This is a genomic window from uncultured Oscillibacter sp. (assembly GCF_900544955.1).
Taxonomy (GTDB): Bacteria; Bacillota; Clostridia; order Oscillospirales; family Oscillospiraceae; genus Oscillibacter.
This window is the reverse complement of record NZ_UQXD01000006.1, coordinates 1-55,765: the sequence shown is the minus strand read 5'-3', so window position 1 is coordinate 55,765 and position 55,765 is coordinate 1. Positions and strand designations below refer to the sequence as shown.

Annotated in this window: 58 protein-coding genes, 1 other RNA gene, 2 pseudogenes and 1 riboswitch; of the genes and pseudogenes, 41 read left to right on the top strand and 20 right to left on the bottom strand. The window is 64.4% G+C overall.

Annotated elements, in window-relative coordinates; genetic code table 11:
- Positions 1-31 precede the first annotated feature (31 nt).
- The 4 genes from QZS21_RS02805 to QZS21_RS02790 form a co-directional block, all read right to left on the bottom strand.
- Entirely contained in the window at positions 32-742 is a 711-nt protein-coding gene (locus tag QZS21_RS02805) for a carboxylesterase (protein ID WP_295579999.1), read from the bottom strand.
- Between the two features lie 17 nt (positions 743-759).
- Positions 760-1,563: a peroxide stress protein YaaA gene (gene yaaA / locus QZS21_RS02800; RefSeq protein ID WP_295579996.1), complete on the bottom strand. Its 804-nt coding sequence runs from the start codon at positions 1,561-1,563 to the stop codon at positions 760-762.
- A gap of 47 nt (positions 1,564-1,610) precedes the next feature.
- Positions 1,611-1,844: a hypothetical protein gene (locus QZS21_RS02795; RefSeq protein WP_295579990.1), complete on the bottom strand. Its 234-nt coding sequence runs from the start codon at positions 1,842-1,844 to the stop codon at positions 1,611-1,613.
- A 282-nt stretch (positions 1,845-2,126) separates the two neighbouring features.
- On the bottom strand, positions 2,127-3,923 hold the full coding sequence (locus tag QZS21_RS02790) for a glycerophosphodiester phosphodiesterase family protein (protein ID WP_295579986.1): 1,797 nt from the start codon (positions 3,921-3,923) through the stop codon (positions 2,127-2,129).
- 529 nt (positions 3,924-4,452) lie between these two features.
- Here QZS21_RS02790 and QZS21_RS11645 point away from each other — a divergent pair.
- The 11 genes and pseudogenes from QZS21_RS11645 to QZS21_RS02740 all read left to right on the top strand — a co-directional run.
- Positions 4,453-4,593 (top strand): annotated as a pseudogene (locus QZS21_RS11645) (helix-turn-helix domain-containing protein); the annotation flags it as partial.
- Positions 4,594-4,602: 9 nt separating this feature from the next.
- Complete coding sequence (locus tag QZS21_RS02785; protein WP_295579984.1) at positions 4,603-5,181, top strand: hypothetical protein; 579 nt, start codon at positions 4,603-4,605, stop codon at positions 5,179-5,181.
- A gap of 225 nt (positions 5,182-5,406) precedes the next feature.
- Positions 5,407-6,465, top strand: a complete 1,059-nt coding sequence (locus QZS21_RS02780; protein ID WP_295579981.1) for a TRAP transporter substrate-binding protein — start codon at positions 5,407-5,409, stop codon at positions 6,463-6,465.
- 130 nt (positions 6,466-6,595) lie between these two features.
- Positions 6,596-7,111, top strand: coding sequence for a TRAP transporter small permease (locus QZS21_RS02775; protein ID WP_295579978.1), 516 nt, complete (start codon positions 6,596-6,598; stop codon positions 7,109-7,111).
- A gap of 3 nt (positions 7,112-7,114) precedes the next feature.
- The gene (locus QZS21_RS02770; RefSeq protein WP_295579976.1) at positions 7,115-8,395 is read left to right on the top strand and encodes a TRAP transporter large permease; all 1,281 of its coding nucleotides are present in this window, start codon (positions 7,115-7,117) and stop codon (positions 8,393-8,395) included.
- A 101-nt stretch (positions 8,396-8,496) separates the two neighbouring features.
- Positions 8,497-8,961: a MaoC/PaaZ C-terminal domain-containing protein gene (locus QZS21_RS02765; RefSeq protein ID WP_295579973.1), complete on the top strand. Its 465-nt coding sequence runs from the start codon at positions 8,497-8,499 to the stop codon at positions 8,959-8,961.
- Between the two features lie 28 nt (positions 8,962-8,989).
- Positions 8,990-10,168, top strand: coding sequence for a CaiB/BaiF CoA-transferase family protein (locus QZS21_RS02760; RefSeq protein ID WP_295579966.1), 1,179 nt, complete (start codon positions 8,990-8,992; stop codon positions 10,166-10,168).
- A 124-nt stretch (positions 10,169-10,292) separates the two neighbouring features.
- Entirely contained in the window at positions 10,293-11,957 is a 1,665-nt protein-coding gene (locus QZS21_RS02755) for an FAD-binding protein (RefSeq protein WP_295579965.1), read from the top strand.
- 1 nt (position 11,958) lies between these two features.
- The gene (locus tag QZS21_RS02750; protein ID WP_295579963.1) at positions 11,959-12,747 is read left to right on the top strand and encodes an enoyl-CoA hydratase/isomerase family protein; all 789 of its coding nucleotides are present in this window, start codon (positions 11,959-11,961) and stop codon (positions 12,745-12,747) included.
- 84 nt (positions 12,748-12,831) lie between these two features.
- A complete protein-coding gene (locus QZS21_RS02745; RefSeq protein ID WP_295579961.1) occupies positions 12,832-13,809 on the top strand; it encodes a Gfo/Idh/MocA family protein in 978 nt (325 codons plus the stop codon).
- A 33-nt stretch (positions 13,810-13,842) separates the two neighbouring features.
- Positions 13,843-14,631, top strand: coding sequence for an IclR family transcriptional regulator (locus QZS21_RS02740; protein WP_295579956.1), 789 nt, complete (start codon positions 13,843-13,845; stop codon positions 14,629-14,631).
- Between the two features lie 932 nt (positions 14,632-15,563).
- Here the strand turns inward: QZS21_RS02740 and QZS21_RS02735 are convergent.
- The 4 genes and pseudogenes from QZS21_RS02735 to QZS21_RS02720 all read right to left on the bottom strand — a co-directional run.
- Positions 15,564-16,532 (bottom strand): annotated as a pseudogene (locus QZS21_RS02735) (recombinase family protein); the annotation flags it as partial.
- Entirely contained in the window at positions 16,529-16,885 is a 357-nt protein-coding gene (locus QZS21_RS02730; protein ID WP_295579954.1) for a helix-turn-helix domain-containing protein, read from the bottom strand. The gene QZS21_RS02730 and the pseudogene QZS21_RS02735, both read right to left, overlap by 4 nt.
- A gap of 826 nt (positions 16,886-17,711) precedes the next feature.
- A complete protein-coding gene (locus QZS21_RS02725) occupies positions 17,712-17,918 on the bottom strand; it encodes a hypothetical protein (protein ID WP_295579953.1) in 207 nt (68 codons plus the stop codon).
- 17 nt (positions 17,919-17,935) lie between these two features.
- Positions 17,936-18,223: a Sec23/Sec24 zinc finger-containing protein gene (locus tag QZS21_RS02720; RefSeq protein ID WP_295579951.1), complete on the bottom strand. Its 288-nt coding sequence runs from the start codon at positions 18,221-18,223 to the stop codon at positions 17,936-17,938.
- Between the two features lie 216 nt (positions 18,224-18,439).
- Between QZS21_RS02720 and QZS21_RS02715 the strand changes: the two genes are divergently transcribed.
- The 3 genes from QZS21_RS02715 (at position 18,440) to QZS21_RS02705 (ending at position 20,592) form a co-directional block, all read left to right on the top strand.
- Positions 18,440-19,288, top strand: coding sequence for an RNA polymerase sigma factor (locus QZS21_RS02715; RefSeq protein WP_295579949.1), 849 nt, complete (start codon positions 18,440-18,442; stop codon positions 19,286-19,288).
- 184 nt (positions 19,289-19,472) lie between these two features.
- Complete coding sequence (mobV, locus tag QZS21_RS02710; protein WP_295579947.1) at positions 19,473-20,432, top strand: MobV family relaxase; 960 nt, start codon at positions 19,473-19,475, stop codon at positions 20,430-20,432.
- Entirely contained in the window at positions 20,422-20,592 is a 171-nt protein-coding gene (locus tag QZS21_RS02705) for a hypothetical protein (protein ID WP_295579945.1), read from the top strand. Before mobV ends, QZS21_RS02705 begins: the two co-directional genes overlap by 11 nt.
- Positions 20,593-20,718: 126 nt before the next feature.
- On the opposite strand, the gene ssrA is transcribed toward QZS21_RS02705, so the two are convergent.
- The 5 genes from ssrA to smpB all read right to left on the bottom strand — a co-directional run bounded on the left by ssrA (position 20,719) and on the right by smpB (position 23,445).
- Positions 20,719-21,081: a transfer-messenger RNA gene (gene ssrA / locus QZS21_RS02700) on the bottom strand.
- An 84-nt stretch (positions 21,082-21,165) separates the two neighbouring features.
- Positions 21,166-21,924, bottom strand: coding sequence for an SDR family oxidoreductase (locus QZS21_RS02695; protein WP_295579943.1), 759 nt, complete (start codon positions 21,922-21,924; stop codon positions 21,166-21,168).
- Between the two features lie 25 nt (positions 21,925-21,949).
- On the bottom strand, positions 21,950-22,483 hold the full coding sequence (locus QZS21_RS02690) for a peptidylprolyl isomerase (protein ID WP_295579937.1): 534 nt from the start codon (positions 22,481-22,483) through the stop codon (positions 21,950-21,952).
- A gap of 18 nt (positions 22,484-22,501) precedes the next feature.
- Entirely contained in the window at positions 22,502-22,972 is a 471-nt protein-coding gene (locus QZS21_RS02685) for a hypothetical protein (RefSeq protein ID WP_295579933.1), read from the bottom strand.
- Positions 22,969-23,445: an SsrA-binding protein SmpB gene (smpB, locus tag QZS21_RS02680; protein ID WP_295579931.1), complete on the bottom strand. Its 477-nt coding sequence runs from the start codon at positions 23,443-23,445 to the stop codon at positions 22,969-22,971. The genes QZS21_RS02685 and smpB overlap by 4 nt, the downstream gene beginning before the upstream one ends.
- A gap of 209 nt (positions 23,446-23,654) precedes the next feature.
- Between smpB and QZS21_RS02675 the strand changes: the two genes are divergently transcribed.
- From QZS21_RS02675 to QZS21_RS02575, 21 genes are all read left to right on the top strand, one after another.
- Complete coding sequence (locus QZS21_RS02675) at positions 23,655-24,206, top strand: NUDIX domain-containing protein (protein ID WP_295579899.1); 552 nt, start codon at positions 23,655-23,657, stop codon at positions 24,204-24,206.
- A gap of 21 nt (positions 24,207-24,227) precedes the next feature.
- The gene (locus QZS21_RS02670) at positions 24,228-24,938 is read left to right on the top strand and encodes a response regulator (RefSeq protein ID WP_295579897.1); all 711 of its coding nucleotides are present in this window, start codon (positions 24,228-24,230) and stop codon (positions 24,936-24,938) included.
- Between the two features lie 36 nt (positions 24,939-24,974).
- The gene (locus QZS21_RS02665) at positions 24,975-26,780 is read left to right on the top strand and encodes an ATP-binding protein (RefSeq protein ID WP_295579894.1); all 1,806 of its coding nucleotides are present in this window, start codon (positions 24,975-24,977) and stop codon (positions 26,778-26,780) included.
- A 21-nt stretch (positions 26,781-26,801) separates the two neighbouring features.
- A complete protein-coding gene (locus tag QZS21_RS02660) occupies positions 26,802-28,088 on the top strand; it encodes a hypothetical protein (protein WP_295579892.1) in 1,287 nt (428 codons plus the stop codon).
- Positions 28,089-28,110: 22 nt separating this feature from the next.
- Positions 28,111-28,920 carry a hypothetical protein gene (locus tag QZS21_RS02655; protein ID WP_295579890.1) on the top strand — a complete coding sequence of 270 codons (810 nt, stop codon included), beginning with the start codon at positions 28,111-28,113 and terminating at the stop codon, positions 28,918-28,920.
- Between the two features lie 324 nt (positions 28,921-29,244).
- A complete protein-coding gene (locus QZS21_RS02650; protein ID WP_295579889.1) occupies positions 29,245-30,543 on the top strand; it encodes a UDP-N-acetylglucosamine 1-carboxyvinyltransferase in 1,299 nt (432 codons plus the stop codon).
- Positions 30,544-30,649: 106 nt separating this feature from the next.
- Positions 30,650-31,450 carry an MBL fold metallo-hydrolase gene (locus QZS21_RS02645; protein ID WP_295579886.1) on the top strand — a complete coding sequence of 267 codons (801 nt, stop codon included), beginning with the start codon at positions 30,650-30,652 and terminating at the stop codon, positions 31,448-31,450.
- The gene (rlmH, locus tag QZS21_RS02640) at positions 31,438-31,920 is read left to right on the top strand and encodes a 23S rRNA (pseudouridine(1915)-N(3))-methyltransferase RlmH (protein WP_295579885.1); all 483 of its coding nucleotides are present in this window, start codon (positions 31,438-31,440) and stop codon (positions 31,918-31,920) included. Before QZS21_RS02645 ends, rlmH begins: the two co-directional genes overlap by 13 nt.
- 14 nt (positions 31,921-31,934) lie before the next feature.
- On the top strand, positions 31,935-32,243 hold the full coding sequence (locus QZS21_RS02635) for a hypothetical protein (protein WP_295579883.1): 309 nt from the start codon (positions 31,935-31,937) through the stop codon (positions 32,241-32,243).
- Positions 32,244-32,266: 23 nt separating this feature from the next.
- On the top strand, positions 32,267-33,994 hold the full coding sequence (locus tag QZS21_RS02630) for a phospho-sugar mutase (protein WP_295579881.1): 1,728 nt from the start codon (positions 32,267-32,269) through the stop codon (positions 33,992-33,994).
- Positions 33,995-34,144: 150 nt separating this feature from the next.
- Complete coding sequence (locus QZS21_RS02625) at positions 34,145-34,501, top strand: DUF134 domain-containing protein (protein ID WP_295579879.1); 357 nt, start codon at positions 34,145-34,147, stop codon at positions 34,499-34,501.
- Entirely contained in the window at positions 34,498-34,890 is a 393-nt protein-coding gene (locus tag QZS21_RS02620; RefSeq protein ID WP_295579877.1) for a NifB/NifX family molybdenum-iron cluster-binding protein, read from the top strand. The genes QZS21_RS02625 and QZS21_RS02620 overlap by 4 nt, the downstream gene beginning before the upstream one ends.
- Before the next feature lie 641 nt (positions 34,891-35,531).
- Complete coding sequence (locus tag QZS21_RS02615) at positions 35,532-36,176, top strand: superoxide dismutase (protein WP_295579875.1); 645 nt, start codon at positions 35,532-35,534, stop codon at positions 36,174-36,176.
- 132 nt (positions 36,177-36,308) lie between these two features.
- Positions 36,309-37,598: a dihydroorotase gene (locus QZS21_RS02610; RefSeq protein WP_295579873.1), complete on the top strand. Its 1,290-nt coding sequence runs from the start codon at positions 36,309-36,311 to the stop codon at positions 37,596-37,598.
- Entirely contained in the window at positions 37,595-38,332 is a 738-nt protein-coding gene (locus QZS21_RS02605) for a dihydroorotate dehydrogenase electron transfer subunit (protein WP_295579871.1), read from the top strand. Before QZS21_RS02610 ends, QZS21_RS02605 begins: the two co-directional genes overlap by 4 nt.
- On the top strand, positions 38,326-39,243 hold the full coding sequence (locus QZS21_RS02600) for a dihydroorotate dehydrogenase (RefSeq protein WP_295579869.1): 918 nt from the start codon (positions 38,326-38,328) through the stop codon (positions 39,241-39,243). Before QZS21_RS02605 ends, QZS21_RS02600 begins: the two co-directional genes overlap by 7 nt.
- Entirely contained in the window at positions 39,236-39,937 is a 702-nt protein-coding gene (gene pyrF / locus QZS21_RS02595; protein WP_295579867.1) for an orotidine-5'-phosphate decarboxylase, read from the top strand. The genes QZS21_RS02600 and pyrF overlap by 8 nt, the downstream gene beginning before the upstream one ends.
- Before the next feature lie 49 nt (positions 39,938-39,986).
- Positions 39,987-40,622: an orotate phosphoribosyltransferase gene (gene pyrE, locus QZS21_RS02590; protein ID WP_295579864.1), complete on the top strand. Its 636-nt coding sequence runs from the start codon at positions 39,987-39,989 to the stop codon at positions 40,620-40,622.
- Positions 40,623-40,634: 12 nt separating this feature from the next.
- Positions 40,635-41,555, top strand: a complete 921-nt coding sequence (gene pyrB, locus QZS21_RS02585; RefSeq protein ID WP_295579862.1) for an aspartate carbamoyltransferase — start codon at positions 40,635-40,637, stop codon at positions 41,553-41,555.
- Positions 41,556-41,568: 13 nt separating this feature from the next.
- Positions 41,569-41,994: an aspartate carbamoyltransferase regulatory subunit gene (locus QZS21_RS02580; RefSeq protein WP_295579860.1), complete on the top strand. Its 426-nt coding sequence runs from the start codon at positions 41,569-41,571 to the stop codon at positions 41,992-41,994.
- 261 nt (positions 41,995-42,255) lie between these two features.
- Positions 42,256-43,122: a YitT family protein gene (locus QZS21_RS02575; RefSeq protein WP_295579858.1), complete on the top strand. Its 867-nt coding sequence runs from the start codon at positions 42,256-42,258 to the stop codon at positions 43,120-43,122.
- Between the two features lie 47 nt (positions 43,123-43,169).
- On the opposite strand, the gene QZS21_RS02570 is transcribed toward QZS21_RS02575, so the two are convergent.
- The 3 genes from QZS21_RS02570 to QZS21_RS02560 all read right to left on the bottom strand — a co-directional run bounded on the left by QZS21_RS02570 (position 43,170) and on the right by QZS21_RS02560 (position 45,791).
- Positions 43,170-44,039: a radical SAM protein gene (locus QZS21_RS02570; protein WP_295579856.1), complete on the bottom strand. Its 870-nt coding sequence runs from the start codon at positions 44,037-44,039 to the stop codon at positions 43,170-43,172.
- On the bottom strand, positions 44,036-45,313 hold the full coding sequence (locus QZS21_RS02565; RefSeq protein ID WP_295579853.1) for an aminotransferase class I/II-fold pyridoxal phosphate-dependent enzyme: 1,278 nt from the start codon (positions 45,311-45,313) through the stop codon (positions 44,036-44,038). The genes QZS21_RS02570 and QZS21_RS02565 overlap by 4 nt, the downstream gene beginning before the upstream one ends.
- Positions 45,314-45,455: 142 nt before the next feature.
- Positions 45,456-45,791: a hypothetical protein gene (locus QZS21_RS02560; RefSeq protein ID WP_295579851.1), complete on the bottom strand. Its 336-nt coding sequence runs from the start codon at positions 45,789-45,791 to the stop codon at positions 45,456-45,458.
- Positions 45,792-46,015: 224 nt separating this feature from the next.
- Here QZS21_RS02560 and QZS21_RS02555 point away from each other — a divergent pair, with 224 nt between their 5' ends.
- Positions 46,016-47,374 carry an MATE family efflux transporter gene (locus QZS21_RS02555; protein ID WP_295579849.1) on the top strand — a complete coding sequence of 453 codons (1,359 nt, stop codon included), beginning with the start codon at positions 46,016-46,018 and terminating at the stop codon, positions 47,372-47,374.
- A 61-nt stretch (positions 47,375-47,435) separates the two neighbouring features.
- Here the strand turns inward: QZS21_RS02555 and QZS21_RS02550 are convergent, their stop codons facing one another.
- The 3 genes from QZS21_RS02550 to QZS21_RS02540 all read right to left on the bottom strand — a co-directional run bounded on the left by QZS21_RS02550 (position 47,436) and on the right by QZS21_RS02540 (position 49,845).
- Positions 47,436-48,380 (bottom strand): transketolase family protein, encoded by a 945-nt coding sequence (locus tag QZS21_RS02550; protein ID WP_295579847.1) that lies wholly within the window; start codon positions 48,378-48,380, stop codon positions 47,436-47,438.
- 1 nt (position 48,381) lies between these two features.
- Entirely contained in the window at positions 48,382-49,227 is an 846-nt protein-coding gene (locus QZS21_RS02545) for a transketolase (protein ID WP_295579845.1), read from the bottom strand.
- Between the two features lie 117 nt (positions 49,228-49,344).
- The gene (locus QZS21_RS02540) at positions 49,345-49,845 is read right to left on the bottom strand and encodes an SLOG family protein (protein WP_295579842.1); all 501 of its coding nucleotides are present in this window, start codon (positions 49,843-49,845) and stop codon (positions 49,345-49,347) included.
- Between the two features lie 389 nt (positions 49,846-50,234).
- On the opposite strand from QZS21_RS02540, the gene QZS21_RS02535 reads away from it, so the two are divergent.
- The 5 genes from QZS21_RS02535 to glyA all read left to right on the top strand — a co-directional run bounded on the left by QZS21_RS02535 (position 50,235) and on the right by glyA (position 55,098).
- Positions 50,235-50,627, top strand: coding sequence for a helix-turn-helix domain-containing protein (locus QZS21_RS02535; RefSeq protein ID WP_295579839.1), 393 nt, complete (start codon positions 50,235-50,237; stop codon positions 50,625-50,627).
- Positions 50,628-50,874: 247 nt separating this feature from the next.
- Positions 50,875-51,000, top strand: a riboswitch (FMN riboswitch).
- Between the two features lie 104 nt (positions 51,001-51,104).
- Entirely contained in the window at positions 51,105-51,821 is a 717-nt protein-coding gene (locus QZS21_RS02530) for an ECF transporter S component (RefSeq protein ID WP_295579836.1), read from the top strand.
- 117 nt (positions 51,822-51,938) lie between these two features.
- Positions 51,939-53,153, top strand: coding sequence for a DNA polymerase IV (gene dinB / locus QZS21_RS02525; protein ID WP_295579833.1), 1,215 nt, complete (start codon positions 51,939-51,941; stop codon positions 53,151-53,153).
- Entirely contained in the window at positions 53,150-53,737 is a 588-nt protein-coding gene (locus tag QZS21_RS02520; protein ID WP_295579830.1) for a 5-formyltetrahydrofolate cyclo-ligase, read from the top strand. The genes dinB and QZS21_RS02520 overlap by 4 nt, the downstream gene beginning before the upstream one ends.
- A gap of 113 nt (positions 53,738-53,850) precedes the next feature.
- Positions 53,851-55,098, top strand: coding sequence for a serine hydroxymethyltransferase (gene glyA, locus QZS21_RS02515; protein WP_295579828.1), 1,248 nt, complete (start codon positions 53,851-53,853; stop codon positions 55,096-55,098).
- Between the two features lie 41 nt (positions 55,099-55,139).
- Here the strand turns inward: glyA and QZS21_RS02510 are convergent, their stop codons facing one another.
- Entirely contained in the window at positions 55,140-55,658 is a 519-nt protein-coding gene (locus QZS21_RS02510; protein WP_295579826.1) for a dihydrofolate reductase family protein, read from the bottom strand.
- Positions 55,659-55,765 lie beyond the last annotated feature (107 nt).

Genomic DNA, 55,765 nt, shown 5'->3' with positions numbered 1-55,765 from the left:
CGGGGCACCGCGGCCCCCGCCGCCTCCCGGTTCATTCCCAGGCGGTGTGGGCCTCCTCCCAGCGCCGCAGCACGTCCAGCTGCTCCGGCGTATGGAACCAGTGCTCCCCGGCCTCCATCACCGTCAGCTCGCAGGCAAAGCGGCGGGCAAAGTCCTCCGCCGTCTCCCAGGCGGTGAGATGGTCCCCGCCGGCGTACAGGATGGCCGTGGGGGTGTCCCAGCGGGTCACCGGGCGGGCGGCGGCATATTGGAGGTAGCGCCAGGACAGCGTCTCGCCGAAGGCGGTGGGAAGCTCCCCCGCCGCCTCCAGCGCCGATTCGCTCACGCCCGCCCAGCCCATCATGTCCCGGATCAGCCGCTCCATATCCAATACCGGCGAGACCAGCAGCGCCCGCTCCAGCTCCGCCCCGCCGAAGGCCAGCAGGGCAAACCAGGCCCCCAGGCTGGTGGCCCGGAGGGCGATCCGCTCCCAGCGGCTCCGGGCGTAGGCCAGCAGGGCCTCCAGCTCCGGCAGCACGTCCCAGGGGGCGAAGGCCGCCGGACCGCCCCGCCGCGCCCCGTGCTCCGGCAAGTCCACCGCCAGCACCTGGGCGCCCTGGGGACAGGCCCGCTCCGCAAAGGCCTCTGCCTCCTCCTTACAGCCGCATTTGCCGTGGAGATACAGCCATACCCGGGGGGACGGCGCCCCGTACACCACGGCGGGGACGCCGCTTTGGGGCAGGGAAACGATCTGCTGTTCCATGGGGGATTCCTCCATCTCTACTCATCTCTCGTCCCGAACCGTTTCGGGCCGCCCGGCGGGAGTGCCTCGTCCCCGCCGGCGTCCCGGAGGAACACGAACGTCCGCGCCCCGGAGTGCGCCGGGGAAAACCGGTAGCCCAGCTCTCCGAAGGCGCGGACCTCCTCCGGCCCGGCAACGCCGTTCTCCGCCAGCCAGCGGACCATCTGGCCCCGGGCCATCTTGCACAGGGTGCCCTTTTCCACCACCCTGCCCGCCCGCAGCTCCCCAAAGACGCAGGTGTACCAGCGGACGTGCTCCGGCAGCCAAGACTCCACCGCCCGGCTGTACTCCCGGGAGGCCAGGTTCAGCACGCAGTCCGTCTCCGCCGCCAGCTGCTCCGCCAGGGCGCCGCCCCAGAAGCCGTACAGGTCGCCGCAGCCGTCCACGGACAGCGGGGCCTGCATCTCCAGGCGGTAGGGCGTCACGCCGTCAAAGGGGCCCAGCAGCCCGTAAAACCCGGAGAGGATGCGCAGATGCTCCCGGAGGTAGGCCAGGTGCCCCCCCTCCATCACCCCCGGCGCCATGTAGCGGTACTGGATGCCCTCGTAGGACAGCACCGCCGGGGTCAGGCGGCGGCGCAGGTCCATCTCCCGCAGGCGCTCCACATTCACCTGGGCGATGGTGTCGTTACACCGCCACAGTTTTTGCAGCGCCTGGGGCTCCATCGCCTGCATGGCCGCCTTCAGCCGCTCCGTCCGGTCCAGAAACCGGGGCAGGCCGCCGACGGGAAAGCCGTCCAGGTCCACCCGCATCCTCTTGGCCGGTGAGATGATGACACGCATCCGCCCTCCTCCTCGTCCACACCTGCGGCCCGCCGGGGCCGCAGCCGTCAGTCCTCCAGCTCGTCCAGCCGGTCCCGCAGCTCCTCCGCCAGATCCTCCAGCACCTCGTGGCGGTCGCCCCAGTCCTCGTAGGCCTCGCTCTCCATGTCCTCCGGCTCCTCCATGTCCAGCGCCTCGATCTGCGCCCGGACGGCGGCCAGCGCCTCCCGCAGCGCCGCCGGGCCCATGCCGTCCAGGTCCGGCTCCTCCGCATAGCGGCTGAACTCCAGTCTATCGGCCATACCATCGCCTCCCGTAATAAGTTGACAGGGCCATTGTACCATATCTCCGGACAAAATACAGGCCCTTTTTCAGCGCCTGGGCGGACGGAGGCGCCAAAAGCCCCCAAGAGCAGGACCAGCATGCGGCCGGTCCTGCTCTTGAGGGGAAGATTTGATGAAAAGAAGTTTTTGTCCCTTGCAAGTATTAGCATACTGGGAAGTTGTTAAGGAAACCAGCCGCAATTATTACAAAAGTCTAAAAAGACGGCAGCGGCAGCGGAATAGGCGGTGCTGGGCCGCCCGTCACGGCGCGCCGGGGTAGAGCAGCCCGGTCAGCGAGTGCAGGAAGTAGTTCCGGTCGGTCACGTTCAGGAAAAAATCCGCCAGGGGCGGGTTGTCCGTCACCAGGCCGTCGGCGCCCATGCGGATGATCTTCCAAATGCTCCCGTCGGAGTTGGCGGTCCAGGCGTAGACCTTTTTTCCCGCGGAATGAAGCTGGGTTACCAACTCGGCGGTCAAAAAGCCGGTCTCCACGCTGTAGCCGTCCACATAGGGCAGATCGTAGCGGCGGGAGACGGCCAGGAGGGTGATATGCACCGTGTCCATTTCCGGGGCGATCTGCTTGCTCTCCCGCAGCAGGGCGGGGTCCATGGAGGCAATGATGCACTGCTCCTCCATTCCCGCGGCGCGGATCTGCGCCACCGTCTGTTCCACCAGTCCGGTCTCGCGGCCAGAGGCCTTCAGCTCAATCATCAGCCGGATGCGGTCCTTGGCCGCCAAGAGCATCTCGTCCAGGGTGGGAATCCGCTCCCCCGCGAATTCCGCGGAGAAATGGGACCCTGCGTCCAGCGTCCGCACCGTGGCGTAATCGGTTTCCCAAACCTTCCGGTTCAGCCCGGCCACCCGCCGGAAGCCGGTGTCGTGAAGAACGATGAGCACGCCGTCCCGGGTCTGCTGCACGTCGATCTCGGCCATGCCGGCCCCCTCCCGGATGGACCACTCCAGCGCGGCCAGCGTGTTCTCCGGCGCGAAGGCGGCCCCCGCCCGGTGGGACACCACCACCATCCCCGCCTGGGGCGCGGCATAGGGATTGCCGCCCAGCTCGGTCTCGCTGAACACCGCCAGCAGGACCAGCGCCGCCGCAGCGGAGAGCACACCGGAGAGAAGGGCCCGCCCGGACCGCCTCGCGCCTGCGGGCGCCGGCCTGGCGCCGCCGCGCTCCCGGTGGTACAGGGCGAGGACCGCGGAAAAAAGCGACACCGGCCCCAGAATGCCCAGCAGCACGCCGCCCATGGCGCTCCACTTCAAATAGTAAAAGGTAAACAGCGCCCTGCCGCCGTCGGGCGCAAAGGCCAGCTTGCTCCTGCCCCAGAGCAGCAGGAGCAGGCCCGCCCACAGCACAAGCGCCGCCAGGAGAAAGGCCAGCACGCAGGCGAGCAGGGCCAGCGCCGTCTTGAGCACCCTCCCCCGCAGCAGCCGCAGGCTCTCCCGCAGGGCGCCCCGGCAGTGGTCGCCGTCCAGAATGACGGCGGGGAAAGCGAAGAGGCAGAAAAACAGCAGCACGTGCAGCGCCGCCATTCCGGCGAGAAAGGCGGCATGCAGCCCCGGCACGCTCCGGATATGCTCCAGGAGAAATTCGGGGATGGGGATGCGCCCCGCAAAGCCGCCGCTCAGCGGCAGGGCGGACAGCCCCATCAGCGGCACCAGCGCCAACAGCACCGGCAGGTTTCGCGGGCGGAAAAGTGCCGTCGCCCGCAAAAGGGCGCGCTTCCACAGGGCCCAGGCGGAAATGGCGCGGCCCTGCCATCCCTCCTCGCAGCAGAGGACCAGCGCCGTAATCTCCAGATAGCGGTAGTAGGCCAAGAGCAGAAATCCGCCCAGAAGCAGCAGTACGCAGAGGGGGCTGCGGAGGACCATGCCGATATTCTGCTGGCCGATCACCGCCACGCCCAGCGCCTGCAGCGCGGTCTCCCGGAACAAATCCCAGAGGCTCCAAAGCAGGAAATACCCGGCGATCTTGCAGGTGATCTCAAACAGCAGCACGGTGGGCCAGTTCCGCAGTCCGGCCCGAAGGCCCGACCCGATCAAAGACTTCCACACGGCGCTCTCCCCCCGTTTTCATCTGGTTTTGCAGGCAATATACCACATTGGAAACAACAGGGATAGTCTTGGCGCATTTTCGCGCAAATATGAGCGGGCGGCCCCCGCCGCGCCCCCATGTGCCGGACCCGGACGGCCATTCCGGCGCCTCCCCCGGCGCCTGGCCGTCCCCCGCGCGCCGGGGAAGCCCCCCACATCCGCGGAACCGCGCCTGCCGGGTGGGGTGTCCTGCGTCCCGCCGGGGAACACCCGACTGTCAAAGCCGGGCTGCCCCGGAGGGGAGGGCTTTCGCGCCGGGACAGCCCGTCTTTTCCCCCAAAACCAGCACCACCCCTGCAAGCGCACCGGGGTGCCGCAACAGGGCCATCCGCACCGCAGCCGTCGATTTCGCCAATTTTTTCGGATGCATTTTCTCCGCGTTGACCGATCCCACAATTTTTTCTGTCGAAATTGTCCCCTTCCTATGCACACGTGCATACATATCCCAGCCGAATAGAGTAGTCTATGCACATGGGGAGTGATTCGATTCATGGTTAACTCAGTTGCGCGGGCCGCAGAGGTTTTGTTTTTTGTCTCAAAGTCAAAATGCGGTTCGACATTATCGGATGTCTCCAGTCAGCTCGACATTCCCAAGAGCACCGCGTTCAACATCATCCACACGCTGTCGGAGAAGCGCCTGTTGACCATCACGGACGCCCGCCAGCTGACCGTGGTCCTGGGCCCCGGCATCTATGAGCTGGCGTTCAACGAGATCTCCGGCTCGGACACCTACTCCATCGTGCAGCCCGAGCTGGCCGCCCTGTCCGCGAAGCTGAAAAAATCCACCGCGTTCTACCAGTTCAGCAACGACGCCTACTCCCTGCTCTGCATCAGTCCGTACCCCGGAACCCCCTACCCCAACGCCACCGTTGGGCAGAGCATCGACGTGCGGACCGGGCTGTACGGGCCGGTCTGCCTCTCCGTCTGCGCCCACCGGAAGTCCGAGCTCACGCACGGGATCCGCCCGGAGCAGGCCAAGCGCCTGTGCGCGCACATGGAGCGCATCCGCAGCCGCGGCTACGACATGCTCACCTGCGACCATCTGCACGAGCTGTACAGCCTGGTGGTCCCCGTGCAGGGGATCGCGCAGTCCTGCCTCGGCTTTATCTGCGTCTATCTGCTGCAGCCCGACACCGCCGACGCCGCCTTCGGCGGCATGGTGCAGACCCTTCAGAAAGCGGCCTCCGACATGGGCACCCGGCTTGCCCTGCTCGCCTGACCCGGGGCCCTTTCTTTGTTATTCGCATTTAAGAACAAAGTTCTATATTACGAACTACCACCCTTCCAGTCGATCAGCAATCTGTCTGATACGATGGTCCGGCCGGAAATCTGACAGGAAAAGAGGTGCAATTGCCCGGGGTCCGTCCACGAAACTGGCGCCTGTCCATTCAATCTGACATGGTAATATCGCTGAAAACAAGCTGCGTGTAAAGGAGTAACAAAAATGAAAAAGGCTCTTGCGATCCTCATGACGATTGTCATGGTCCTGTCTGTCTCGGCCTGCGGCGGCGGCAGTTCCGGCGGAAGCACCTCCGGAGGCACCTCCTCCCCCGCGCCCGACAGCGGCGCCCCCGCCGATTCCGGGGAGACCTACACCCTCAAGTTCGGCCACGACCAGCCTGAGGACAACTATTTCAACGTGGCGGCCCTGAAGTTTGCGGAATTGCTGAACGAGCGGTCCAACGGCCGTATTACGGTGGAGGTCTATCCCGCCGCACAGCTGGGCAGCGAGGCCACCATGCTGGAGTCCCTCTCCATGGGCACGCTGGACTTCCAGATTTCCTCCTCCTCCAACGCCGCCGTGTATGTGCCGGAGCTGGCCGCCATGTCCTGCAGCTACCTGTTCAACGACATCGACCACCTGAAGACGGTGGCCTACGACGAGGAGTTCCAGCAGTACTGGCGGGACCTGGTGGCCGCCGGCAACAACGGCTTCCAGCTGATGAGCCTGTTCCCCGCCACCCCGCGCCACCTGTACACCACCTTCCCCGTTGACAGCCTGGCCGCCCTGGCGGGCCACAAAATCCGCGTCATGTCCGCGCCCATCGAGTCCACCGTCTGGAGCGCCCTGGGCGCCAAGCCCACCACCGTCAACTTCGGCGAGGTGTACACGGCGTTGCAGACCGACCTGGTGGAGGGCGCCGAGAACAGCATCTCCTCCTACTACTCTGCCAAGCACTACGAGGTGGCGCCCTATCTGAACCTCACCAACCACCAGTACGCCATCCTCGAGATGTGGATGTCCGACTCCGTGAAGGAGAAGCTGCCTGAGGACCTGTACGAGCTGGTCATCCCCGCCGCCGTGGACGCCGCCAAGGCCGGCCTGGAGTATGCCAACGACATTGAGAGCAGCCTGGTAGACGACATGGTGGAAAACCACGGCGTGACGGTTGTGGAGCCCGACATCAGCGAGTTCAAAGAGAAGATCCTGCCCATCCAGGATGAAAACGCCAAGGAGCTGGGCTGCGAGTGGGTGCTGGAGTTCATCCGCGACCACGCCTGATCTTCCCGCGGCCGCTGACGGCCCGTTCCCCTTTTGATTCTTTTGAACGCGAAGGTATGATGCCGGACAGGGAGGCAGGCGGTTTCCTGTCTCCCCGCCCGGCAATTTGATTCTGAGAGAGGAGTATCCTATGCGTGCACAGAACCAACACCCCGCGCTGACCAAGCTCATCCAGTTCGACGATGCGACGGAGCGGCTCCTGATGGCGCTTGGCGGCGCGACGGTCGCAGGCTTTGTCCTCACCGTCTTCACCGACGTTTTGTTCCGCACCTTTTTTAACCCCATCGTGTGGATGGAGGAAATCTCCCGGCTTTTGTACATGTGGTCCATTTTCCTGGGGTCGGCGGTGGCGTTCCGCCGCGGCACCCATTTCAAAATCGATATTCTCCACTTTAACAACCCCGTCGTCCGCCGGACGCTGGCGGTCATCTCCTACCTTTTGAGCGTGATCTTTGTGATTGTCCTGCTGTATTTCGGCTATAAGTTCGCCCTGCAGGGTATTGTGAAGAAATCTCTGCCCTCCGGGATTCCCCTGATCGTCTATCGCATGTCCTTTCCCGTGAGCGGCATTTTCATGCTGTTGTACTGCCTGGAGGGCATGGTTGAAAATGTATTCGGAATTGAAATTGAGCGGAAGGAGACGTAACACATGGGTACGATTTTACTGTTATTCGGCACGTTTTTTGCCATGTGCCTCATCGGCGTGCCTGTGGCCATGAGCCTGGGCATCTCCGCGCTGGTCTCCGGCCTCACCGTCGGCATCACCCCCATCGTCATGTGCCAGCAGATTTACGCCCAGCTGGACTCCTTCACTCTGCTGGCCATTCCCCTGTTTTTGCTGGTGGGCAACATCATGGACCTGGGCCAGATCACGGACCGTCTGGTGGGCTTTGCCAGCAAGCTGGTGGGCCACATCACCGGCGGCCTGGGCCACGTGAACGTGGTGGCGAACATGATCATGGCCGGCATCTCCGGCTCCGCCACCGCCGACGCCGCCGCCCTGGGCGGCATCATGATCCCCTCCATGCGCAAGGCGGGCTATTCCCCCGAGATGGCGGCCGCCATCAACGCCTCCGCCGCCACCATTGGCCCCATCATTCCCCCCAGCATCATGATGGTCACCTACGGCGCCTTCGGCAGCGTGTCCATCGCCGCGCTGTTCATGGGCGGCATCGTGCCCGGCGTGCTGGTGGGCCTGACCATCATGGCCGTCACCTACGTCTGGGCCAAGCGGCATAAGTGCGTTGCGATTCAAAAGCGCGCAACGCTGCGCGAGATCTGGGAGGCCACCAAAAAGGCCTTCACCGCCCTGCTGGTCCCCCTCATCATCATCTTCGGCGTTTTGAGCGGCACCTTTACCGCCACCGAAAGCGGCATGATCGCGGTGGTCTACTCCCTGATCCTGGTCATGTTCGTCTACCGCACCTGTACGTGGAAGCAGATGGCAGGCGTGTTCATGAAGTCCTGCGTGGAGAGCGCCAAGCCCCTGCTGTGCGTGGGCGGCGCCGGCGCCTTCGGCTACATGATGGCCTATCTGCAAATCCCCCAGATGATGATGGACGCCGCCGGCCCCATCGTGGGCAAGCAGATTCCCACGCTGCTGTTCATCACCTTTTTGTACATCGTGCTGGGCACCTTCATGGACGCCATCCCCGCCATCATCATCTTCCTGCCCATCGTGCAGCAGATGGCCAACGCCGCCGCCATCAACCCCATCCACATGGGCGTGCTGGTCACGGTGGTCCTGTGCTTCGGCCTGCTGACGCCGCCCTACGGCATGACGCTGCTGCTCTCCTCCGGACTGGCCGGCGTTCCCACCATCAAGGTCATCAAGGAGCTGAAATTCTTCTATCTGGTCTACATCCTGGTCATTCTTGCGATGATCTTCGTCCCCCAGACGGTGCTCTTCCTCCCCAATCTGTTGGTCTGAGATGGAAAACCGCCCTCCGGACGAGTCCGTAACGCGGATTCACGCCTGCCGCGCCGCGGCAGGCGTGAACCAAGACGACATCGAGTGAAAGGATTGCTGCTATGTCGATTTACTTGGACGAATACACGCTCGGCCAGGAGTTCAACACTCCGGCGAGAACGTTTACCGGGACGGATGCGGTCGTGTTCGGCTGTATGACCGGCGACCTCCATCCCAATCACTTTGACCGGGAGAAAATGGCCCGCGGCCAGTTCGGCCAGCGCATCACCCACGGCCTGCTGGGGCTGTCCATCTCCCACGGCCTGCTCTTTCAGATCGACCTGCTGCGGGACTCCTCCATCGCCTTTCTCGGCATCGAGGACTGGAAATTCGAGGCCCCCATCTTCTTCGACGACACCATCTACTGCCATGTGACGGTGGCGGACATCCGCCCCAGCAAGAGCAAGCCGGACCGCGGCGTTCTGAAGCTCCACTTTGAGCTGATCAACCAGCACGGCACCGTCTGCCAGAGCGGCATTCAGACGCTGATGATGTGGGCCCATCGCCCCGCATCCGAAAAAACCTGAGGTTTTGACGAAAGGAACGGAAACTACCATGATTGAAGGCGTAAAAGTACTGAGCTTCACCCACTATCTCCAGGGCCCCTCCTGTGCCCAGATTCTGGCGGACCTGGGCGCGGACGTGGTGAAGGTGGAGGCGCTGAAGGGCGCCTATGAGCGCAACTGGTCCGGCTGCGACGCCTACCTGAACGGCGTCAGCGTGTTCTTCCTCCAGGGCAACCGCAACCAGGGCTCCCTCTCCATCAACCTGAAGTCGGAGGAGGCCCGAAAGATCATCTACGACCTGGTCAAGACCACCGACGTGGTGGTGGAGAACTTCCGGCCGGGCGTGATGAACAAGCTGGGCTACTCCTACGAGGCGCTCAGCGCCATCAACCCCAAGCTCATCTACTGCTCCTGCTCCGGGTACGGCCCCGACGGCCCCTACCTCAAGCGCCCGGGCCAGGACCTGCTGGCCCAGAGCATCAGCGGCCTGGCCTCCCTGAACGGCGCCGGGGAGCCCTACAACATCGGCTGCACACTGGTGGACCAGCACGGCGCCACCCTGGCCGCCCTGGGCGTGCTGGCCGCCCTGCTGGACCGGGACCGCACCGGAAAGGGCCACCTGGTGGACGCCAGTTTGCTGAACGCGGCCCTGGACATCCAGATGGAGCCGCTGGGCCTGTACCTGAACGGCGGCAAGCTGTCCGAGCGGGCCTCCACCGGCCTCTCCACCCGCTATCACGAGCCGCCCTACGGCTCCTACAAGACCAAGGACGGCTACCTGACGGTCAGCCTGACCTCCTTTGAAAACCTGCACAAGATTTTCGATCCGGAGGAGGTGGACCAGTTCACCCGGGACGACCAGCTCCACGACCGGGTCCGCTTCGACCGGATGATCGCCCAGCAGATGCTGCAAAAGACCACCGCCGAGTGGACGGCGCTGTTTGAGGAGGAGGGCATCTGGTACGCCCCCGTCAACGAGTACGAGGACATGCTGAAAGACCCCCAGGTGAACCACATCCAGCCCTTCCTGGAGATGGACCACCCCGTCGCCGGCCACGTCAAGGTCCTGGCCCACCCCCTGCGCTACGACGGCAAGACCCTGCCCCTGCGCAAGCTCCCGCCGGAGCTGGGCGAGAGCACCCGGGAGCTGCTCACCGGCCTGGGCTATACGGAGGAGCAGATTCAGGACCTGGTGGCCCAGGGCATCGTCAAGACCAACGAGCCGTGACGGCGCCGAAGGCCGTCCCGGGGCGGCGCCCGCCTCCCGGCCGGGCGTCGGCCCCATCCCGGGGAATGCCGGCGGAGGCCGGCGCCCCCGCCGCAAGAGAAGGAGGATGATATCAATGGCTCTTATGAAACGCGCCTGCATCCAGACGGAGGTCCTTGTCATCGGCAGCGGCGCCGCGGGCCTCCGGGCGGCGTGCGCCGCCCGGGAGGCCGGTGCGGAGGTGCTTCTGGTCTCGAAGGGGCGCACCGCCCAGAGCGGTGGCACCTATTACAGCGTCGCGGAGCTGGGGGCGTTCAACGTCCCGGACGGCGCCCTGGACCCCACGGACAGTCCGGAGGTCTTCTACCGCGACATCATGGACGCCGCGCTGGGCATGGCGGACCCGCGCCTGGCGCGGCTGGTGGCGGAGGAGGCCGAACTAGCCCGGGACTACCTGGAGCAGTGCGGCATGTCCTTCCGCAAAAACCCCGACGGCACCTACATGTGCTACCAGGGGTGCTTCTCCACCAAGCCCCGCTCCCACATCGTGGAAAACCACTTCAAACCGGTCTGCGCGGCCCTGGGTCGCCGGGTGGCGGACGACGGCATTCGCTGCATGGACGGCCTGACGGTGACAAACCTGCTGGTGCGCGACGGCGTGTGCTGCGGCGCCTTCGCCACGGCGGAGGGCACTCTGTACGCCCTCCTGGCCAAGGCGGTGGTGCTGGCCGTGGGCGGCGGAAGCACCATTTTCACCCGGAACATGTATCCGGACGACATCAGCGGCGACGGGTACGCCATGGGCAGCCGGGCCGGCGCCCGGATCACGAACATGGAATTCGTCCAGATTGGCCTGGGCCTCGCAAAGCCCAAGGTGAACCTGCTGGGCCCCCAGCTCTGGGAGGCCCTGCCCCGCCTGACCAACGGGCGGCACGAGCCCTTCATCGGCAAATACGCGCCGTCGTCCCTCTCCGAAGAGGAGATCGTCGCCGCCAAGTACAAGCACTTCCCCTTCAGCTCCCGGGACATCTCCAAATACGTGGAGATCGCCGTGGAAAACGAGATCCGCAGCGGCGGCGCCACGGAGAGCGGCAACGTCTACCTGGACTTCCTCCACACCGATTTCGAGGCGCTGTTCCGGGACCCGGAGAGCCTGCTGGCCCCCATGTGGCCCCTCACCTACCAGCGCTTTTTGGAGATGGGGCTGGACCTGTACAAGGACAAGATCGAGATCGCCTGCTTTGCCCACGCGGTCAACGGCGGCGTGAAGATCGACGAGAACGCCCTCAGCTCCCTGCCCGGGCTCTACGCCGCCGGGGAGGTGGCCTCCGGCCCCCACGGCGCGGACCGGCTGGGTGGAAACATGATGGTCACCTGCCAGGTCTTCGGCCGCCGGGCCGGCCTGGCGGCGGCGGAGGCCGCCAAGAAGACCGCCCTGGTCGAGGCGGCGCCGTCCCTGTACGAGCAGGAGGAGGCGTTCCTCGCGGGGCTCGGCATGTATGCGGAGGAGGAGACCGGCGAGATGATCCGCACCCTCCGCCGCACCTGCGACAAAACGCTGATGGTGGTCCGGGACGAGGCGGGCCTCACGGAGTGCCTGCACACCATCGACACGCTGGACGCCCAGCTGGGCCGGAACACCTGCGATTTCAGCGCCGCCAGGCTGGAGGCCGCCCTGCGGCTGAAAAACATGCTGACCACCGCCCGCCTGGTGGCCTCCGCGGCGCTGGAGCGCCGGGAGAGCCGGGGCAGCCACTACCGCAGCGACTATCCGCAGATTTCCAAAGAGACGATGGAAAGGGGTTTTTGAAATGACGAACGAATCCGCCGACGGCCGTATCCTTGTGGAGAAACTGGAGCACCATGTCCTGAAAATCACGCTGGACCGCCCCCCTGTCAATGCCATGAGCATTGAGATGTTCGGCAAGATGTACGACACCCTCCGCTCTGTTGCCAGCGACGACGACATCCGCTGCGTGGTGCTTTGCAGCTCCTCCCTGAAGATGTTCGGCGCCGGCTCCGATGTCAAGCAGTATCCGGGTCTGCTGGACGATCCCCTGCAAAAGAAGCTGTTCCGGGAAAACCAGGTTCTGAACATGCTGGAGTACCTGCCCCAGATCACCATCGCGGCCGTCGAGGGCACCGCCTGCGGCGGCGGCCTGGAGCTGGCCGTGGCCTGCGACTTCCGCCTGATGAGCGAGACCTCCCGGGTCTCCTATCCTGAGATCAACCTGGGCCTCTTCCCCTCCAGCGGCGGCATCTTCCGCACCGCAAAGCTGGTGGGCCCCAACAAGACCATGGAGCTGGCCCTGTCCGGCGAGTTCATCTCCGCCCAGGAGTGCTACCGCATCGGCCTGGCAAACCGCCTGTGCCCCGCCGGCACCGTCCTGGAGGAGGCAATCCGCTGGGCGGAGAAGATCGCCTCCCGCCCGGTTCCCTCCGTCCGCGTGGTGAAGCAGAGCGTGCGGGAGACCTGGAACAAGAGCAGCGAGGACAGCTTCTACCGCAGCATGATCTATGCCGAGGAGCTGTTCCGGACCCCCGAGGGCACGGAGGGCATCCACTCCTTCATTGAAAAGCGCCCCCCCAACTTCGAATAACGGCACCGGCAGCAGACTTTCCGCATCCGCGCATCGGGAGGGCTGCTGCCGGTTGCAAATGGCAGGAAAGGTGTGTAAAATAGTATGAAAATCGGGATTGTAAGCACCAGCCGCATCATCGACGTGTTCTGGGCGGCCCTTCCGGAGATGGAGAACATCGAGGTCAGCGCCATCTGCTGCCGCCCTCAGAGCGAGGCGAAGGCCCGGGCCTGGAGCCAGCAGTATCACATTCCCGCGGTCTACACCGACTACGACAAGTTTTTGGCGGAGGCCGACTTCGACCTCCTCTATGACGGCACCGTGAACTCCATGCACTATCCCGACGCCCTGCGGGCGGTGCAGGCGGGCCGGGGCGTCATCATGGAAAAGCCCTTTACCATCACCGCCGAGCAGTGCGCCGAGCTGATCCGCCTGGCGCAGGAGAAGAACGTCTGGCTGTTTGAGGCCATCACCACACTGCACAGTCCCTGCTTCCGCTTCATGCGGGAGCTCGTTCCGCAGCTGGGGCCCCTGCGGGGCGGCAACATGCAGTTTTCCATGATGCCGCCCCGATACGCGCCCTACCGCAAGCGCCTGGCCCTCAGCACCACCTTCGACCCCAAGCTGGCGGGCGGCTGCCTGTTGGATATGAACGTCTACAACCTGCACCTCGCCATCGGCCTTCTGGGCGCCCCCGACGGCGCCGTATACTACCCCAACCGGGGCTGGAACGGCATCGACACCAGCGGCCTGGCCGTTTTGCAGTATCCGGACTTCACCATGGCCTGCTACGCCGCAAAGGACAGCGCCGGCCCCTGCGGCATGTTCCTCCAGGGCGAGTACGGCTACCTCCAGCTGACGACGCCGCCCAACACCTGCGCAAAGGCCCTGGCGGTCATCCGCGGCGAGACCCGGACCTTTGAAAATCCTCCCACCCACCGATTCGCCATCGAGTTCAACAGCATCCGGACCATCTGGGAGGCGCAGGACCGCGCCGCCCACGACGCCCTGCTGGCCCAGAGCCAGGCGGTGATGAACACCATCGCACCGCTGTATCAAACCGTGCTGGAAAAGTGTCTCTGACGCGAAGGGCACGTACAGAAAGCGAGTCCGCACATGATTCAAAGTATTTCCAGAGCCGTTCAGATCCTCAACCTGTTCCGCGACACGCCCCGCCTGGGCCTCTCCCAAATCGCCCAGCGGGTGGGCCTGCCCAAGACCACGGCATTCGGGCTGGTGCAGTCGCTCTGCGAGGAGAACTTCCTCGCCAAGGACCCCAAAACCCACGACTACAGCCTGGGGATCGCCCTGTTTGAGCTCGGCACCATCTATGAGAGCCGGCTGGACCTGCGGCAGATCGCCACCCCCTTCATGCAGGCGCTCTACGAGCAGGTGACCGACACGGTGCAGCTCACCGTTCTCACCGGCCGGTACAGCACGTATATCTCCAAGGTGGTGGCCCCCAACAACATGACCTTCGCCATGGCCATCGGCATCCACGCCTTCGCCCACTGCACCGCCAGCGGCAAGGTTTTGCTGGCCTATCAGCCCCGGGCGGAGATTGACAAGCTGTACACCGGCATTCCGCTGGAGCGGCCCACCGCCCACACCCAGGCCAGCTATGCCCAGCTCTCCCGGCAGCTGGACGATATCCGCAGGCAGGGGTACTCCACGGAGTGCCAGGAGATCCACACGGAGCTGGCCGGCGTCGCGGTCCCCGTTTTCGACGGAAAGGGGCGGTCCTGCGCGGCGCTGTGCATCTCCTTCCCCTACACCCGCTTCAGCCCGGAGTACCTATCCAGCAATGTTCCGCTGCTGAAAGAGGCTGCGGTCCGCATCTCGGAGCAGCTGGGCTGCCCCAGAAAGCTGATTCCGCCGGAGGTGCTCACCCCTACGCTGCACTGAGTCCGGCATGTCCGCGGGCTGCTCGGGCGCTTTTGCCAACAGGACACGGCGGTACCGGTCCGGTACCGCCGTGTTTTGTTGTGTTCCGCCCGGCAGCGGGCCAAAAATGCGGAGGGAGCGGTTTGGCCTGGGCAGGAGTTGCGTACCCGGGTATAAGAAAATCCCTTGGAGTCATTCAGACTCCAAGGGATTTTTTGCGCCTCCGCAGGACAAAAAAGTTGATATCTGTGAAAAGGAACCACGGCGGGGCGGTACAGAATCCAAAAAAGGCTTCTACATCCCCGTCCCTTTCGGGGCGGAGCCCAGCAGAGCGGGTCCGTCCCGAAAGCGAAGAAACACCCCGTCCGGCTAAGGGACCTCGCCGAAGGCGGGGACCCGTGCCATAAGGGGTGTTTCTGAGCTGGTGGAGCGTCCGCAACCAACGGCGAACACCCCGCATGGCCTGATACTGCGCCCGCAAAATAGCCCTCCACCTCGTCCAGCAGAACATCGTCAAGCGTAATGGGCCTGTCGCCGCCGTTGAGTATCAGCGTCATTTTATCGTCATAGAGATAGATGGCCCGGAGGAAGATATTGACCAGTCCCCGGCGGTTGTTCTCGTCGTTGATGTTGCCCCGTTTCAGCGAATAGAGGAACGCTTTGATTTGCGGGGCAGTGAAGGTGACTTGCTTTCCCATCTCAACGGCAAGCTGGCCTTGTAACTCGTCCTTTTCCTTCTTGCGCTTCTCTATGCGTTCGGTAATCATATCCACCGCCTGTCCACGCTCCAAGGCTTTCCAGAGGTTTTCTATGGCGTTGTCCGCCTCCTGTATCGCTGCCTTAATGCGTTTGATGGCGGAAGTGTCATAGTCGGCCTCGCAAGCGGTTGCAACGGAGCGGGCGATTTTCTCAATGTTGCTGTCGGTCAACAGCTTGCGGCACTCCAAAACCACTCTGTCCTCGATTTTCTGCTTGTTGACCACCTTCTTCCGGCAGGTCTTTTTCTTGGCGTTCTTGCAGGCGTAATAGCGGTAGGCCGTCCCGGATTTCCCGGTGCCGCCGTAGCCTGTCATCATCTCCCGGCAGTAGCCGCAAAACAGCTTTGTTGTCAACAGGTATTCCTCCCGCCCCCTCGAACGGGCGGGGGCTTTTTTGTTGCGGTCGAGGATATGCTGTACCCGCTCAAAAAGCTCGTCCTCAATAATGCGGGGCATACCTCCTGGCGTTTCGGTGTCCTTGTAGATATAATAACCGATGTACCGTTTGTTCCGCAAAAGGCGGTGCAAGCTGTTCTTGTTGAACTCCTTGCCTTGCGAGGTCTTGACTTGCTTGGCGTTGAGATACTTGGTGATTTCCGCCACGGTCTTTCCGCTGGCGTACATCTCAAAAATCTCCCGGACGATGGGCGCTCCCTCCGGGTCAACATGAAAGCGGCGTTCCTCGTCCACCCGGTAGCCCAGTCCGGGGTTGCTCCCGTTGCTCAAACACTTCTCGGCGTTAATGTCCATGCCCCGCCGTATCTTCTGGGACAGCTCGGCGGAGTAGTATTCGGCCATGCTTTCCAACACACCCTCCACCAAAATGCCGCTTGCGTCATCGCTGATATTCTCCCTTGCGGAGATGACCCGGACACCGTTCTTTTTCAGCTTGGCCTTGTTGATGGCACTGTCGTAGCGGTTCCGGGCGAAGCGGTCAAGCTGATAGACCAAAACGCCCTCAAAGGTGTGCTTGTCGCTGTCGGCAATCATGCGCTGGAACTCGGCCCGGCTGTCCGTGGTGCCGCTCTGCGCCCGGTCAATGTATTCGCCTATCACGATATGCCCGTTGTTCTTGGCGAACTCATAGCAGGTCTGAAGCTGGCCCTCAATGGATTGCTCGGTCTGGCTGTGGCTGGAATATCGGGCATAGATCACTACATTCATTTCTTCACCCCCTCCAACATTTCAATAATGGCCTTTTTCAAGCGGTCATTCATGGGAGAGGCCGGGTCAAAGCACATTTCCACAAACTGCCTCATGTCCTTATCTTCTTCAAGGATTTTCGGCATGAACTCGTATAGCTTGCCCTGGGGCTTGTCGGTGCGGCAGCAGAGATAGTCCAGCGACACATCAAAGTAATCCGCATACCAAACAAGAACCTTGATTGGGACGGCGGAGTAGCCTGTTTCATAGCGGTTTATGGTGGCCTGTGGGATACCCGCAATCTTTCCGAACTTGGCTTGGGACAGGCCCAGTCCCTCCCGGAGCGTTCTCAATCTTGCGCCTATTTCTTTCAATGGCCTCGCCTCCTGTCTTACTCACATTATATCAAAATATGTCGCCTTTGTCAATTCATATATTGGATTGATTGATGGATTGAATGTGAGTGAAAAAGCTCCCGTCCCGGCCCGCAGGCCGAACAAAGAAGCGGCGCAGATCAGCCCGTGGGGTGGGCTGGTCTGCGCCGCTTCTTTGGGTTTTGGAGGGGGGGCATGGACCGCAAGTGCGGACTGTGGCCACACCTCGACAAAACCGGGGGTTTCCAAAGGGGGGCATGACCTCCCCTTTGGCACACGGCCTTGCTTGCAAGGTGTAGTGTGTTATACCTGCTGGCGCGGCTGACGGGGGAAGCGGGGGGCGGTGCTGTTTGCACCCCGCTTCCCTCGGCAGGAAAAGGGACGGGGGTTTTGTGACCGGGAGGGAACAAAACCCCCGTCTGTTTTCAGAGAGCGGCGGCAGGTATACAAGCCCTCGTCCTTCGTCCCCCGCAGGGCTGGGACAAAGTATCCCAAAGAGCAGACCAACGAGCGCCCGTCAAGGCTGAAACAAGCGGGCTTCGCCCGGCCTTGACTGCCGCCCGTCGGCCCGCTGGAAGGTAGTCAAGGCGGCCAATCCCCTTAACGGCGCTTGGCCGCTGTCTGCCCCATCTTGGGGCTGTTATTCTCCAAAAATCAAAGGAGGCAGGCAAGCACCTTTGGGGCTCGCCTGCCTTGATGACCGATAAGCAAAACCGGACGGGGCGGTCAATGGCGGCGCACTTGTGCGCCGTTCATCTCGACCATTGACGGCCTCGGACGGGGTTGTTACCTGCTCTTATAAAGACCAAATTACATAAAATTTTCTCTAACAACCTTCATCTGGTTCTTCTGAAACTAAATAAATTGCTGCTCGACCTAATGTAGTAAGATATTGATTAACTTCAGTTTTGCGTGTTTCAAGTGCCTGATGGAGAGGGAGATTGCCATAACAACGCTCTACTTGCTCTTCAGTCCATACATCTCCAATCGTTTCCATTTCTTCAATAAAAGCTTGAATTTCTGATTTAGTCATAGTACTGTGCCCCTTACTTACCGCTTGCGCCAGATGCTCATTTTCCCGTTTGAACCATCAAAATCATGAACTTCCCTTGTTTTTGTATATCTTATCTTCTCTGTCGTGCCATCTTCGTACTCTGTTTCAAATACATACCCATCGCTTCCATTCTCTGGAATGATATTTTCTTCTGAAACATCATTCATAGTTCCGCACTCTGTACAAATCCATGTTCCCAAACTCGTCGTAAAACCAGGTTGGTTATTCATATACGCATGGCAACTGTCGCAATACCAATCACAACCGCTATCAAATAATCCCATAATTAGCCCCCCATCTTGCCAGAACGGCGCAGAATTTTAGACAATCCCATTATAAAACCCAACGCCCCAAAGCGCAAGGGCGGAAACGAGATTTTTCGCCTGTTCCCCCAAAAAACTTTCCCAAAATTCTTTTGAATAGTCGGAACAAAAGGTATATACTTATGCCGTAAATAAATAGAGACAGAGAAAAATCCATTCAGAAAGGAGGTCAATTCTATGTCCGTTACCTACAAGTTTCCCCATGACAGTCCCATCCGCTACCTGCCTTTGGTCTATATGCTCCCCTATGACCTGCTCGTCCGCTGTCCCACCCTTCGCAAATTCCCCCGCAGTCGAAAGGCGCTCATGGCTTGCCCGGAGTGGGGCGAGGTCATGATGAGCCAGCAGTTTCTAAACGAGGTCATGGACGCCGTGGCTTCACTGGCATTCCCCCACTTCGGCTTTGGCGGCTGGAAGGAGCATTACACGGGCTGGTGTCCCGTCTGGCGCTTGTCCTACGCCCTGCCCATGTGGGCCAAGGGGGTGGAGCGTGTGCGGGGCTGGGGCGTGCAGGCCCTCTTTGACTTGCCGCCCGATTTTGAAATTCCATTCTTTGACCCGGACGATGTGCGCTCGGTGATGAAGCAGGTCGTTCAGCAGACCATTGAGGAACAGGGATGGGGGCCAATGCTGGAAGTGATACGGGAAATGCCCTGTGACGAGGATTTTATGAATTGGGACACCAATGTCCGCAAGGACTTCTTCCGCAAGTGGTATCATACCCGCTCCAAGCGGGTGCAGACCGTTTCGCTGGAGGAGTGCATGGAGGACGAGGACAGCAAAATCCACTCCCTGCCCGCCCCGGACGGGGACTTCACGGGGCAGGTGGAGGGGGAGGACTTCTGCCAGCGGTTCAAGTCCACCCTGTCAGAAAAGGACATGGCGATTTTGAAATTGCGGGTGGAGGGGTACACATTTGAGGAGATAGCGGACAGGCTGGGATATAAAACCCACAGCGCCGTGGTCAAGCGCATGGAGGCCATCAAGAAGCGGTTCATTCAGTACGAGAACGAAACGGGGCAATAAGCCACGCAAGCCGGAAGCGGCAGGCGTGGCTTTTTTGCGCCCAAAATGCGAACAGGCCAGCGTTACCATTTAGGGGTCAAAAAACCTTGATTTTGCAAGGCTTCCCGGCCCCGGAACAGAGGGGGCCTGTGTAGTATCATTCCCACCCCCGAAAACGGGGAAATACCGTCAACAAGGAGGTAAAATGGCACAAAAGGCACAGCACGCAATCTTACGCTTCGCCAAGCACAAGGCGGGGCCGGCCGGGGCGCTGGAAGCCCACCACGAGCGCACAAAGGAGCAGTACGCCAGCAACCCGGACATTGACACCAGCAGGAGCAAGGACAACTTTCACATTATCCAACCCGCCCAGAAGTACCGGCGGGAGATTAACAGTCGTATCAAAGCGGCGGGGTGCCGCACCCGGAAGGACAGCACCATGTTCGTGGACACGCTGATAACCGCAAGTCCGGAGTTCTTCACGGGCAGGAGCAAACGGGAGGTGCAAGCCTACTTCACGGAAGCAGCGGCCTTTATGGAGCAGAAGGTGGGCCGGGGTAATATCTTCTCTGCCGTGGTACACATGGACGAGAAAACGCCCCACCTTCACCTGTGCTTCACACCTATCACGGAGGACGGGCGGTTGTCGGCAAAGGAGATTTTAGGCAACCGGGCGCAGCTCTCCAAGTGGCAGGACGAGTTTCACGCCCACATGAAAAAGGTGTTCCCCGTCCTCAAACGGGGCGAGAGCGCCCTTGTGACAAAGCGCAAGCACATTCCTACCTGGCTGTTCAAGCAGGCCGTAGACCTTACCAGACAGCAGCAGGCCATAGAAAAGGCGGTGTCTGAAATCGGGGTGCTGAACGCCGGGAAGAAGCGGGACGAGGTTTTGGAGATGGTGGGGCCGTATTTCTCCCGGCTGGAAAAGCACCTGGGACAGATGAAGAAGTACCAGGCCACCATCGACTATCTGACGCAGGAGAACGAGGGCCTGCGGGAGAAGGTCAACAGCGAAAAGAGCATACAGAAGCAGATGGAGCTACTTATGCTCAAAAAGGAAAACGAACAGCTTCGGCGGTTTGTGAACAGCATACCCCCGGAGGTCAGACAAGCATTGAAAGAACAGCAAAGGGGGACTACTTATAAGAAGAAGTTTGAACGGTGATAGAGATAAATATGATGATATTGAACTTCCAGCGTCCGTGATTGACAGCTTCGCCCGGTTCCTTGTCCCGGAGATACGAAAATACTACAACAGCGAACAGGCGCAGAGGGAGTTTGCGGAGTGGCAGGAAGAACATGACGATAAAATCGGCAACGGCTGAACAGGCATAGCAAAGGGGAGGTCAAGGCACAATGCCTTGACCTCCCCTTTTTTTGTTTTGACATCAGAGCCACACCAGAACGGCAAAGCCGCCCTTAAAATAATAGGTGTTCGTCCAATGTCCATTTGGTGGAGATGGCGGGAGTTGAACCCGCGTCCGAAAGCGCTTAAACGGGATGTTCTCCGGGCGCAGACGATTATTGCGGGAGTCTTCCTCCCTGTTCCCCTTCCAGACGGCAAACCGTCACGCCGTCAGGTCAGGTCAGCTTCATGATGTGTGGTGCAGGCAAAGCTTACTGCGCTCACATTTACCGCTAAACGACGCCCTTCCCAGCTCGCGGTCCTTCTGGGTCGGACGGCCGCCTTAATTAGGCAGCAATAGCAACAGTGTTGTTGTTATTTAATTTATAAAATTGCCCGTTTTATGGCGGTCAGGCGCCGCCGCCCGCTGATCCCGCCTCCACACCCCCGTCGAAACCGGTACATCCCCGTGTTTCGCCGTGCGGCGGCGGACTTCGCTATAGGAATCATAACACACTTCTTCCCGGAAGTGTGTTACGATTCCGTGACATTTTCAGGTTCCCGTCAGTTTGACCATCAGTTTCACCGGGGTGACCTTGGCCAGCACCCGGTAGAACTTGTAAAAGAGCCGGGGCGTATAGACCGTCCGCCCCGCCCGGGCCGCCCGGAGGGCGCCGCCCGCCACCTGCACCTGGTCGCAGTAGGGCAGAGTCTCAAAGGTCCGGGAGTTGCCGGTGATGCCGCCCACGTCCAGAAACTCCGTCCGCATGGGGCCGGGGCAGACCGCCGTGGCGGTGATTCCCAGGGGGCGCAGCTCCTCCGCAAGGCCGATGGTAAAGGAGGAGACGTAGGCCTTGGTGGAGGAGTACACCGTCATCCGGGGATTGGGGCAGAAGGAGGCGATGGAGGACACATTGAGAATGCGGCCCCCGGGCACCATATAGGGAACCGTCAGATTGGTGACGGCGGTGAGGGCCCGGACGTTCAGATCCACCATCCGGGTCTGGGAGGCGGTGTCCACCTCGCCGATGCGGCCCAGATAGCCGCAGCCCGCGTTGTTCACCAGCAGCACCACCTCCGGCTGCTCCGCCTGGAGCTTTTCCCGGAAGACCATGAAGCTCATGGCGTCGCACAAATCCAGGGCCAGGCAGGCCACGGTCTTCCCCGGCAGGGTCTCCGCGATCTCCGCCAGCCGCTCCCCCCGGCGGGCCACCAGCCAGTAGCTCTCCACCTCGGGGAACACGTCCGCCACCTGGCGGACCAGCTCCCGTCCCAGGCCCGAGGACGCGCCGGTGATAATGGCCGTTTTCATCCTAGCCGCCTCCTTCCGATTCGATTCAGTGGGTCTGGGGAGCGGGGTAGTCCACGCCCTGGGTATCCACCCGGATGGACTGGATCACCACGTCCTTCTTGGGCTTGTCGTTGGCCATGTTGCGCTGCACCCGGGAGATGTCCACGGCGATCTCCGCCCCCTCCACCACCTGGCCGAAGGCGGCGTACTGGCCGTCCAGATGGGGCGCGGGCGCCACCATCACGAAGAACTGGCTGCCGGCGGAGTTGGGGGCCATGGTGCGGGCCATGGACAGCACGCCGGTGGTATGGGCCAGGTCGTTCTCCCGGAAGCCGTTGGCGGCGAACTCGCCGTCGATCTCATAGCCGGGGCCGCCCATGCCGGTGCCGTCGGGGCAGCCGCCCTGGATCATGAAGCCGGGGATAACCCGGTGGAAAATCAAGCCGTCGTAAAAGCCCTTGTTGGCCAGGGAGATGAAATTGTTGACGGTGTTGGGGGCCTTGGCGGGGTACAGCTCGGCCGTCATCACGCGGCCGTCCTCCATGGTGATGGTGGCAATGGGCAGTTTGTTCTCAGACATCTTCTCTAAATTCCTTTCTCAAATCATGTCCGCAGACACTTGATATTTTTTCAGATAGGCGATGAACAGGTCGAAATTCTTCATGCCCTTCTCACACCGGGCCAGCACCCGGCCGTTCTCCGCCAGCAGCTTGGGATTGTCGCTGAAATCCCGGCGCACGCTGGCGATGTCCTCCACCTGAAAGCTGCTGTGCCGGCCGAAGAGGTCGGTATAGCGCATCACGGGGCCGTCCAGCTCCAGGCGGTGGTTTTTGTACTTCAGCAGCACCACGATCCCCACCAGCACGGAGACCGCCCCGGCCACCAGCAGATCCTGGTTCTGGGCCAGGCCGCCGGAGGCCACGGTCCAGGCGGCGACGCCGCCGAAGCCCACGAGCAGCAGCAGGCCCACGACCAGCATGGTCCCGCCCTGTCGGACCACAAACCGCTGGGGCACCTGGTCCGCCGGAATTTCCCCGGCGGTCTGGGGCCGCCCCCGGAACAAACTCATCGGTAATTCCTCTCTTTCATGGCGCGGTCAATCTCCCGGCCCGCGTCCCGGGCCGCGGTGGCCGCCCGCTTGTCGTAATTCTTCTTGCCCTTGCAAAGGCCGATCTCCAGCTTCACCCGGGCGTTGCGGAAGTAGACGGACAGCGGCACCAGGGTGTACCCATCCTGCATCACCAGATCATGCAGCCGGCGGATCTCCCGCTTGTGCATCAGCAGCCGCCGGACCCGGACCGGGTCCCGGTTGAAGATATTCCCCTTTTCATAGGGGGAGATGTGCATCCCATGGACGTGCAGCTCCCCGTCCTTGATGGTGCAGTAGGCGTCCTTCAGGTTCAGCGTGCCCGCCCGGATGGACTTGACCTCCGTGCCGAACAGCTCGATGCCCGCCTCGAATTTGTCCTCCACGAAGTAGTCGTGGTAGGCCTTGCGGTTCTGGGCCGCGATTTTGATTCCCTTTTTCTCCGTGGGTTCCACCTCGCCTCCTGGCAGTTCTCCCAGCAGTATACCATGCTTTTCTCCGATCTTCAAGAGAAAGAACGGCCTTTGCATTTCCAGGGGACCGTGTTATAATATGGACTGCCGGGCATTCCCCCGGGGCGGCTGCCCCGGCGCTTTTTCAGGCGGTCCCGGCACCGTAAGGATGGACCGTTTTTTCCGAATCCAAACATTGAGGTGTTTTTGATATGATGCGAGATATCCGAGACCTGACGGAGACCATGCTCAGCCGGAAGGAGCAGTACCGCGGGCCGCTGTTCAGCGTCCACACGGACCAGGTGCTGCTGCCCAACGGCCACACCGCCGGCCGGGAGGTGGTGGAGCACGTGGACGGCGTGGCGGTGCTGCCCCTGGACGAGCGGAACAACGTGCTGACGGTGACCCAGTACCGCTACGTCTTCGGCAGGACCCTGCTGGAGATTCCGGCGGGAAAGCTGGACGAGGGCGAGGACCCGGTCACCGGCGCCCTGCGGGAGCTGCGGGAGGAGACCGGCGCCGTGCCGGACGTCTTTTTGCCCCTGGGGCGCATCCTCCCCGCCCCGGGGTGTTACAGCGAGGTGCTGCACCTGTTCCTGGCCCGGGGACTCCGCATGGAGGAGCAGTGTCTGGACCCGGACGAATTTCTGCATGTGGAGCGCATCCCCTTCGATGAGATGGTGCACCGGTGCCTCAACGGCGAGATCGAGGACGCCAAGACGGTGGCCGCCGTGCTGAAGGCCAAGGTACAGCTGGGGCTGTAAACGACGACGGGAGGTTTGTGCATGGACAAACAGAAGACCATTTTGATTGTGGAAGACGAGAAAAACATCGTGGACATCCTGCGGTTCAACCTCCAGCGGGAGGGCTATGAGACCGGGGAGGCCTACGACGGGGCCGACGGGCTGGACAAGGCCCGGGGCCTGAACCCGGACCTGATTTTGCTGGACGTCATGCTGCCGAAGATGAACGGCTTCGACGTGTGCCGCACCCTGCGCCGGGAGGGGAACAATGTGCCCGTCATCATCCTCACCGCCCGGGAGGAGGAGGCGGACAAGGTGCTGGGCCTGGAGATCGGCGCGGACGACTATATCACCAAGCCCTTCTCCATGCGGGAGCTGGTGGCCCGGGTGGGCGCCAACATCCGCCGCACCGCCATGAGCGCCCCCGCCGCCGCCAAGGCCGCGGACAGCGCCATGCCCGTGGCGGGGGACCTGTCCATCAACACCGACAGCCACCAGGTGTTCCGGGAGGGGAAGGCCATCGACCTGACCCAGCGGGAATACGAGCTGCTGACCTTCCTGGCCAGCCACCCCAACAAGGTCTACTCCCGGGTGGATTTGATGGAGCAGGTATGGAACTACGGCTATGTGGGGGACGACGTGCGCACCGTGGACGTGACGGTGCGGCGGCTGCGGGAGAAGATCGAGGAGGATCCCGCCACCCCCGTGTATATCCTCACCCGCCGGGGCGCCGGGTACTACTTCAGCGTTTGACCAATCCGGCGGCTCCGCCGTAAGGGAGGTGTTTGCGTGTTCCGCAGCCTGCACATGAAGCTGACGCTGATCCTGCTGCTGCTCATCACGTCGCTGATGGCGGTGGTGGGCGCCTTTTTGACCACCAGCGTCTCCAGCTTCTATATCAATACCTTTTACCAGCAGATGGACGACGTCTTCGGCGCCGACCGCCGGGAATTTGTGGACTCCCTCCGGGAGGGCGCCGCCCAGGAGGACGGCGCGGCGCTCATTCAGGAGATTCTGAAGGCCAACGCCGGGTCCCTGGGCATTGACTACCGCACCCGGAACTACTTTGTGCTGGACGGCGCCAGCGGCGGCTATCTCACCGGCTCCGCCGACGCCGCCGCCCTCCCCCGGGAACAGAGCGCCAACCTGCTCACCGCCCGCAACGCGGTGGTCCAGGGGGACGGGACGGCGGTGGGGGACGAGAGCGACATCACCGCCGAGTACATGGACCTGGCGGTGCCCATCCTGGGGGGCGGGAACGCCTTCATCATCTATATCCTGGACAACAAGGACACGGTGTCCGGCCTGAACAACCAGCTCTTCCTCATCATCATGCAGGCCCTCATCATCGGGCTTTTGATCTCCGTGCTGCTGAGCTTCCTGCTCTCCAAGACCATGGTGGGGCCCATCGAGAAGCTGACGGCGGGGGCGGAGAAGGTGGCCGCCGGCAATTTTGACAGCGCCCTGCCGGTGGAGTCCACCGACGAGATCGGCATCCTCACCGGCACCTTCAACGAGATGGCGGGGGTGCTTCAGTCCACCCTGGCGGCCATGGAGAACGAGCGCAACAAGCTGGACACCCTCTTCCTCCACATGACCGACGGCGTGGTGGCCTTCGACCACACGGGGAAGCTGATCCACTGCAACCCCGCCGCCAAGACCATGCTCCAGCGGGACATCCCCGACACCTGCACCTATGAGGAGCTGTTCGGGGACGTGTACGCCTTTCGGGAGGTGCTGGCCATCCAGCGGCCCAACCACGCCGAGGGGGAGAAGCACGTGGGCGACCGGACGCTGGAGCTGTACCTGGCCCCCTTCTCCGACCAGGAGCGGGGCGGCGCGCTGATCCTGCTCCACGACGTGACGGAGCAGCACCGCAACGAGGAGCGGCGCAAGGAGTTCGTGGCCAACGTCTCCCACGAGCTGCGCACCCCCCTCACCAACGTCCGCAGCTACGCCGAGACTCTCCGGGACGCCAACGGCGACATCCCCCCGGACATGGCGGCGGGCTTTCTGGACATCATCATCACCGAGACGGACCGGATGACCCACATCGTCCAGGACCTGCTCACCCTGTCCCGGCTGGACGCGGGCAGCACGGAGCTGGTGCTCTCCCGCTTCCCCTTCGGGGAGGCCATCGAGAGCGTGGTCCGGGCCAACGCCCTCAACGCCAAGCAGCGGGGCCACACCCTGACCTACCTCCCGCCGGAGAGCCTGCCCCTCATCGTGGGGGACCGGAGCCGGCTGGAGCAGGTGATGATGAACATCATTGGCAACGCCGTCAAGTACACCCCCGACGGCGGCCACATCCGCATCACCGCCGGGTCCACGGAACACACCGTCTGGATGGACGTGTGGGACGACGGCATCGGCATTCCGGAGCAGGACCGGGAGCGCATCTTCGACCGGTTCTACCGGGTGGACAAGGCCCGCTCCCGGGAGTCCGGCGGCACCGGCCTGGGCCTCTCCATCGCCCGGGAGATCGTCCAGCGCCACCGCGGCACCATCGCCCTGGCCCCCCACGAGGGCCCCGGCACCACCGTCCGGCTGACGCTGCCCATCGCCCAGGAGCGGAGCGCGGACGACGCCCAGTAAACACAGACAAGGAGGAACGGCATGGACGAAAAGCGGCGCAGCCGCCGGGATTTTCTGCAAAACATCACCATCGTGCTGCTGTCCCTCTCGGCGGCGGCCCTGATGGCCCAGACCCAGCTGTACAACCTGGGAGCCGGCGCCGTCGGCCTCTCCCTCCGTCATCTCCTCGGCAGCGGGGACACCGCCGCCCCCGGCTCCGCCACCGCCCAGACCACCGGCCTCGCCGCCCCCGTGCGCGTGGCCGTCACCGGGGCCTACGGCCGCTACGGCGACGTGGCCCTGGTCACCACCCAGGAGGCGTTCCGCCCCCTGGGCAGCCTGCTGGGGGAGGCCCTGGGCTCCGCCGGGACCTACGCCGCCTGCACGGAGGCGGAATTCCTGGCGGCCCTGAAGGACACCTCCATCTACTACGACGCCCTCTCCCCCCTCCCCCTGGCGGTGCTGGCGGAGACGGTGGGCGCCGCCGCGGAGGGCCCCGCCGCCCGCGCCCTGGCCCTCTCGGACACCGGGACGGAGGTCCGCCTCTACCTCTGGGACGGGGAGGAGACCTACCGCTTCTCCACCACCGCCGTCTCCCAGGGCGACCTGGAGAGCGCCGTCAACCGCTATGAGCTGGGCAACGCCGTCTTCGCCTGGGACCGGGCGGAGACGGACCCGGCCTACGCCGCCGTGGCCCCCCTGTCCCTCCTGCTGCCGGACGCCCCGCCGGAGCTGCCGGTGCTCCAGGCCGCCATGCCCCTCTCGGACACCGACGGCCTGCTCACCGCCCTGCGCTTCAACCCCCGGACCAACTACCGCTACCCCGAGTCCAACGGCACGGAGGCGGTGGTGGACGGGGAGCGGTCCCTGCGCATCCGCGCCGACGGCACCGTGCGGTATCAGGGCGGCAGCGAGGCCGCCCTGACCATCGATGCCGCCGACCCCGCCGCCCCCACGGTGCTGGAGGCCGCCACCGGCGCCGCGGCGCTGGTGGGCGGGCTGCTGAGCGCCTCCGGCGACGCAGCGCCGTATCTGGAGAGCGTCACCCAGTCCGGCGCATCCACGGTGCTGCGCTTCGGCTACCAGGCGGGGGGCGTCCCCATCCGCTTTGCCGACGGCTCCGCCGCCGCGGAGGTGACTCTCACCGGGAGCACCGTCTCCAGCCTGACCCTCCGCTTCCGGCAGTACACCGCCTCCGGCGAGACGTCGCTGCTGCTGCCCCTGCGCCAGGCCCTGGCCATCGCCGCCCAAACCCCCGGCGCCGCCCTCTCCATCGGCTACGCCGACGGCGGCGGCTCCTCCGTCAGCGCCTGCTGGCTGGCGGACTGAACAACCGACGAAGGAGGCCCCCATGGACCGGTACCGCCTGAAAAACATCATCATTTTGATCCTGGTTCTGGTCAACCTCTTTCTAGTGGGGTCGCTGGCCATCCGGGAGACCTCCCGCCGCTCCGCCAGGCGCACCGCGGCGGAGCAATTGGTGGCCCTCTTCGCCGCCGACGGCATCGCCCTGGACCCCGCCGCCGTCTCCGGCGAGACGCCCCCCGCCGCCCGCACCCTCCTCCGGGACACGGCGCTGGAGCGGCAGGCCGCCGCGGCGCTGCTGGGCAACCACCTCTCCCGCTCCGACCAGGGCGGCGGCATCACCACCTATTCCAGCAGCCAGGGCGCGGCGCTGTTCCGGGCCAGCGGCAGCTTTGACGCCAGCGGCACCCTGGCAAGGACCGACGCCGTTGACTTCTGCCGGGCGTTTTGCAAGGAGTTCCGCTACGAGGAGCCGGTGTTCCAGATGGACGGCACCGGCAGCGGCACCGCCACCGTCACCCGGCTGTACGACGGCTTTCCCGTGTTCAACTGCACCGTCACCTTCACCATCGAAACCGGCGTGCTGACCGCCGTCAGCGGCACGCTGCTGCCGGAGACCGACGCCGAAACCGATACCGAGACCCAGCCCCTCTCCGCCGCCGCCGCCCTGACGGCCTTCCAGCAGATGCGGCGGGAGACCGGCGCCGTGGTCTCCTCCGTCACCGGAATGGACCGCTGTTTCGAGCTCCAGAGCTCCCCCGCCGTGGCCATGTCCCTGGTGCCGGCGTGGCGCATTGTGACGAACACGAAGGAATATTACGTAAACTGTCAAACCGGCGCCGTCACCTCTTCGTAAACGCTGTCGCATCCCGTCTTGTTTTCAATTTTTCCAGGAGCCGGGCAGGAATGATTTGCAATTCCTGCCCGGCCGTGGTATACTATCCACAACGTGGCTATGGTCCTCAGGGTTCCGGCCGCTTTTCCGTCCCCGGAGGGACGTCTTTCCGCTTGGCACACGGCGCCGTTTTTGCGGCGCTGTGACCGCGTGCGGCAGCGACGGACGGCTTCGCCGTTTCGGATATCCGTTCCGGGTATGAACCGCCGCCCCGCGGGCAAACTGTCTGCAAAGAGCCGTTTGCCGATACAAAAGAATCAGTTCCTTTGAAGAGAGGGTCACGCTTTGACAAAGTATTTGATACAGGGTGGAAAGCCCCTGTTTGGTGAGGTTGAGATCAGCGGCGCCAAGAATGCCGCCGTCGCCATTATTCCCGCCGCGCTGCTGGTGGATGGGGTCTGCCGCATTGAGAACCTGCCCCAGATTTCCGACGTCACCATGTGCCTGCGCATCCTGGAACAGCTGGGCGCCAGCATCCGCACCGTCAACCGCCACACCGTGGAAATCGACTGCCGCCGCATCCACTCCACCCGGACCAGTTATGAGCTGGCCCGGCGGATTCGCGCCTCCTACTACCTGATCGGCTCTCTGCTGGGCCGCTTCGGCGAGGCGGAGGTAGCCATGCCCGGCGGGTGCAACTTCGGCGTCCGCCCCATCGACCAGCACGTGAAGGGCTTCACCACCCTGGGGGCCAAGGTGTTGGTGGAGGGCGGCTTTATCCACGCCTCCGCGGAGGGCGGCCGCCTCAAGGGCGCCAACATCTACCTGGACGTGGTATCCGTGGGCGCCACCATGAACATCATGATGGCCGCCGTCATGGCGGAGGGGAACACTGTCATCGAAAACGCCGCTAAGGAGCCCCACATCGTGGATTTGGCCAACTTCCTCAACTCCATGGGGGCCAACGTCCGGGGCGCCGGCACCGACACCATCAAAATCCGGGGGGTAGAGCATCTCTCCGGCGGCTCCTACGCCATCATCCCCGACCAGATCGAGGCGGGGACCTATATGGCCGCCGTGGCCGCCACCGGCGGCCAGGTGCTGGTGAAGAACATCATCCCCAAGCACATGGACTGCATCACCGCCAAGCTCCAGGAGTGCGGCGTGGAGGTGGAGGAGCGGGAGGACACCCTCCTGGTCCGCCGCACCGGCAGGCTCCAGAAGGCCAATGTCAAAACCCTGCCCTACCCCGGCTTCCCCACGGATATGCAGCCCCAGATCACCGCCGTTCTGTGCTTGGCGGAGGGCACCTCCCTGGTGACGGAGAGCGTGTGGAACAACCGCTACCGCTACGTGGATGAGCTCAAGCGCATGGGCGCCTCCATCCAGGTGGACGACAAAACCGCCGTGGTGGAGGGGGTGGACCACCTCACCGGCGCCCCCATCCAGGCCTGCGACCTGCGGGCCGGTGCCGCCCTGGTCATCGCCGCCCTGGCCGCCCACGGCCAGAGCGAAATCAGCTGCGTCCAATACATTGAGCGGGGCTACGAGGACATCGTGGCCAAGCTGCGGGCGCTGGGCGCCGACATCCGCTCCCTCCAGGACGCGGAGGAGTCCGAGGAGCTGGAAGCGCATATCGGCTGACCCTGTTCTCTTTGTATCCACCTGCGTCCGCCGGGGAGGATGACGGCCCTTGGTCGGCGTTCTTCCCCGGCGGACGCTTTACTTTTTTGACAAACGAGGGATCATTTTGACCACAGTACATACCCTGGCCAGCGGCTCCTCCGGGAACGCCCTGCTCCTCTCCTGCGACGGCACCCATCTGCTGCTGGACGCGGGCATCTCCTGCCGCCGGATCACCGCCGCCCTCCGGGAGCTGGGCCTGGCGCCGGAGGCGCTGGACGCGGTGCTGGTCACCCACACCCACGCGGACCACATCTCCGGGCTCCAGACTCTGCTCAAGCGCACCGCCTGCCCCGTTCAGTCCACTGGCCGCACCTGCCGGGAGCTGGAATACCGCATGGCGGGCATCCACCCCCGGCTGGAGGAGCTCCCCCTGTGCGTGCCCGTCTCTCTGGGCGGCTGCACCGTCACCGCCTTCCCCACCTCCCACGACGCCCCCGGCTCCTGCGGCTACCGCATCGACACGGCGGACGGCGCCGTGGGCCTGCTGACGGACACGGGTTACATCCCCGGCGAGGCGGCGGAGATTCTGCCCGGGGCGGCGCTGGTGTTTCTGGAGGCCAACCACGACGTGGAGGCCCTGCGCAGCGGGCCCTACCCCTACTATCTGAAGCAGCGCATCCTGGGCGTCGAGGGCCACCTCTCCAACGGCGACGCCGCCCGGTTCGCCGTAACCCTGGCGGAGAGCGGCACGGAGGAGCTGGTGCTCTCCCACCTCAGCCGGGAGAACAACACCCCCGCCATGGCCCGCACCGCCGTGGAGACCGCCCTCTCCGCCGCGGAGCTGGCCCCGCGGCTCTCCGTGGCCCCCCGGGACACCCTGGGCCCCGCCCACACCGTGGCCAGGAGGGCGCTATGCAGAGAGTGACGCTGCTGTGCGTGGGGAAGCTGAAGGAGGCTTTCTACGCCGACGCGGCGGCGGAGTACGCCAAGCGCCTCTCCCGGTACTGCAAGCTGGAATTGGTGGAGCTGCCGGAGGAGCGTCTGCCGGAGAACCCCTCCCCCGCCCAGATCGACGCCGCCCTGGCCCGGGAGGCGGACGCCGTCCGGGCCAAGCTGCCCCCCGGCGCCGGGCTCGTCGCCCTGTGCGTGGAGGGGCGCATGCACAGCAGCGAGGAGCTGGCCCGGCGGATGGACAGCTGGGCCCAGCAGGGCGGCAGCCGCCTGGCGTTTGTCATCGGCGGGTCCTTCGGCCTCCACTCCTCCCTCAAGGCAGAGGCTTGGGAGCGGCTGTCCATGTCCCCCATGACGTTTCCCCACCATCTGGCCCGGGTGATGCTGCTGGAGCAGATCTACCGGGCGTACCAGATCAACGCGGGAACCAAATATCACAAGTAAAGGTGGTCTTGCCCATGGAACAGGCACAGGATTTTCGGGGCCGGTCGGAGGCCATTCCGGCGGACTGGCCCCGGGATGCCGCCGGCGCACCGGAGCAGGCGGCCCGGCTGGACATCCAGTGGGAGCTGGACAGCATGGCGGACATCACGGTGTCCCTGCTGGCCTCCTGCGGCATCCCCGCCTTCAAGAGCGGGTCCCTGGGCCGGGTGCTGGGGGGCTTCGCCTCCCAGGGAGTGGAGCTGTACGTCCCTGCCTCCCGCCTGGAGGAGGCCCGGGCGGTGCTGGAGGCCCCGGAGGTCCCGGACGACACGACATCCAATTGACATCAATATAGGAGGAATTGTGTATGGCGTTCATGAAGGAATATGAGAAGTGGCTGGCCAGCCCCGCCCTGTCTCCGGAGGAGCACGCGGAGCTGGAGGCCCTCCGAACCGATCCCAAGGAGATCGAGGCCCGGTTTTACGGCCCGCTGGAGTTCGGCACCGCCGGACTGCGGGGCACCATGTGCACCGGCCTGCACAACATGAATCTGCACGTGATCCGCTGGGCCACCCAGGGCTTTGCCGACGTCATCGCCGCCGAGGGCGAGGAGGGCAAGTGCCGGGGCGTGGCCATCTGCATGGACTGCCGCAACCACTCCATGGACTTCGCCCGGGCTGCCGCGGAGGTCTGCGCCGCCAACGGCATCCACGTCCGCATTTTCGAGTCCCTGCGGCCCACGCCGGAGCTGAGCTTTGCCGTGCGGGCCTACCACTGCCAGGCGGGCATCAACGTCACCGCCAGCCACAACCCCAAGGAGTACAACGGCTACAAGGTCTACTGGGAGGACGGCGCCCAGCTCCCCCCCCACCACGCCGACGCCATCGCCAAGCGGCTGGGGGAGATCGACATCTTTGACGGCGTGCGGACCATGCCCTACGGCAAGGCGGTGGAGGCGGGGTTGATCGAGGTCCTGGGCGCCGAGACCGACGAGCAGTTCCTGGACAACGTCATGGCCCAGGTCAATGACTACGAGACCGTGGCCCGGGTGGCGGACACCTTTAAGCTGGTCTACACCCCCTTCCACGGCACCGGCTACCGGCTGATCCCCGAGGCGCTGAAGCGCCTGGGCATCCGGCACCTGATCTGCGTGCCGGAGCAGATGGTCCTGGACGGCAACTTCCCCACGGTGGTCTCCCCCAACCCGGAGAACCCGGAGGGCTTCCACCTGGCGGTGGACATCGCCCAGCGGGAGGGGGCCGACTTCATCCTGGGCTCCGACCCCGACGCGGACCGGGTTGGCATCATGGTGCGGACCAAGGACGGCGCGTTCAAGGTCATCTCCGGCAATCAGACCGGCGTGCTGCTGCTGGACTACCTGATCGGCGCCATGAAGCGCTCCGGCAAGCTGCCGGAGAAGCCCGTGGCCCTGAAAACCATCGTCACCACCGAGATGGCCCGGAAGGTGGCGGAGGTGAACGGCCTCCAGTCCTTCGACACCTTCACCGGCTTCAAGTTCCTGGCGGAGAAGAAGGACAAGCTGGAGGCCGCCGGAGAGGGCAAGGTCATCTTCTCCTATGAGGAGTCCTACGGCTACATGCTGGGGGACTACGTCCGGGACAAGGACGCCGTCACCGCCTCCCTGCTGCTCACGGAGATGGCCGCCTGGTACGCCGCCCAGGGCAAGACCCTGGCCGACGCCCTGGAGGACCTGTACGCCAAATACGGCTACTACGCCGAGAAGACCTACAACCTGGTGATGCCTGGCCTGGACGGCCTCAAGGACATGGCGGCGCTGATGAAGTCCCTCCGGGAGAATCCCCCGGCCCAGCTCTCCGGCGTGGCCGTGGCCGCCTTCAAGGACTACCTGGACGGCTCCGTCACCGACACCGCCACCGGCAGCCGCACCACTATGGAGCTCTCCGGGTCCAACGTGCTCCGCTTCGAGATGGCCGACGGCACCTCCGTCATCGTCCGGCCCTCCGGCACGGAGCCCAAGATCAAGGTCTACATCCTCACCCAGGGCCCGGACGCCGCCGGCGCCCAGGCCAACCTGGAAAAGTACGGCCGGTGGGTGGACACTCTGAAAAAGTAACCGCACGCACGTCCCGGCCCCCTCGGGGGCCGGGATTTTTACGCCCGCCGCCGGCCGTCCGGCGGGGCCGCCTTCAGCAGCGGAAGCATACTTGACATATGCCCAAAAACATGTATACTAGGCATATGTTCAAAATAGAGGAGGGACACCATGCCGCGAACTGCCAAATGCCGCCGGGTCTGCCAGCTCCCGCTCCACTGCCGCTTCTCCCCGGAGCGTCCGGAGGGCCGGGAGGCGGTGGCCCTGACGGTGGAGGAGTATGAGACGCTCCGGCTGATGGACTACCTGGGGCTGAACCAGGAGGAGGCCGCCGCCCGGATGGGCGTGGCCCGAACCACTGTCCAGCGCATCTACGCCCAGGCCCGGCGGAAGCTGTCGGTCTTCCTGGTGGAGGGGCGGCCGCTGCAAATCGGCGGTGGCAGCTATGCCCTCTGCCCCCGGAAGGGCTGCGGCGGCGGCCGCTGCGGCGGGTGCTCCCCGGAAACAGGAAAGGAAGCAGACATATGAAAATCGCAGTTACCTATGAAAACGGACAGGTCTTCGGCCACTTCGGCCACACGGAGCAGTTCAAGCTCTACGACGTGGAAAACGGCGCGGTGACCGCCTCCCGGGTGGTGCCCACCAACGGCAGCGGTCACGGTGCGCTGGCCGGCTTCTTGCAGGCCCAGGGGGCGGACTGCCTGATCTGCGGCGGCATCGGCGGCGGGGCCCAGGCGGCTCTGGCGGAGGCCGGCATCCGGCTGTACGCCGGCTGCACCGGCGACGCGGACCAGCGGGTGGCGGAGCTGCTGGCGGGCACCCTGGCCTGCGTCCAGGACGCCACCTGCGACCACCACCACGGCGAGGACCACGTCTGCGGCGGCCACGGCGAGGGCCACACTTGCGGTCACTGCTGAACCGGCAGGGCCGAGGGGGACCGGGCCGGGGCTGTGTTCGGTCCGCCCGGCAGCTCCTCCGCCAAGCGCGCTTCGCCGCGCATTTCGCTGAACGATGTCCCAGGCCCGTTGGCCGGTGCACCATCTCCGGAGGAGCGGTGTGGGGGACGGCAAAAACGCCCTTCGGACATTCCCGACCGCCGGATTGGTGGGCTCCGCCGGCGGCGATCCCCGCCGTACCAGCAACGGCTTTTCTACAACCGGGTCTGCTGCTGGCGGTGCTGGAAAAGCGGGTCGGGCTAAGGGGTCCGCTTGCGGCGCCTATTTGAAATATCACCGGCGGCCTCTCCTTGGACGAACCCGCCGCAGACCTGGCGGCGGTGATCGCCCTGGCTCCAGCGACCTGGACCGACCGATGCCCAGCGATGCCCGGCCCGCTTCCGCGGGCCAGGCATCTGCCGTTTTGCACCTCCACTCCCTGCTCCGCAAGGGGATGCCAACATGCGCGGCGGACTGCCGCCCCCACGCGCCCTTCCGCCCCTCCCGGCCCCACTCCCGTCTTTCGATCAGCCGCACCGCCCCTCCGGGGGCGGTGCTTTTTGCAATAAAAAGCGGGGAAACTGCATATACTGTTGGCAACATGCCAGAAAGGACGCTGCATCATGGAACAACATTATCCCTTTACCCTGCCGCCCCTGCCCTACGGGTACGACGCCCTGCTGCCCCAGTTGGACGAGCGGACCCTTCACTTCCACCACGACAAGCACTTCGCCACCTATATCGACAACCTGAACCGGCTGCTGGAGAGCGCGCCTGACCTCCAGAGCTGGCCGCTGGAGCGGCTGTGCCGGGATTGGAACACCCTGCCGGACAGCATCCGCCAGGGCATCCGCAACAACGCCGGGGGCGTGTACAACCACGACCTCTATTTCCGCACCCTGGCCCCCACCCCCACCTCCTCCCCCACGGGATTGCTGGACGGGGCGGTGAAGCGGTGCTTCGGGGACCTGACGGGGCTGAAATCCGCCCTGAAAACCGCCGCCCTGGGGCAATTCGGCTCCGGCTGGGCCTGGCTGGCCGCCGACGGGGACGGCACCCTCTCCATCCGCACCACCCCCAACCAGGACACCCCTTTCCCCCTCCAGCCGCTGCTGTGCTGCGACGTGTGGGAGCACGCCTACTACCTCCAATACCAGAACCGCCGGGGGGACTACTTCGAGAGCTGGTGGCAGTTGGTGGACTGGCCGGGGCTGTCCCAGACCTACGAATCCCTGATGAACTGCCGCCCCCGGTGTCCCCAGCCCTGAGCAGACTCCCAAAAAAGCGGGCCGCACGGCCCGCTTTTTCTACGGGCGCATTTTGGAATTCCCGTTGACAAGGGCCGCCGTTTCCGATAATATAATATGTCGAATGAATCTACACGAGGAAGGAGAACTCCAATGAGTCTGCTGCTGACCGGCGGGGCCGTGTTTCTGGACGGCGCGTTCCGAACTGCTGACGTAGCCATCGACCAGGGCCGTATTGTTTCCGTTTCCCCCTCCCTCCCCCGGGACGGCTTTTCCGTCATTGAACTGCATAACCGTCTTCTTGTTCCAGGTTTCGTTGATGTCCACGTTCATCTTCGGGAGCCTGGCTTTTCTTATAAGGAGACCATCGCCTCCGGCACGGCGGCGGCCGCCGCCGGGGGCTACACGGCGGTGTGCGCCATGCCCAACCTGAAGCCGGTGCCGGAGGACCTGCCCACCCTCCAGGTCCAATTGGAGGCCATCCGGCGCTCCGCCCGGGTCCACGTCTACCCCTACGGCGCCATCACCCGGGGAGAGCGGGGGGAGGAGCTGGCGGACCTGGCGGCCATGGCCCCCTACGCCGTGGGCTTTTCCGATGACGGGCGGGGCGTCCAGTCCGACCAGCGGATGCGCCAGGCCATGCGCCTTGCCAAAACCCTGGACAGGCCCATCGTGGCCCACAGCGAGGACGAGTCCCTCCTGCCCAAGGGCTGGTGCGTCCACGACGGGGCCTACGCCAAGGCCCACGGCCTCACCGGCAACCCCTCCGAGAGCGAGTGGCGGCAGGTGGAGCGGGATCTGCGCCTGGTGCGGGAGACCGGCTGCCGCTACCACCTGTGCCACATCTCCACCCGGGAGTCCGTGGCGCTGATCCGCGCCGCCAAGGCGGAGGGCCTGCCCGTCTCCTGCGAGACCGGGCCCCACTACCTGCTGCTGTGCGACGGGGACCTCCGGGACGAGGGCCGCTTCCGCATGAATCCCCCCATCCGCTCCGCCGCGGACCGGGACGCCCTGCTGGAGGGGCTGCTGGACGGCACCATCGACTGCATCGCCACGGACCACGCCCCCCACGCCGCCGCGGAGAAATCCGGCGGCCTCCAAAGCAGCCTCAACGGCATCGTGGGCCTGGAGTGCGCCTTCCCCGTGCTGTACACCCAGCTGGTGGAGACGGGCCTGGTGCCCCTGGAGACGATCCTGCGGGCCCTGTGCGTGACGCCCCGGCGGCTCTTCGGCCTCCCCGGCGGGGAGATCGCCCCCGGCGCCCCGGCGGACCTGGTCGTGCTGGACCAGAACCGGCCCCACATGGTGGACAGCGGCACCTTCCGCTCCCTGGGCCGCGCCACCCCCTTTGACGGCTGGGGCGTGTGCGCCGCGGTGGCCATGACCGTCTGCGGCGGGGAGATCGTGTACAGCGACCTGCAAAACCAGGAGGCGGCCCTATGAAACAGTCTCTGTTCACCCTGGAACACGCCCGGCAGCTGACGGAGGACACCTACGAGCTGGTCCTCTCCGGCGACACCTCCGCCATCACCGCCCCGGGCCAGTTCGTCAACATCCAGCTCCCCGGCCGGTATCTCCGCCGCCCCATCTCCATCTGCAACTGGACGGAGGACGCCCTGATGCTGCTGGTGAAGGTGGTGGGCGACGGCACCAGAGAGCTGGTGCGCAGCGTGCCCGGCACGGAGCTGGACGTCCTGAGCGGCCTGGGCAACGGCTTTGACGCCGCCCTGGCCGGGGACCGGCCGGTGCTGGCGGGGGGCGGCATCGGCATCGCGCCGCTGTACGGCCTGGCCCGGCGGATGCTGGCGGCGCGCCAGGCCCCCACGGTGGCCCTGGGCTTTCGCTCCGGTCGGGACGCCTTCTACCTGGAGGAGTTCGCCGCCCTGGGCTGCCGGCTGCTCATCGCCACGGAGGACGGCTCCCTGGGCACCCGGGGCTTCGTCACCGACTGCATCCGCAATGTGCCGGAGTGCCGTTACGTGCTGGCCTGCGGGCCCCTGCCCATGCTGCGGGCCGTCCACGGCCTGCCCCAGCTCACCGGCGGCCAGTTCAGCTTTGAGGCACGGATGGGCTGCGGCTTCGGCGCCTGCATGGGCTGCACCGTCCCCACCCGGGACGGGTACAAGCGGGTGTGCAAGGACGGGCCCATCCTGTACAAGGAGGAGATCGTATGGTGAATCTGTCGGTCGATCTGGCGGGCGTGCCGCTGAAAAACCCCATCATCCCCGCCTCCGGCACCTTCGGCTATGGCCGGGAGTACGCGGAGCTGTACGACCTGAACCTGCTGGGCAGCTTCTCCTTCAAGGGCACCACCGGCGAGGCCCGCCTGGGGAACCCCCAGCCCCGCATTGCGGAGACCACCGGCGGGATGCTGAACGCCGTGGGCCTCCAGAACCCGGGCATCGACGCCGTGATCGAGACGGAGCTGCCCAACATGGCCCGACTGTTCCAGGGCCCCCTCATCGCCAACGTGGGCGGTTTCTCTCTGGAGGAGTACGCCGCCAACTGCGCCAAGCTGGACCGGTGCGCCCAGGTGGCCATTCTGGAGGTGAACATCTCCTGCCCCAACGTCCACGCCGGGGGGAAGAACTTCGGCTGCGACCCCCAGGCCGCCGCGGAGGTGACCCGGGCGGTGAAAGCCGTGACCGGCAAGCCGGTCTTCATGAAGCTGACCCCCAACGTCACCGACATCGCCCAGATCGCCCGGGCCTGTGCGGAGGCGGGGGCCGACGGCATCTGCCTCATCAACACCCTGCTGGGCATGCGGATCGACCTCGCCTCCCGGCGGCCCCTGCTGGCCAACCGCACCGGCGGCCTCTCCGGCCCCGCCGTGTTCCCGGTGGCGGTGCGGATGGTGTGGGACGTGTACGAGGCGGTGGACATCCCCATCATCGGCTGCGGCGGCGTCAGCTCTGCGGAGGACGCGGCGGAGCTGATGCTGGCGGGGGCCTCCGCCGTGGAGGTGGGGGCCGCCAACCTGCGGGACCCCTACGCCTGCAAAACCATCATTGAACGCCTGCCCGCCGTCTGTGAGCGGCTGGGGGTGGACGCCATTTCTGAACTGACTGGAGGAGCACATCATGGCTAAAGACGTCATCATCGCCCTGGATTTCCCCACCAAGGAGGAGACCCTGGCCTTCCTGGACCAATTCCCCGCCGGGGAGAAGCCCTTCGTGAAAATCGGCATGGAGCTCTTTTACGCCGAGGGCCCGGCAGCGGTCCGGGAGATCAAGGCCCGGGGCCACAAAATCTTCCTGGATCTGAAGCTCCACGACATCCCCAACACCGTGAAGCGGGCCATGGCGGTGCTCAGCCGCCTGGACGTAGACATGGTGAACCTCCACGCCGCCGGCGCCGGAGAGATGATGCGCTGCGCCCTGGAGGGCCTGACCCGCCCCGACGGCACCCGCCCCCTGCTGATCGCCGTCACCCAGCTGACCTCCACCGACGGCCGGGCGCTGAAAGAGGAGCTGCTCATCCCCACCCCCATGGCGGAGACCGTGATGGCCTACGCCCAAAACGCCGCCGCCAGCGGGCTGGACGGCGTGGTGTGCTCCCCCCTGGAGGCCGCCCTGGTGAAGGAGCGGTGCGGCGCGGGCTTCGTCACCGTCACCCCCGGCATCCGCTTCGCCGACAGCGCCGCCGGGGACCAAAAGCGCATCATGACCCCGGCGCTGGCGGGCCGGTCCGGCTGCGACTACATCGTGGTGGGCCGCCCCATCACCCAGGCGGAGGACCCGGTGGCCGCCTACCGCCGCGCCGCGGCGGATTTCCTGGGCTGAGCCCATCCCCATCCCTCATCACGACCGAATACAAGGAGGTAACTCTGCTATGAGCCTGGAACGTACCATTGCCCACGATCTTTTGCACATCGGCGCCGTGTTTCTGCGGCCCGACGAGCCCTTCACCTGGGCCAGCGGCATCAAAAGCCCCATCTACTGCGACAACCGCCTGACCCTCACCGCCCCCGCCGTCCGCACCCACGTGGAGGAGGGGCTGGTGGACCTGATCTGCCGCCACTATCCCAGCGTGGAGGTGCTGATGGGCACCTCCACCGCCGGCATCGCCCACGCCGCCATCGTGGGCCACCTGATGGGCCTGCCCATGGGCTACGTCCGCTCCGGCAGCAAGGACCACGGCCGCCAGAACCGCATCGAGGGCAAGCTGGAGCCGGGTGCCAAGGTGGTGGTGGTGGAGGACCTGATCTCCACCGCGGGCAGCTGCATCGAGGTGGTGGAGGCCCTGCGGGAGGCCGGCGCCCAGGTGCTGGGCGTGGCGTCCATCTTCACCTACGGCCTCCAAAAGGGGCTGGACCGGCTGGAGGCCGCGGGCATCACCAACTACAGCCTCTCCAATTTCGACGCGGTGTGCCAGGTGGCCGCCGATGAGGGCACCATCCGTCCGGAGGACATCCAGCGGCTGCGGAAATTCCGGGCCAATCCCTCCGACGAGAGCTGGATCGGCTGAGGGGGGCGCGGCATGCCGAGAAACATCATTGACATCACCGATCTGTCCGTGGAGGAGATCGAAGAGCTGATCCACACGGCGGAGGACATTCTGGCCCGCCCGGAGGCCTACCAGAGCGCCTGCGCCCACAAGCAGCTGGCGACGCTGTTCTTCGAGCCCTCCACCCGCACCCGCCTCTCCTTCGAGTCCGCCATGCTGTCCCTGGGAGGCAGCGTGCTGGGCTTCTCCGAGGCCAACTCCAGCTCCGCCGCCAAGGGCGAGACCGTGGGGGACACGGTGCACACCGTCAGCTGCTATGCCGACATCATCGCCATGCGCCACCCCAAGGAGGGCGCCCCCTACGCCGCCGCCCAGTTCTCCGAGGTGCCCATCATCAACGCCGGGGACGGCGGCCACAACCATCCCACCCAGACGCTGACGGACCTGCTCACCATCCACCGGGAGAAGGGCCGGCTGAGCGACTTCACCATCGGCTTTTGCGGCGACCTCAAGTTCGGCCGCACCGTCCACTCCCTGGTCAACGCCCTGAGCCGGTACGGCAACATCCGCTTCGTCCTCATCTCCCCCCTGGAGCTGAAGCTGCCCCGGTACGTGAAGGAGGAGGCCCTGAAAAAGCGGGGCATCCCCTACACCCAGACCACCGACCTGGAGGCCGTCATCCCTCAGCTGGACATCCTCTACATGACCCGGGTCCAGCGGGAGCGGTTCTTCAACGAGGAGGAGTACCTGCGGCTGAAGGACAGCTACGTGCTGACGCCGGAGAAGCTGGAGGGCGCCAAGGCGGACCTGTCCATTCTCCACCCCCTGCCCCGGGTCAACGAGATTTCCGTGGCGGTGGACCGGGACCCCCGGGCCGCCTACTGGAAGCAGGTGAAAAACGGCAAGTTCATCCGCATGGCGCTCATCATGAAGCTGCTGGGCATCCAGGTGTAAGGGAGGTCACTCAATGAACATCGACAGCATCCAAAACGGCGTGGTCCTGGACCACATCCAGGCCGGCAAGAGCATGGACATCTACAACTACCTCCATCTGGACCAGCTGGACTGCTCCGTGGCCATCATCAAAAACGTCCGCAGCGGCCGCATGGGGAAGAAGGACATCATCAAGATCGACTCCCCCATGGAGGTGGACTTGGACGTGCTGGGCTATATCGACGCCAACATCACCGTCAACATCATCCGGGACGGCAAGCGGGTGGAGAAAAAGCACGTGGAGCTTCCGAAGAAGCTGGTGAACATCGTCCGGTGCAGAAACCCCCGGTGCATCACCGTCTCCGAGCCCCAATTGGACGCCATCTTCCTCCTCAGCGACGCGGAGAGGCACACCTACCGCTGCGCCTATTGCGACACCGCCCAGGACAAGAAGTTCTGAGCACACGCGGCCCCCCGTCTCCGGACGGGGGGCCGTCTCCATGGGCGCGGTCCATGGACGCCGCCGGGGCATGATGCCCCGGCCCCCCGCTCCTGCATCCGCCGCCTCCTCCGGCGGGCCTGGGCCGCCTTCCCCAGCGCCGCTCTGCATTGCAGGAAAGTTTTCCTGCAATGCAGAATTTTTCTTGCATTTTTCCTTGCATTTTTGGAGAAACCGGCGTATACTGCGGCCCGGAAACCAATGAGATGGGAGCGAAATCACATGAAGAAATCCCTTGGAACCACCCTCCGGAGCTACGCCTTGGTGACGGCGATGGCGGTGGTGATGGCCGTGAGCTACGAGCTGTTTGTCTTCCCCAACGCCTTTGCCCCGGCGGGGATCAACGGCTTGGCCACTATGCTGCAATACCTGTTCCACATCAGCATCGGCTATCTGTCCCTGCTGGTGAACCTGCCGCTGATCCTGCTGGCCTGGCGGAAGCTGAACCCGGACTTTGCCCGCAAGAGCCTGCTGTTTGTGCTGGTGTTCTCCGGAGCCACCCTGGCGTTCAACCGGATGGACTGGAGCGCCCTGGCCTACCACGGCGGCTCCTCCGCCATTCTGGGGCCGGTGGCGGCAGGCGTGGTCAGCGGCGCGGTGTACGGCAGCGTCCTCCGCCAGAACGGCTCCACCGGCGGCACGGACATCGTGGCGGCCTGGGTGCGGAAAAAGCGCCCGGAGGCCAGCCTGGTCTGGGTGATCTTCGCCCTGAACGCCGGGGTGGCGGGGCTGTCCTTCTTCGTCTACGGCCGCCAGTTCGAGCCGGTGATCCTCTGCCTCATCTACTGCTACCTCAGTTCTCGGATCAGCGACGGCATTTTGAAGGGGGGCAAGACGGCCCTGAAGTTCGAGGTGGTGACCCGGGACGCGGAGGCCCTGGCCCAGCGGCTCTTGCAGGAGCTGCACCACGGCGTCACGGTCCTCCCGGCGGAGGGTATGTACTCCGAGACCCCCCGCGCCCTGCTGGTGTGCGTGGTGAACCGCCACCAGATCGTCCGTTTTCAGGAGATTCTGGCGGAGTTCCCCGGTGCCTTCGCCTGCGTGTCCACCGTCAGTGAGACCATGGGCAACTTCAAGCAGGTGGCCTGAGGATGTTAAAAGAGCCGCGAAGCCCATGGGCTTCGCGGCTCTTCTTCTCACAGTCCCCGCCACGCCTCGGGGCGCAGGCGGCTGAGGTCGTGCTCCGCCGCGCCGATGGTGCGCAGCATGGCCTCCCGGTCCTGGTTCAGCGTCCCCTTCAGCACCAGGTAGTTGCTGGCGTGGTTCATCCGGAACACGCTGCCGGGGCTGTCCAGGTGCTCCATCAGAAGGCGGGTCTCCCGCAGCACCTGGGACTGGTCCAGCAGCTGGAACTTCCCCTCCTGGAGCCAGTCGTACAGCGGGGTTCCCGGCTCCACCATCAGCGTCAGCATCCCGATGTACTCCGGGTTCATGGCGTTGAATGCCTTCGCGGTGTCCACCGCGTGGCGCTCCAGCAGCTCCGGCCCGCCCAGGCCGGTGATGGCGGTGACGGACAGGGCGATGCCGTTGCGGCGGACCTTCTGCCCCATCTCCACGATCTCCGCCGCGCTGTGGCCCTTGCGCATGAGGGTCAGCACCTCGTCGCAGCCGGACTCCAGCCCCATGTACACCATGGTGAGGCCCTTGGCGCAGAGGGTTTGCAGCTCCTCGTCGGTGCGGATGCGGATGCTGGAGGGGGAGGCGTAGCTGGTGACCCGCTGGCACTCCGGGAACAGCTCCCGGACGGTGTCCAGAATGGTGTACAGCTCCGCTGCCTTCCGCACCAGGGCGTCGCCGTCCGCCAGGAACACCTTGTCCACGTGGCGGTACAGCTGCCGGGCGGTGCGGAAGTCCTCCAAGATCTCCTCCAGGGGCCGCAGGGCGAAGTGCTTCTCCTTGTACATGCTGCAAAAGGCGCAGGTGTTGTGGCTGCACCCGTAGGTCACCTGGACGATCAGGCTGTAGGCCTCGGAGGGAGGCCGGTAGACGCTGCCGTAGTATCTCATACGCCCAGCTTCTCCAGCGCCGCCATTTTCAGGCAGGTGCACAGGACCTGGATGGCCTGCTCCAGCTCCTCCACCGGGGGCAGGGAGGGCGCGATGCGCAGGTTGCTGTCCCGGGGGTCCTTCCCGTAGGGGAAGGTGGCGCCGGCGCCGGTGAGGGTGACGCCCACCTCCTTGCACAGCGCCCAGGTCCGCTTGGCGGTGCCGGGCATGGCGTTCAGGGAGATGAAGTAGCCGCCCTTGGGCCGCTCCCAGTCGGCGATCTCCAGGGGGGCGATCTCTGTGTCCAGCGCGTCCAGCACGGCGTGGAACTTGGGGGCCATGATGGCGGCGTGCTTTTTCATCAGCTCCAGGGTGTGGGCCTTGTCCTTCAGGTACAGGACGTGGCGCTGCTGGTTCACCTTGTCAAAGCTGATGATCTGGACGGTCAGGAGGTTCTCCATATAGGCGAGGTTCGCCTCGGAGGCGGCAAAGCAGGAGATGCCGGCGCCGGGGAGGGTGATCTTGGAGGTGGAGGCAAACTCCATCACCATGTCGGGGCTGCCCGCCTCGGCACAGGCGGAGAGGATGTCCGGGAACTCCGCGTACTCCCCCTCGAACTCGTGGACGCAGTAGGCATTGTCCCACATGATGGTGAAGTCCGGAGCGGCGGGCTTCAGCCCCGCCATGCGACGGACGGTCTCATCGGAGTAGATGATGCCGTCGGGGTTGGAGTACTTGGGCACGCACCAGATGCCCTTCACCGCCGGGTCCTGCACCGCCGCCTCCACGGCGTCCATGTCGGGGCCCTGGCTGGTCATGGGGATGGGGATCATGTCGAAGCCGAAGGACTCGGTGATCTTGAAATGGCGGTCGTAGCCGGGGGCGGGGCACAGCCACTTCACGCACGCCTCCCTGGCCCAGGGCCGCTCACTGTGGAGCAGGCCGTGGGTACAGGCCTTGGAGATGGTGTCGTACATCAGCTGCAGACTGGAGTTGCCGCCCACGAACACCTGCTCCGGCCGGCACCCCAGAAGCTCCGCAAAGAGCTGCTTGGCGGTGGGCAGGCCGGACATCTCCCCGTAGTTGCGCACATCAATATTGCCGGACATGAAATCCTCCGGCTTTTCCATCAAATTGAAAATCACGTCGGACACCATGTCCAGCTGCTGTTTTCCGGGCTTGCCCCGGGCCATGTTCAGGCTCAGCTTCCGGGCCTTCAGCTCGGCGAATTCCTCCTGCAGGCGGGCATACTCCGCCTTCCGCTCCTGGGCGGTCATCTTGGGATAGGCAGTCATCGTATTCATCCTTTCCATGGGAATCTCAGGTATCAGTTTAGTATATCTGGTTTACAGCGTACTTTCAAGAAGGAATCTGCCCACAATTCCAAAAAAAATAACCGCCCCTGCCGTCTATTTCGGCAGGGGCGGCCTGGATGCCTCAGCAGCAGCCGCAGCCGACGCAGCTATCCGCGCAGGCGATGGTGGGCTCGCTGGTGGTCATGGTGACCCCGTAGCGGATGGGCACGGACACGCAGACCTGCTGGGTCATGGTCACGGTGCAGCTGGTGCCGGACGGGTCGGTGACGCAGGTGATGCTGGGGGTGCCCTGGCAGGAGACCGTGACAGTGCCCACCGTGGCGGTGGGGGTCAGGGTCATCGGAGCGGAGACATCCACACACTGAGTACCAATTTTATTACAGCCGTTCAACGGGCAGGACTCCTCACCCTGATAGGGAAGAATCGGCTCGTGCTCGTAGGCTTCACTGATGCGCAAAACGAATCCCTCATTTCCTGGAGATTGTATCCGGAGACGCCTCCGCCCCGGGATACAGTCCATCCTATGTGCCGCCCCGTCCATCCGCGCCTTGTCCGCCCGTTTTCTCCCGGGACGCCGCTTCTTTTTGGGAAAAGCCCCTTCCCTTTTCCCACTGCCGTGGTATAATAAAATTTGTTAAATTCCCGTAAAATTTTGAGAGAAACGGCGGCTGAGTGGATACCATGGACGAAAAACAGGAACAAAAATTTCTTGAGATGACGGAGACGCCGGTGGGGCGGCTGATCTGCCGCCTGGCGCTGCCCTGCATCATCAGCATGCTGGTCACCGCCTTCTACAACATGGCGGACACCTTCTTCGTGGGGATGCTGCGCAGCAACAGCGCCACCGGCGCCGTGGGCGTGGTCTTCTCCCTGATGGCCGTCATCCAGGCGGTGGGCTTTTTCTTCGGCCACGGCAGCGGCAACTTCATCTCCCGGGAGCTGGGAAAGCACAACTTTGAGGAGGCCTCCAACATGGCCGCCACCGGCTTTTTCTCCGCCCTGGCCGCCGGCGCCCTCATCTGCCTGCTGGGCCAGTTGTTTTTGGAGCCGCTGGCCTACCTCCTGGGCTCCACCGACACCATCCTCCCCTACGCCGCCGCCTATCTGCGGGTCATTCTCTACGGCGCGCCGTGGATGACCGCCTCCCTGGTGCTGAACAACCAGCTGCGCTTCCAGGGCAGCGCCGTCTACGCCATGGTGGGCATCGCCAGCGGCGCGGTGCTGAACATCGGCCTGGACCCCCTGCTGATCTTCGTGTTCGACATGGGAGTGGCCGGGGCCGCCTGGGCCACCATCATCAGCCAGTTCGTCAGCTTCTGCCTGCTGCTGGTGGGCTGCACCCGGGGCGGCAACCTCCATATCCATCTCTCCCGGGTCCAATTGAAACTGTCCTATTTCCAGATGATCGTCCGGGGGGGCCTGCCCTCCCTAGCCAGGCAAGGCCTGGCCAGCGTGGCCACCATCTGCCTCAACCAGGCCGCCGGGCCCTACGGCGACGCCGCCATCGCCGCCATGGGCGTGGTGCAGCGGATCACCATGTTCGGCGCCTCCGCCATGATCGGCTTCGGCCAGGGGTTCCAGCCCGTCTGCGGCTTCAACTTCGGCGCCCAGCTCTACAGCCGGGTGCGGCGGGGCTTCTGGTTCTGCGTGAAGACCTCCACCGTGTTCCTCCTCGCCGTGGGCGTTCTGGGCTTTCTCTTCGCCCCCCAGCTGGTGGCCCTGTTCCGAGACGATCCGGCGGTCATCGACTGCGGCGCCGCCGCCCTGCGCTTCCAGTGCGTCACCCTCTGCTTCCAGGGGTGGATTGTCATGAGCAACATGATGCTCCAGACCATCGGCCGCACCGTCCCCGCCACCTTCGTGGCCATGGCCCGGCAGGGCATCTTCTTCGTCCCCCTGGTGTGGCTGCTCTCCGCCGCCTTCGGGATGCTGGGCCTCCAGATGACCCAGGCGGTGTCCGACCTTCTGACGCTGGCCTGCGCCATCCCCATCCAGCTGCGGGTCCTGCGGGAGCTGGCCGCCCTGCCGGACGCCGGCTGAGCGCCCTCTGCAAAGGAAAAGACGGGTGCGCCCCAGGGGCGCACCCGTCTTTTTGCTCTCTTTACTTGCCGCAGAACGCCCGGGTCACTTCCACAATGTGCTCCGCGCAGAGGCCGAACTGCTTCAGCAGCGCCGCCGCGGGGCCGGAGTGGCCGAATTCGTCGTTGACGCCGATGCGCCGAACGGGGGTGGGGCACCGCTCGGCCAGGAGGGCGCACACCGCCTCCCCCAGGCCGCCGATGACGTTGTGCTCCTCGCAGGTGACCACCCGGCCGCACTCCCGGGCCGCCTGGAGCACCAGCTCCTCGTCCAGGGGCTTGATGGTGCAAAGGTCGATGACCCGGGCGGAGATGCCCGCCGCCGCCAGGGCCTTGCCGGCCTCCAGGGCCTCGCCCACCATCAGTCCGGTGGCCAGGATAGCCACGTCGCCGCCCTGGCGCAGCACCTCGCCCTTTCCGATCTGGAAGGTGAAGCCCGCCTCCTCGTGGAACACGGGCACCGCCAGGCGGCCGAAGCGCAGGTAAACCGGCCCCTGGTGCTCGTAAGCGGCGCGGACGGCGGCCCGGGCCTCCACATCGTCGGCGGGGCACATGACCACCATGCCGGGGATGGAGCGCATCAGGGCGAAGTCCTCGCAGCACTGGTGGGAGGCGCCGTCCTCCCCCACGGAGATGCCGCCGTGGGTGGCGCCGATCTTTACATTCAGATGGGGGTAGCCCACGCTGTTGCGAATCTGCTCAAAGGCCCGCCCGGCGGCGAACATGGCGAAGCTGGAGGCAAAGGGCACCAGGCCCATGGCCGCGGCCCCCGCCGCCGCGCAGATCATGCCGGACTCCGCGATACCGCAGTCGAAGTGGCGCTCCGGATAGGCCTTTTGGAACACCCCCGTCTTGGTGGCGCCCGCCAGGTCCGCGTCGAACACGATCAGGTCCGGGTGCTCCGCCGCCAGCTCCTTCAGCGCATTGCCGTAGCTGTCCCGGGTGGCGATCTTTTTCACGTCTGCCATGTCACATTCCCTCCACTTCTGCCAGTTGAGCGGAAAGCTCCTTCATGGCGGTCTCGTACTCCTCGTCGTTGGGGGCCTTGCCGTGCCAGCCCGTCTGGTTCTCCATATAGCTGACGCCCTTGCCCTTCACGGTCTTCATCACAATGGCGAAGGGCACGCCCTTGGTCTTCCGCGCCTGGGCGAAAGCCTCCTCCATCTGGTCAAAGTCGTGGCCGTCGATCTCCGCCACCTGGAACCCGAAGGCGCGCAGCTTCTCCGGAATGGGGTAGGGGTTCATGACGTCCTCCACCCGCCCGTCGATCTGCAAGCCGTTGTTGTCGATGATGATGCAGAGGTTGTCCAGATGGTAGTGGTGGGCGAACATGAGGGCCTCCCACACCTGGCCCTCCTGAATCTCGCCGTCGCCCAGCAGGGTGTACACCCGGCAGTCCTTCCCCTGGTACTTGGCCGCCAGGGCCATGCCGGCGGCCACGGAGATCCCCTGGCCCAGGGAGCCGGTGGACATGTCCACGCCGGGGGTCAGGTTCATATTGGGGTGGCCCTGGAGATGGCTGCCGATGTGGCGCAGGGTCAGCAGATCCTCCTCCGGGAAGAAGCCCCGCTGCGCCAGGGCGGCGTACAGTCCGGGCGCCGTGTGGCCCTTGGAGAGCACAAAGCGGTCCCGGTCCTCCCACTGGGGATTCCGGGGGTCCACCCGCAGCTCCCGGCCGTACAGGTAGGCAAACAGGTCCGCCGCGGACAGGCTCCCGCCCGGATGGCCGGCCTTGGCGGCGTGGGTCCCCCGAATGACGCCCATCCGCACGCGGCAGGCCATCACCGCCAGCTGCTTTTTCTCGTTCGTTGTCATAAAGGTCCTCCCTTTTCGGTTTTTCACCGAAGATCAGTCACGTTTTTCATTATATCCCGGCTTCCGAAAAAACACAAGACCAAAGCGCCCGTTCCGCCGACAGAAAATCTCCGGTTTCTACACCGGCAAATCCACAATCGCCAGCCCCCGCTCCATGGCGTACTGGAGGGTGTACCGGGTGCCGCCGGCGGTGCCGTCAAAAACGGCGATCAGCAGGGCGGCGCGGTCCACCATGTACCGGTCCCGCTGCAGCATACAGGCGGAGGTATACCGCTGGGAGATCAGGGTTTTGCAGTCGCAGGCATCCAGCAGCGTGCGGTAGCGGACCCGCTGGTCCAGCGGCCAGGCGTCCGCCTGGGTGGGGCAGGGCACGGCGGCCTCCACCGTCACCCCCGGGCAGCGGCCGCGCAGGGCCAGCACCGCCTCGCAGAAATAGAGGTCGCACCCCAGGGCCATCCCGCAGATGAAATGGCGGAAGCCCCCCTCATAGGCCGCCTCCGCCGCCCCGGCAATCCGCGCCTTCAGCGCCAGGCACCGGGGGTCCCCCTCGTCGTACCGCCAGGGCAGCTTTCCCGGGCGGTGCCCGGTGAAGCAGCAGGTCTCCTCTCTTGTCCGCATGGCGTGTTCTCCCTTCCCCTCCGCATTGTGCTCCCAGTATAGAACATCCGTTCTCATTTGTAAAGAGGCGTTTGGGAAATCCGTGGCGGGAGCCGCGTCTGCCGCCGTCCGGACACCGCCCTTTTGGATCGCTGCTGCTGAGGAATCCGCTGTCCATGTTGCGAGGGCTCCCTTGCGTATCAGCCGGTCGTCTGTTAAAATGGACATGCCGAATCGGAGGCTTCTTTGCACACCTTGGGCGGAGAAGACGCACTCGACCAATAGAAAGTTATCGCTCTCCTTGGCCTAAACCAATGGTAGTGCCGGCTAAACTTTCAGTCGGTTGCGTATGTATCAGGAGACGTGCTACCGTGTAATCACCATAAAACAATTTATTGAGGAATCAAACCATGAAGAAAACGCTGGGTATGATGATTGCAGAACTTAGAAAAGAACATGGTATGACGCAGATACAATTAGCTGAAAAAATGGGGGTGACGGATAAGGCCGTATCGAAATGGGAAAGAGACTTGTCTTGTCCTGATATTAACGCTCTGCCTCATTTGGCGGCATTATTCAATATTTCCGTAGATGAACTTATGCAGTTAAAGAAAGATGCATCCGCTCCTCGAAAGAGACGAAAGGAGCTGATAGATTTAATTTTGAAAGCGGTTGCGCTGGCAATGGGAATTGCCGTCGTAGTCCTTTCGGTTTTGAACAAGTTAGCCGCAGAAAGTGGGATCGTTCTGCTTGGAATCGGTATGACATGTATCGGCATTTCGTCATTTCACAAGAACGAGTAACGCAACGCCTGTTAACGATATCTGATGGCAATTGGCCTGCGCCGATCCGCCCTCTTGCGGAAGGACGCGCTTATCACTTCCAAGTTTCTCGGGCAGCCGCCGGAAACGGGCGGCTGCCTTTCTTTTGTATCCTATTGAGGATGGAGAAAACCGGCTGACAGCAGCTCAACCTGAAAAAAGAATCAAAAATTGGGGGTTGCATTTTCTCCCGTCCTGTCGTATACTATCCCAAGAAAGCAACTGAATACTTTGTCTTCAGGGCGGGGTGCAATTCCCCACTGGCGGTACAGTCCGCGACCGGAGGCCATACGGCTTCCGCTGACCCGGTGAAACTCCGGGACCAACAGTATAGTCTGGATGGAAGAAGATGAGTGCGGCAGAGCCGCGCACGTTGGTGCGCTTCTTTGTTGCTTGTTCACCTTGGAGAAGCCAAAGCATCCGGGGTGTTTTCAAGTCAAACAAAGGAGTGTATTTTTTATGTCCGAACCCAATGTCAATGCCCTTGCGGCCCCCCGCGCCCGGACCAACGTGAAAACCATCACCTCCCTGGCCATGCTCACCGCCATCGCCTATGTGGTGATGGTCCTGTGTAAGGCGCTGCCCCAGGTCTCCGGCTTTTTACAGCTGGAGGTGAAGGACACCGTCATCTGCATCGGCGGCTTCGTCTTCGGCCCCCTAGCCGCCGCCGTCATTTCCATCGTGGTGGCCACCGTGGAGATGTTCACCGTCTCCGACACCGGCCTAATCGGCTGGATCATGAACGTGCTGGCCACCACCGCCTTCTGCTGCACCGCCGCCTTTGTCTATAAGAAGGCCCATACCAAAAAGGGCGCCGTCGTCGGCCTGACCCTGGGCGTGGCGGCGCTGACCGCGGTGATGCTCCTTTGGAACTACCTCATCACCCCGCTGTATATGTCCACGGGCGCCTCCGTGGAGGACACCCGGGAGATGGTGGCCGCCATGCTGGTGCCGGTGTTCCTGCCCTTCAACCTGGTCAAGGGCGGGCTGAACATGGCCATGATTCTCCTGCTCTACAAGCCGGTGGTCACCGCCCTGCGCAAGGCCCGGCTGGTGCCGGAGGCCCAGGGCGCCGCCAAGGCGGACCGGACGTTCAACACCGGATTCCTGCTGTTCTCCCTGGCCCTGCTGGCCACCTTCGTGGTGCTTGCCCTGGTGCTGATGGGCAAGCTCTGAGATCCGCATTCCAGTTTTTTCAGGCGCGGCATGTGCACACATGCCGCGCTTTCCCTTTGCAAACCCGAACAGGTGTGCTATGATAGAGGGGACATCTCCGCCGAAAGGGGGCCCGCTATGGACCGCGTCATCCTGCACTGCGATTTGAACAGCTTTTACGCCTCCGTGGAGCTTTTGAGCCACCCGGAGCTGCGGCAATTTCCCACGGCGGTGTGCGGAGACCCCTCCTCCCGCCACGGCATCATCCTGGCCAAAAACGAGGCCGCCAAGCGCTTCGGCGTCCAGACGGCGGAGACCATCTGGCAGGCCAAGAAGAAGTGCCCGGACCTGGTGCTGCTGCCGCCCCACCACCAGCGCTACCGGGACTTCTCCCGGCGGGTCAACGCCATTTACGACGAATATACCGACCTGGTGGAGCCCTTCGGCATCGACGAGAGCTGGCTGGACGTCACCGGCACCCTCCACCTCTTCGGCGGCGACCCCCGGGCCCTGGCGGACGCCCTCCGCCGCCGCATCCGGGAGGAGCTGGGGCTGTCTCTGTCCGTGGGGGTCTCCTTCAACAAGATCTTCGCCAAGCTGGGCAGCGACTACAAAAAGCCCGACGCCACCACCCTGATCACCCGGGACAACTGGCAGGCGCTGGTCTGGCCCCTGCCGGTGGGGGATTTGCTGTTTGTGGGCGGCGCGGCCAGGAAGCTGCTGCACCAGTATGGGGTGGACACCATCGGCCAGCTGGCGGCCTGCCGCCGGACCATGCTGGAATCCCTCATGGGCAAGCTGGGCGCCCAGCTCCACGACTATGCCAACGGCCTGGACACCGAGCCGGTGCGCTCCCGGTACGACGCGGAGCCGGTGAAATCCGTGGGCAACGGCACCACCTTCCCGGAAAACCTCACCACCCGGGCCCAGGTCCAATCCGGCATCGCCGTGCTGGCGGACACTGTGGCCTCCCGGCTGCGGCACCACGGCCTCTACGCCGGGGGGCTCCAGGTGACGCTGCGGACCCCGGACTTCCGGGACTTCTCCCGCCAGCGGCAGCTGCCCGCCCCCACCCACCTGATCCGGGACCTGACGGACGCCGCCATGTCCCTGGTGGGGGAGCTGTGGAAGCCCCCCGCCCCCATCCGGGCCCTCACCGTCACCGCCATCCACCTGGCGGCGGCGGAGGAGGCCTACGAGCAGGTGGACCTGTTCACCGCCCCTGCCGCCCCCCAGCGGCGGCGCCAGGAGCAGCTGGAGGCGGCCATGGACCGCATCCGGGGAAAATACGGCAGCGGCGCCATCGTCTTCGGCGCCGCCCAACCTGAAAAAGAGGAGGACCCCCTGCCATGACCAAAGCCGAGGAAAAGCAACGCCTCCGCGCCGCCGTCCGGCGGCTGGAATCCGCCCTGTCGGAGGAGTACCGCACCCGCTCCAGCCGCGCCATCGCCGCCCGCCTCCTGGCCATGCCGGAATACCGGGCCGCCGGCGCCGTGTTCTGCTTCGTGGGCACCTCCCGGGAGATCGACACCCGCCCCATTCTGGCAGACGCGCTGGCCACCGGCAAAATTCTCTGCGTGCCCCTGTGCACCGGCCCGGGGCAGATGGAGCTGCGGCACATCCGGAGCCTGGACGATCTGACTCCCGGCGCCTTCGGCATCCCGGAGCCGCCGGCAGACAGTCCCCGCCTTTTGCCGGACGAGGTGGATTTCGCGGTGCTGCCCTGCCTCACCTGCAACCACCTGGGGCACCGGCTGGGGAAGGGCGGCGGGTACTACGACCGCTTCCTCGCCCACTACCGGGGCGGGACGGTGCTGCTGTGCCGGGAACGGCTGATCCGGGAGGAGATTCCCCTGGAGCCCCACGACTATCCCGTTCCCTGGGTCCTGACGGAGCGGGGCCTCTATGAGGACGGCACCCCCGCCCGCCTGGGATAACCTGCGGGAATGGCTGGTATTCGAAATACATTCTTGCGAAATATCAGATATTTGGTACAATAAGAACATATTTGGCCTTTGGCCCATGGAGCAAATGAAGGAGGAGCATTCCCATGATTCAGCAAACCATGGATTTCATCTCTCAGTATGACCCGGAGGTCGGCGCGTCCGTCCGGGAGGAGTTTGGCCGTCAGCGCCGCAACATCGAATTGATCGCATCGGAGAACCTCGTCAGCGAGGCCGTGATGCTGACCATGGGCACCTGTTTGACCAACAAATACGCCGAGGGCTACCCCGGCAAGCGCTATTACGGCGGCTGCTACGCCGTGGACATCACCGAGGAGATCGCCCGGAAGCGGGCCTGCCAGCTCTTCGGCTGCAACTTCGCCAACGTGCAGCCCCACTCCGGCGCCAACGCCAACCTGGCGGCATTCTTCGCCCTGCTGCAGCCCGGCGATACGGTTCTGAGCATGAATCTGGCCCACGGCGGCCACCTCTCCCACGGCAGCCCCGTCAACATCTCCGGCAAGTACTTCACCATCGTCCCCTACGGCGTGGCGGACGACACGGAGACCATCGACTACGACAAGCTGCTGGAGACCGCCAAGGCCTGCCGCCCCAAGCTGATCCTGGCCGGCGCCAGCGCCTATCCCCGCACCCTGGACTTCGCCAAGTTCCGGGAGATCGCCGACACCGTAGGCGCCTACCTGATGGTGGACATGGCCCATATTGCGGGCCTGGTGGCCGGCGGCGTCCATCCCTCCCCCTTCCCCTACGCGGACGTGGTGACCTCCACCACCCACAAGACCCTCCGGGGCCCCCGGGGCGGCCTGATCCTATGCAACGACGAGGAGATGAACAAAAAGATCAACTCCGCCGTCTTCCCCGGCACCCAGGGCGGCCCGCTGGAGCACATCATCGCCGCCAAGGCCGTCTGCTTTGGCGAGGCGCTGAAGCCCTCCTTCCAGGTCTATGCCCAGCAGGTGGTGAAAAACGCCCGCGCCCTGGCGGAAGCGCTGGTGCAGGAGGGCTTCCGTCTGGTGTCCGGCGGCACCGACAACCATCTGATGCTGGTGGACGTCCGCAACTTCCACATCACCGGCAAGGAGTTTGAGCACCGCCTGGACGAGGTCCAGATCACCGTCAACAAAAACGCCATCCCCAACGATCCGGAGAAGCCCTTCGTCACCAGCGGCATCCGGGTGGGCACCCCCGCCGTCACCTCCCGGGGCTTCCAGGAGGCGGAGATGGTCCAGATCGCCCGCTGGATGGGCCAGGTGGCCCGGGACTTCGATGGCTCTGCGGAGACCGTCCGGACTGAGGTGGACGCCCTGTGCGCCCGCTTCCCCCTCTACGACTGACAAGAAGCGTGCGCCGTCTGAAAACAGACGGCGCACGCTTTTCATTTGGTATAGACGCACAGCAGCACGCCGTTCTCCTGCCGGACGGAGGCGAGATGCAGCGGCACCGCCTCCCCCTCCGGAAACAGCCGGATGCCGCCGCCCAGCAGCCGGGGCATGACACTCAGGTGAAGCTCGTCCACCAGCGGCAGCGCCTGCCGCACCACCTCTGCGCCGCCGCAGATCCATACGGCGCCGCCGTCCTCCCGCCGCAGCCGCTCCAGCAGCGCCAAAGGCGGCCCGGCCGTAAAGCGGATCTCCCGGGTATCCGGCAGCCGCCGGTGTGTCAGCACGTAGCTGGTCTTTCCGGCATAGGGCCAGGCTCCCGGGGAGAGCTGGGTCGTCACCTGGCGGTAGGTCCTCCAGCCCATGACCAGGGTATCCACCGTCTGATAAAAGGCCCCGTACCCGTAATCTCCCTCGTAGGCCGGGTCCTTACCCCCCAGCCAGCCCACTCCGCCCTCCGCGTCGGCGAGAAAGCCGTCCAGGCTCATGGCAAGATACAAGATGATCTTTCGCAAACCGCACCTCCAAAGAAAAGAAGCGGCAGTTCTTACGAACTGCCGCTTCTTGGTGTTGGCGCTACCTATCTTCCCGGGCCGTTGCCAGCCAAGTATTGTGGGCAGAA

Excerpts from the sequence above, each read along its gene's own strand:
- QZS21_RS02690 (WP_295579937.1), bottom strand. The coding sequence starts at position 22,483 with ATGTCTGAGAACAAACTGCCCATTGCCACCATCACCATGGAGGACGGC.
- QZS21_RS02720 (WP_295579951.1), bottom strand. The coding sequence starts at position 18,223 with ATGGGATTATTTGATAGCGGTTGTGATTGGTATTGCGACAGTTGCCAT.
- QZS21_RS02795 (WP_295579990.1), bottom strand. The coding sequence starts at position 1,844 with ATGGCCGATAGACTGGAGTTCAGCCGCTATGCGGAGGAGCCGGACCTG.
- QZS21_RS02805 (WP_295579999.1), bottom strand. The coding sequence starts at position 742 with ATGGAACAGCAGATCGTTTCCCTGCCCCAAAGCGGCGTCCCCGCCGTG.
- mobV (WP_295579947.1), top strand. The coding sequence starts at position 19,473 with ATGGCACAAAAGGCACAGCACGCAATCTTACGCTTCGCCAAGCACAAG.
- QZS21_RS02580 (WP_295579860.1), top strand. The coding sequence starts at position 41,569 with ATGAACATCGACAGCATCCAAAACGGCGTGGTCCTGGACCACATCCAG.
- QZS21_RS02540 (WP_295579842.1), bottom strand. The coding sequence starts at position 49,845 with ATGCGGACAAGAGAGGAGACCTGCTGCTTCACCGGGCACCGCCCGGGA.
- dinB (WP_295579833.1), top strand. The coding sequence starts at position 51,939 with ATGGACCGCGTCATCCTGCACTGCGATTTGAACAGCTTTTACGCCTCC.
- QZS21_RS02765 (WP_295579973.1), top strand. The coding sequence starts at position 8,497 with ATGTCGATTTACTTGGACGAATACACGCTCGGCCAGGAGTTCAACACT.
- QZS21_RS02755 (WP_295579965.1), top strand. The coding sequence starts at position 10,293 with ATGAAACGCGCCTGCATCCAGACGGAGGTCCTTGTCATCGGCAGCGGC.
- QZS21_RS02695 (WP_295579943.1), bottom strand. The coding sequence starts at position 21,924 with ATGAAAACGGCCATTATCACCGGCGCGTCCTCGGGCCTGGGACGGGAG.
- rlmH (WP_295579885.1), top strand. The coding sequence starts at position 31,438 with ATGCAGAGAGTGACGCTGCTGTGCGTGGGGAAGCTGAAGGAGGCTTTC.
- QZS21_RS02535 (WP_295579839.1), top strand. The coding sequence starts at position 50,235 with ATGAAGAAAACGCTGGGTATGATGATTGCAGAACTTAGAAAAGAACAT.
- QZS21_RS02775 (WP_295579978.1), top strand. The coding sequence starts at position 6,596 with ATGCGTGCACAGAACCAACACCCCGCGCTGACCAAGCTCATCCAGTTC.
- glyA (WP_295579828.1), top strand. The coding sequence starts at position 53,851 with ATGATTCAGCAAACCATGGATTTCATCTCTCAGTATGACCCGGAGGTC.
- QZS21_RS02760 (WP_295579966.1), top strand. The coding sequence starts at position 8,990 with ATGATTGAAGGCGTAAAAGTACTGAGCTTCACCCACTATCTCCAGGGC.
- yaaA (WP_295579996.1), bottom strand. The coding sequence starts at position 1,563 with ATGCGTGTCATCATCTCACCGGCCAAGAGGATGCGGGTGGACCTGGAC.
- pyrF (WP_295579867.1), top strand. The coding sequence starts at position 39,236 with ATGGCTAAAGACGTCATCATCGCCCTGGATTTCCCCACCAAGGAGGAG.
- QZS21_RS02770 (WP_295579976.1), top strand. The coding sequence starts at position 7,115 with ATGGGTACGATTTTACTGTTATTCGGCACGTTTTTTGCCATGTGCCTC.
- QZS21_RS02620 (WP_295579877.1), top strand. The coding sequence starts at position 34,498 with ATGAAAATCGCAGTTACCTATGAAAACGGACAGGTCTTCGGCCACTTC.
- QZS21_RS02610 (WP_295579873.1), top strand. The coding sequence starts at position 36,309 with ATGAGTCTGCTGCTGACCGGCGGGGCCGTGTTTCTGGACGGCGCGTTC.
- QZS21_RS02740 (WP_295579956.1), top strand. The coding sequence starts at position 13,843 with ATGATTCAAAGTATTTCCAGAGCCGTTCAGATCCTCAACCTGTTCCGC.
- QZS21_RS02530 (WP_295579836.1), top strand. The coding sequence starts at position 51,105 with ATGTCCGAACCCAATGTCAATGCCCTTGCGGCCCCCCGCGCCCGGACC.
- QZS21_RS02545 (WP_295579845.1), bottom strand. The coding sequence starts at position 49,227 with ATGACAACGAACGAGAAAAAGCAGCTGGCGGTGATGGCCTGCCGCGTG.
- QZS21_RS02655 (WP_295579890.1), top strand. The coding sequence starts at position 28,111 with ATGGACCGGTACCGCCTGAAAAACATCATCATTTTGATCCTGGTTCTG.
- QZS21_RS02520 (WP_295579830.1), top strand. The coding sequence starts at position 53,150 with ATGACCAAAGCCGAGGAAAAGCAACGCCTCCGCGCCGCCGTCCGGCGG.
- QZS21_RS02625 (WP_295579879.1), top strand. The coding sequence starts at position 34,145 with ATGCCGCGAACTGCCAAATGCCGCCGGGTCTGCCAGCTCCCGCTCCAC.
- QZS21_RS02565 (WP_295579853.1), bottom strand. The coding sequence starts at position 45,313 with ATGACTGCCTATCCCAAGATGACCGCCCAGGAGCGGAAGGCGGAGTAT.
- QZS21_RS02635 (WP_295579883.1), top strand. The coding sequence starts at position 31,935 with ATGGAACAGGCACAGGATTTTCGGGGCCGGTCGGAGGCCATTCCGGCG.
- QZS21_RS02630 (WP_295579881.1), top strand. The coding sequence starts at position 32,267 with ATGGCGTTCATGAAGGAATATGAGAAGTGGCTGGCCAGCCCCGCCCTG.
- QZS21_RS02550 (WP_295579847.1), bottom strand. The coding sequence starts at position 48,380 with ATGGCAGACGTGAAAAAGATCGCCACCCGGGACAGCTACGGCAATGCG.
- QZS21_RS02670 (WP_295579897.1), top strand. The coding sequence starts at position 24,228 with ATGGACAAACAGAAGACCATTTTGATTGTGGAAGACGAGAAAAACATC.
- QZS21_RS02615 (WP_295579875.1), top strand. The coding sequence starts at position 35,532 with ATGGAACAACATTATCCCTTTACCCTGCCGCCCCTGCCCTACGGGTAC.
- QZS21_RS02660 (WP_295579892.1), top strand. The coding sequence starts at position 26,802 with ATGGACGAAAAGCGGCGCAGCCGCCGGGATTTTCTGCAAAACATCACC.
- QZS21_RS02575 (WP_295579858.1), top strand. The coding sequence starts at position 42,256 with ATGAAGAAATCCCTTGGAACCACCCTCCGGAGCTACGCCTTGGTGACG.
- QZS21_RS02750 (WP_295579963.1), top strand. The coding sequence starts at position 11,959 with ATGACGAACGAATCCGCCGACGGCCGTATCCTTGTGGAGAAACTGGAG.
- QZS21_RS02780 (WP_295579981.1), top strand. The coding sequence starts at position 5,407 with ATGAAAAAGGCTCTTGCGATCCTCATGACGATTGTCATGGTCCTGTCT.
- pyrE (WP_295579864.1), top strand. The coding sequence starts at position 39,987 with ATGAGCCTGGAACGTACCATTGCCCACGATCTTTTGCACATCGGCGCC.
- QZS21_RS02675 (WP_295579899.1), top strand. The coding sequence starts at position 23,655 with ATGATGCGAGATATCCGAGACCTGACGGAGACCATGCTCAGCCGGAAG.
- QZS21_RS02715 (WP_295579949.1), top strand. The coding sequence starts at position 18,440 with ATGTCCGTTACCTACAAGTTTCCCCATGACAGTCCCATCCGCTACCTG.
- pyrB (WP_295579862.1), top strand. The coding sequence starts at position 40,635 with ATGCCGAGAAACATCATTGACATCACCGATCTGTCCGTGGAGGAGATC.
- QZS21_RS02685 (WP_295579933.1), bottom strand. The coding sequence starts at position 22,972 with ATGAGTTTGTTCCGGGGGCGGCCCCAGACCGCCGGGGAAATTCCGGCG.
- QZS21_RS02745 (WP_295579961.1), top strand. The coding sequence starts at position 12,832 with ATGAAAATCGGGATTGTAAGCACCAGCCGCATCATCGACGTGTTCTGG.
- QZS21_RS02725 (WP_295579953.1), bottom strand. The coding sequence starts at position 17,918 with ATGACTAAATCAGAAATTCAAGCTTTTATTGAAGAAATGGAAACGATT.
- QZS21_RS02605 (WP_295579871.1), top strand. The coding sequence starts at position 37,595 with ATGAAACAGTCTCTGTTCACCCTGGAACACGCCCGGCAGCTGACGGAG.
- QZS21_RS02600 (WP_295579869.1), top strand. The coding sequence starts at position 38,326 with ATGGTGAATCTGTCGGTCGATCTGGCGGGCGTGCCGCTGAAAAACCCC.
- QZS21_RS02555 (WP_295579849.1), top strand. The coding sequence starts at position 46,016 with ATGGACGAAAAACAGGAACAAAAATTTCTTGAGATGACGGAGACGCCG.
- QZS21_RS02570 (WP_295579856.1), bottom strand. The coding sequence starts at position 44,039 with ATGAGATACTACGGCAGCGTCTACCGGCCTCCCTCCGAGGCCTACAGC.